General features: G+C 64.8%; 58 protein-coding genes (1 of these 58 running past the window's edge). 30 read left to right on the top strand and 28 right to left on the bottom strand.

All coding sequences use genetic code 11. The annotated features are described in order from the left end of the window. Window positions 1-161: 161 nt before the first annotated feature. Complete coding sequence (locus AC1DW9_RS14340; protein WP_476776104.1) at window positions 162-1,376, bottom strand: amidohydrolase; 1,215 nt, start codon at window positions 1,374-1,376, stop codon at window positions 162-164. Window positions 1,377-1,690: 314 nt separating this feature from the next. Here AC1DW9_RS14340 and hemN point away from each other — a divergent pair, with 314 nt between their 5' ends. After that, complete coding sequence (gene hemN / locus AC1DW9_RS14335; RefSeq protein ID WP_441506950.1) at window positions 1,691-3,040, top strand: oxygen-independent coproporphyrinogen III oxidase; 1,350 nt, start codon at window positions 1,691-1,693, stop codon at window positions 3,038-3,040. A 56-nt stretch (window positions 3,041-3,096) separates the two neighbouring features. Here the strand turns inward: hemN and AC1DW9_RS14330 are convergent, their stop codons facing one another. After that, complete coding sequence (locus AC1DW9_RS14330; protein WP_441488141.1) at window positions 3,097-4,020, bottom strand: LysR family transcriptional regulator; 924 nt, start codon at window positions 4,018-4,020, stop codon at window positions 3,097-3,099. Between the two features lie 127 nt (window positions 4,021-4,147). Between AC1DW9_RS14330 and AC1DW9_RS14325 the strand changes: the two genes are divergently transcribed. The 5 genes from AC1DW9_RS14325 (at window position 4,148) to AC1DW9_RS14305 (ending at window position 9,077) form a co-directional block, all read left to right on the top strand. After that, on the top strand, window positions 4,148-5,068 hold the full coding sequence (locus AC1DW9_RS14325) for an alpha/beta fold hydrolase (protein WP_441488142.1): 921 nt from the start codon (window positions 4,148-4,150) through the stop codon (window positions 5,066-5,068). A gap of 492 nt (window positions 5,069-5,560) precedes the next feature. Next, a complete protein-coding gene (locus AC1DW9_RS14320; RefSeq protein ID WP_441488143.1) occupies window positions 5,561-6,076 on the top strand; it encodes an acyltransferase in 516 nt (171 codons plus the stop codon). After that, window positions 6,073-7,197: a DegT/DnrJ/EryC1/StrS family aminotransferase gene (locus AC1DW9_RS14315; RefSeq protein ID WP_441506953.1), complete on the top strand. Its 1,125-nt coding sequence runs from the start codon at window positions 6,073-6,075 to the stop codon at window positions 7,195-7,197. The genes AC1DW9_RS14320 and AC1DW9_RS14315 overlap by 4 nt, the downstream gene beginning before the upstream one ends. A 167-nt stretch (window positions 7,198-7,364) precedes the next feature. Next, window positions 7,365-8,138: a Crp/Fnr family transcriptional regulator gene (locus AC1DW9_RS14310; RefSeq protein ID WP_441488145.1), complete on the top strand. Its 774-nt coding sequence runs from the start codon at window positions 7,365-7,367 to the stop codon at window positions 8,136-8,138. Between the two features lie 252 nt (window positions 8,139-8,390). Beyond that, window positions 8,391-9,077 carry a helix-turn-helix transcriptional regulator gene (locus tag AC1DW9_RS14305; protein WP_441506954.1) on the top strand — a complete coding sequence of 229 codons (687 nt, stop codon included), beginning with the start codon at window positions 8,391-8,393 and terminating at the stop codon, window positions 9,075-9,077. A gap of 81 nt (window positions 9,078-9,158) precedes the next feature. Here the strand turns inward: AC1DW9_RS14305 and AC1DW9_RS14300 are convergent, their stop codons facing one another. From AC1DW9_RS14300 to soxY, 10 genes are all read right to left on the bottom strand, one after another. Further along, window positions 9,159-9,452 (bottom strand): Rdx family protein, encoded by a 294-nt coding sequence (locus AC1DW9_RS14300; RefSeq protein ID WP_043238576.1) that lies wholly within the window; start codon window positions 9,450-9,452, stop codon window positions 9,159-9,161. Window positions 9,453-9,610: 158 nt separating this feature from the next. Continuing rightward, complete coding sequence (locus AC1DW9_RS14295; protein ID WP_441506955.1) at window positions 9,611-10,003, bottom strand: c-type cytochrome; 393 nt, start codon at window positions 10,001-10,003, stop codon at window positions 9,611-9,613. Between the two features lie 78 nt (window positions 10,004-10,081). Beyond that, window positions 10,082-11,359, bottom strand: a complete 1,278-nt coding sequence (locus AC1DW9_RS14290) for an FCSD flavin-binding domain-containing protein (protein ID WP_441488148.1) — start codon at window positions 11,357-11,359, stop codon at window positions 10,082-10,084. A gap of 64 nt (window positions 11,360-11,423) precedes the next feature. Beyond that, a complete protein-coding gene (locus tag AC1DW9_RS14285; RefSeq protein WP_441506956.1) occupies window positions 11,424-11,948 on the bottom strand; it encodes a DsrE family protein in 525 nt (174 codons plus the stop codon). 33 nt (window positions 11,949-11,981) lie between these two features. Further along, complete coding sequence (locus AC1DW9_RS14280) at window positions 11,982-12,293, bottom strand: c-type cytochrome (RefSeq protein ID WP_441488150.1); 312 nt, start codon at window positions 12,291-12,293, stop codon at window positions 11,982-11,984. 38 nt (window positions 12,294-12,331) lie between these two features. Beyond that, window positions 12,332-13,057: a c-type cytochrome gene (locus AC1DW9_RS14275; RefSeq protein WP_441506957.1), complete on the bottom strand. Its 726-nt coding sequence runs from the start codon at window positions 13,055-13,057 to the stop codon at window positions 12,332-12,334. Beyond that, window positions 13,041-14,312 carry a sulfite dehydrogenase gene (gene soxC, locus AC1DW9_RS14270; protein WP_476776103.1) on the bottom strand — a complete coding sequence of 424 codons (1,272 nt, stop codon included), beginning with the start codon at window positions 14,310-14,312 and terminating at the stop codon, window positions 13,041-13,043. The genes AC1DW9_RS14275 and soxC overlap by 17 nt, the downstream gene beginning before the upstream one ends. Before the next feature lie 48 nt (window positions 14,313-14,360). After that, on the bottom strand, window positions 14,361-16,058 hold the full coding sequence (gene soxB / locus AC1DW9_RS14265) for a thiosulfohydrolase SoxB (protein WP_441488153.1): 1,698 nt from the start codon (window positions 16,056-16,058) through the stop codon (window positions 14,361-14,363). 101 nt (window positions 16,059-16,159) lie between these two features. Then, entirely contained in the window at window positions 16,160-16,489 is a 330-nt protein-coding gene (soxZ, locus tag AC1DW9_RS14260) for a thiosulfate oxidation carrier complex protein SoxZ (protein WP_043238560.1), read from the bottom strand. A 51-nt stretch (window positions 16,490-16,540) separates the two neighbouring features. Next, entirely contained in the window at window positions 16,541-17,005 is a 465-nt protein-coding gene (gene soxY / locus AC1DW9_RS14255; protein WP_476776102.1) for a thiosulfate oxidation carrier protein SoxY, read from the bottom strand. Between the two features lie 216 nt (window positions 17,006-17,221). Here soxY and soxA point away from each other — a divergent pair, with 216 nt between their 5' ends. Then, entirely contained in the window at window positions 17,222-18,013 is a 792-nt protein-coding gene (gene soxA, locus AC1DW9_RS14250; protein WP_441507037.1) for a sulfur oxidation c-type cytochrome SoxA, read from the top strand. A 13-nt stretch (window positions 18,014-18,026) separates the two neighbouring features. Further along, complete coding sequence (gene soxX, locus AC1DW9_RS14245) at window positions 18,027-18,650, top strand: sulfur oxidation c-type cytochrome SoxX (RefSeq protein WP_476768047.1); 624 nt, start codon at window positions 18,027-18,029, stop codon at window positions 18,648-18,650. 82 nt (window positions 18,651-18,732) lie between these two features. Here the strand turns inward: soxX and AC1DW9_RS14240 are convergent, their stop codons facing one another. Next, on the bottom strand, window positions 18,733-19,296 hold the full coding sequence (locus AC1DW9_RS14240) for a thioredoxin family protein (protein WP_441488156.1): 564 nt from the start codon (window positions 19,294-19,296) through the stop codon (window positions 18,733-18,735). A 13-nt stretch (window positions 19,297-19,309) separates the two neighbouring features. Then, window positions 19,310-20,050, bottom strand: coding sequence for a cytochrome c biogenesis CcdA family protein (locus tag AC1DW9_RS14235; RefSeq protein ID WP_441488157.1), 741 nt, complete (start codon window positions 20,048-20,050; stop codon window positions 19,310-19,312). A 50-nt stretch (window positions 20,051-20,100) separates the two neighbouring features. Between AC1DW9_RS14235 and AC1DW9_RS14230 the strand changes: the two genes are divergently transcribed. From AC1DW9_RS14230 to AC1DW9_RS14220, 3 genes are read left to right on the top strand one after another with little or no spacing between them, the layout of a single operon-like run. Next, window positions 20,101-20,520, top strand: a complete 420-nt coding sequence (locus AC1DW9_RS14230) for a thioredoxin fold domain-containing protein (protein ID WP_441488158.1) — start codon at window positions 20,101-20,103, stop codon at window positions 20,518-20,520. Continuing rightward, entirely contained in the window at window positions 20,517-20,900 is a 384-nt protein-coding gene (locus AC1DW9_RS14225) for an ArsR/SmtB family transcription factor (protein WP_043238549.1), read from the top strand. The genes AC1DW9_RS14230 and AC1DW9_RS14225 overlap by 4 nt, the downstream gene beginning before the upstream one ends. Before the next feature lie 30 nt (window positions 20,901-20,930). Continuing rightward, complete coding sequence (locus tag AC1DW9_RS14220) at window positions 20,931-22,028, top strand: YeeE/YedE family protein (protein WP_476776101.1); 1,098 nt, start codon at window positions 20,931-20,933, stop codon at window positions 22,026-22,028. A 15-nt stretch (window positions 22,029-22,043) separates the two neighbouring features. Here AC1DW9_RS14220 and AC1DW9_RS14215 read toward each other — a convergent pair whose 3' ends face one another. The 6 genes from AC1DW9_RS14215 to AC1DW9_RS14190 all read right to left on the bottom strand — a co-directional run bounded on the left by AC1DW9_RS14215 (window position 22,044) and on the right by AC1DW9_RS14190 (window position 26,963). After that, window positions 22,044-22,955, bottom strand: coding sequence for an MBL fold metallo-hydrolase (locus tag AC1DW9_RS14215; RefSeq protein WP_441488160.1), 912 nt, complete (start codon window positions 22,953-22,955; stop codon window positions 22,044-22,046). An 83-nt stretch (window positions 22,956-23,038) separates the two neighbouring features. After that, the gene (locus tag AC1DW9_RS14210) at window positions 23,039-24,013 is read right to left on the bottom strand and encodes an ornithine cyclodeaminase family protein (protein WP_476776100.1); all 975 of its coding nucleotides are present in this window, start codon (window positions 24,011-24,013) and stop codon (window positions 23,039-23,041) included. A 127-nt stretch (window positions 24,014-24,140) separates the two neighbouring features. Further along, window positions 24,141-24,533, bottom strand: a complete 393-nt coding sequence (locus tag AC1DW9_RS14205) for an OsmC family protein (RefSeq protein WP_441488162.1) — start codon at window positions 24,531-24,533, stop codon at window positions 24,141-24,143. A 100-nt stretch (window positions 24,534-24,633) separates the two neighbouring features. Beyond that, window positions 24,634-25,089 (bottom strand): RbsD/FucU family protein, encoded by a 456-nt coding sequence (locus AC1DW9_RS14200; RefSeq protein WP_476776099.1) that lies wholly within the window; start codon window positions 25,087-25,089, stop codon window positions 24,634-24,636. 1 nt (window position 25,090) lies between these two features. After that, the gene (locus tag AC1DW9_RS14195) at window positions 25,091-25,930 is read right to left on the bottom strand and encodes an amidohydrolase family protein (RefSeq protein ID WP_476776098.1); all 840 of its coding nucleotides are present in this window, start codon (window positions 25,928-25,930) and stop codon (window positions 25,091-25,093) included. A gap of 4 nt (window positions 25,931-25,934) precedes the next feature. After that, window positions 25,935-26,963: an aldo/keto reductase gene (locus AC1DW9_RS14190; protein ID WP_476776097.1), complete on the bottom strand. Its 1,029-nt coding sequence runs from the start codon at window positions 26,961-26,963 to the stop codon at window positions 25,935-25,937. A 188-nt stretch (window positions 26,964-27,151) separates the two neighbouring features. Here AC1DW9_RS14190 and AC1DW9_RS14185 point away from each other — a divergent pair, with 188 nt between their 5' ends. From AC1DW9_RS14185 to AC1DW9_RS14160, 6 genes are all read left to right on the top strand, one after another. After that, the gene (locus AC1DW9_RS14185) at window positions 27,152-28,504 is read left to right on the top strand and encodes an ABC transporter substrate-binding protein (RefSeq protein ID WP_441488166.1); all 1,353 of its coding nucleotides are present in this window, start codon (window positions 27,152-27,154) and stop codon (window positions 28,502-28,504) included. A 148-nt stretch (window positions 28,505-28,652) separates the two neighbouring features. After that, window positions 28,653-29,567: a carbohydrate ABC transporter permease gene (locus AC1DW9_RS14180; RefSeq protein WP_476776117.1), complete on the top strand. Its 915-nt coding sequence runs from the start codon at window positions 28,653-28,655 to the stop codon at window positions 29,565-29,567. Continuing rightward, window positions 29,564-30,382, top strand: coding sequence for a carbohydrate ABC transporter permease (locus AC1DW9_RS14175; protein ID WP_441488167.1), 819 nt, complete (start codon window positions 29,564-29,566; stop codon window positions 30,380-30,382). Before AC1DW9_RS14180 ends, AC1DW9_RS14175 begins: the two co-directional genes overlap by 4 nt. Window positions 30,383-30,476: 94 nt before the next feature. Next, complete coding sequence (locus AC1DW9_RS14170; RefSeq protein WP_476776096.1) at window positions 30,477-31,373, top strand: dihydrodipicolinate synthase family protein; 897 nt, start codon at window positions 30,477-30,479, stop codon at window positions 31,371-31,373. A gap of 25 nt (window positions 31,374-31,398) precedes the next feature. Then, window positions 31,399-32,073 carry a GntR family transcriptional regulator gene (locus tag AC1DW9_RS14165; RefSeq protein ID WP_476776095.1) on the top strand — a complete coding sequence of 225 codons (675 nt, stop codon included), beginning with the start codon at window positions 31,399-31,401 and terminating at the stop codon, window positions 32,071-32,073. 353 nt (window positions 32,074-32,426) lie between these two features. Further along, window positions 32,427-32,816, top strand: a complete 390-nt coding sequence (locus AC1DW9_RS14160; protein ID WP_441488169.1) for a VOC family protein — start codon at window positions 32,427-32,429, stop codon at window positions 32,814-32,816. A gap of 104 nt (window positions 32,817-32,920) precedes the next feature. Here the strand turns inward: AC1DW9_RS14160 and AC1DW9_RS14155 are convergent, their stop codons facing one another. The 3 genes from AC1DW9_RS14155 to AC1DW9_RS14145 all read right to left on the bottom strand — a co-directional run bounded on the left by AC1DW9_RS14155 (window position 32,921) and on the right by AC1DW9_RS14145 (window position 36,846). Continuing rightward, a complete protein-coding gene (locus tag AC1DW9_RS14155; protein WP_476776094.1) occupies window positions 32,921-33,727 on the bottom strand; it encodes an SDR family NAD(P)-dependent oxidoreductase in 807 nt (268 codons plus the stop codon). Window positions 33,728-33,814: 87 nt separating this feature from the next. Next, window positions 33,815-34,834 carry a TRAP transporter substrate-binding protein gene (locus AC1DW9_RS14150; protein ID WP_441488171.1) on the bottom strand — a complete coding sequence of 340 codons (1,020 nt, stop codon included), beginning with the start codon at window positions 34,832-34,834 and terminating at the stop codon, window positions 33,815-33,817. Between the two features lie 143 nt (window positions 34,835-34,977). Then, a complete protein-coding gene (locus tag AC1DW9_RS14145; RefSeq protein WP_441488172.1) occupies window positions 34,978-36,846 on the bottom strand; it encodes a TRAP transporter large permease in 1,869 nt (622 codons plus the stop codon). Between the two features lie 317 nt (window positions 36,847-37,163). Between AC1DW9_RS14145 and AC1DW9_RS14140 the strand changes: the two genes are divergently transcribed. The 4 genes from AC1DW9_RS14140 (at window position 37,164) to AC1DW9_RS14125 (ending at window position 41,601) form a co-directional block, all read left to right on the top strand. Beyond that, window positions 37,164-38,027 carry an IclR family transcriptional regulator gene (locus AC1DW9_RS14140; protein WP_441506974.1) on the top strand — a complete coding sequence of 288 codons (864 nt, stop codon included), beginning with the start codon at window positions 37,164-37,166 and terminating at the stop codon, window positions 38,025-38,027. 1 nt (window position 38,028) lies between these two features. After that, window positions 38,029-39,669 carry an acyl-CoA synthetase gene (locus AC1DW9_RS14135; RefSeq protein WP_441506975.1) on the top strand — a complete coding sequence of 547 codons (1,641 nt, stop codon included), beginning with the start codon at window positions 38,029-38,031 and terminating at the stop codon, window positions 39,667-39,669. Continuing rightward, entirely contained in the window at window positions 39,669-40,523 is an 855-nt protein-coding gene (locus tag AC1DW9_RS14130) for a PCC domain-containing protein (protein WP_441488175.1), read from the top strand. Before AC1DW9_RS14135 ends, AC1DW9_RS14130 begins: the two co-directional genes overlap by 1 nt. 115 nt (window positions 40,524-40,638) lie before the next feature. Continuing rightward, complete coding sequence (locus AC1DW9_RS14125) at window positions 40,639-41,601, top strand: alpha/beta fold hydrolase (protein WP_441506976.1); 963 nt, start codon at window positions 40,639-40,641, stop codon at window positions 41,599-41,601. A gap of 29 nt (window positions 41,602-41,630) precedes the next feature. Here AC1DW9_RS14125 and AC1DW9_RS14120 read toward each other — a convergent pair whose 3' ends face one another. Beyond that, entirely contained in the window at window positions 41,631-43,262 is a 1,632-nt protein-coding gene (locus AC1DW9_RS14120; RefSeq protein ID WP_476776093.1) for an acyl-CoA synthetase, read from the bottom strand. Beyond that, complete coding sequence (locus AC1DW9_RS14115; protein ID WP_441506978.1) at window positions 43,262-43,714, bottom strand: MaoC/PaaZ C-terminal domain-containing protein; 453 nt, start codon at window positions 43,712-43,714, stop codon at window positions 43,262-43,264. Before AC1DW9_RS14115 ends, AC1DW9_RS14120 begins: the two co-directional genes overlap by 1 nt. A gap of 178 nt (window positions 43,715-43,892) precedes the next feature. Here AC1DW9_RS14115 and AC1DW9_RS14110 point away from each other — a divergent pair, with 178 nt between their 5' ends. From AC1DW9_RS14110 to AC1DW9_RS14070, 9 genes are all read left to right on the top strand, one after another. After that, on the top strand, window positions 43,893-44,777 hold the full coding sequence (locus tag AC1DW9_RS14110; protein WP_476776092.1) for a beta-keto acid cleavage family enzyme: 885 nt from the start codon (window positions 43,893-43,895) through the stop codon (window positions 44,775-44,777). A 172-nt stretch (window positions 44,778-44,949) separates the two neighbouring features. Continuing rightward, window positions 44,950-45,429 (top strand): SRPBCC family protein, encoded by a 480-nt coding sequence (locus tag AC1DW9_RS14105; protein ID WP_441506979.1) that lies wholly within the window; start codon window positions 44,950-44,952, stop codon window positions 45,427-45,429. 117 nt (window positions 45,430-45,546) lie between these two features. Continuing rightward, window positions 45,547-46,914, top strand: a complete 1,368-nt coding sequence (locus AC1DW9_RS14100) for an ABC1 kinase family protein (protein WP_441506980.1) — start codon at window positions 45,547-45,549, stop codon at window positions 46,912-46,914. A gap of 169 nt (window positions 46,915-47,083) precedes the next feature. Beyond that, a complete protein-coding gene (locus AC1DW9_RS14095) occupies window positions 47,084-47,371 on the top strand; it encodes an aa3-type cytochrome c oxidase subunit IV (protein WP_069879375.1) in 288 nt (95 codons plus the stop codon). 22 nt (window positions 47,372-47,393) lie between these two features. After that, window positions 47,394-48,533, top strand: a complete 1,140-nt coding sequence (locus AC1DW9_RS14090) for a Re/Si-specific NAD(P)(+) transhydrogenase subunit alpha (RefSeq protein WP_441506981.1) — start codon at window positions 47,394-47,396, stop codon at window positions 48,531-48,533. Window positions 48,534-48,559: 26 nt separating this feature from the next. Beyond that, window positions 48,560-48,991, top strand: a complete 432-nt coding sequence (locus tag AC1DW9_RS14085) for an NAD(P) transhydrogenase subunit alpha part 2 (protein ID WP_069879377.1) — start codon at window positions 48,560-48,562, stop codon at window positions 48,989-48,991. Between the two features lie 6 nt (window positions 48,992-48,997). After that, window positions 48,998-50,401, top strand: a complete 1,404-nt coding sequence (locus AC1DW9_RS14080; protein ID WP_441488183.1) for an NAD(P)(+) transhydrogenase (Re/Si-specific) subunit beta — start codon at window positions 48,998-49,000, stop codon at window positions 50,399-50,401. 70 nt (window positions 50,402-50,471) lie between these two features. After that, the gene (locus AC1DW9_RS14075; protein ID WP_441488184.1) at window positions 50,472-50,951 is read left to right on the top strand and encodes a GNAT family N-acetyltransferase; all 480 of its coding nucleotides are present in this window, start codon (window positions 50,472-50,474) and stop codon (window positions 50,949-50,951) included. A 41-nt stretch (window positions 50,952-50,992) separates the two neighbouring features. Continuing rightward, a complete protein-coding gene (locus AC1DW9_RS14070) occupies window positions 50,993-51,838 on the top strand; it encodes an alpha/beta hydrolase (protein ID WP_476776091.1) in 846 nt (281 codons plus the stop codon). A gap of 21 nt (window positions 51,839-51,859) precedes the next feature. Here the strand turns inward: AC1DW9_RS14070 and AC1DW9_RS14065 are convergent, their stop codons facing one another. From AC1DW9_RS14065 to AC1DW9_RS14055, 3 genes are all read right to left on the bottom strand, one after another. Further along, complete coding sequence (locus tag AC1DW9_RS14065) at window positions 51,860-52,705, bottom strand: tetratricopeptide repeat protein (RefSeq protein WP_244523454.1); 846 nt, start codon at window positions 52,703-52,705, stop codon at window positions 51,860-51,862. Window positions 52,706-52,940: 235 nt separating this feature from the next. Next, window positions 52,941-53,174: a 30S ribosomal protein S21 gene (gene rpsU / locus AC1DW9_RS14060; RefSeq protein ID WP_038359685.1), complete on the bottom strand. Its 234-nt coding sequence runs from the start codon at window positions 53,172-53,174 to the stop codon at window positions 52,941-52,943. Between the two features lie 209 nt (window positions 53,175-53,383). Beyond that, a protein-coding gene (locus AC1DW9_RS14055; protein ID WP_476776090.1) for a 5-(carboxyamino)imidazole ribonucleotide synthase crosses the window boundary here: on the bottom strand, window positions 53,384-53,868 show its final stretch. The gene runs 616 nt beyond the window's last position; 485 of the gene's 1,101 nt are visible here — the last part of the coding sequence; its start codon lies off the right edge, out of view — the gene reads right to left on this strand; it ends in the stop codon at window positions 53,384-53,386.

Raw genomic sequence — 53,868 nt, 5'->3', positions numbered from 1 at the left:
CCCGCATCTGCAGGGCATACTGCCAGCGTGGCGCAGTTTTGCGCGCCTGGAACTGTTGCCTGTAACCGTAACGGCAAGAGGGCGGACAGGCTGCGCCCCTTCGACAGCAGAGTATGGTCCCGCGCCGCTTCCGGCGGCGCGGGAAAGTGGCGCAGGTAGCCTCAGGCCGCGGCTGCCCGCAGATCCTCGCCAAGCTCTTCGCTGACGATGTTCACCCAGTAGCGAATGCCGTCGGGAATGATCTCGTCGTTGAAGTCGAAGAGCGGCGTGTGAAGTCCCTTGAAGGAGCCGTCCGCCTCGACGCCATTGCCGATGCGCATGAAGGCGCCCGGCTTGATCTGCATCATTTCGGCGAAATCCTCGGCCCCGGTTCCCGGCCGGATCGCGCCATTGACATTGGCGGCGCCGACCGAAGCGGACGCGGCGGCCACTGCGACTGCGACCTGATCCGGCTGGTTCCGCAAGGCGCTCGGTCCGCGCCGATAGGAGGCCTCCGCGGTGCAGCCCCAGGCTTGCGCGGTTGCCGCGGCAAGTTCGGCAATCCGTCGCTCGACCAGATCGCGGATTTCCGGCGCGTAGGTGCGCGCCGTACCGCCGATGACGAGCTCTGCCGGGATGACATTGCTGGCTTCCGCCGAGCCGGCATGGACATAGCCGACGCTGATCACGGCAGTGTCGAGCGGCGCGACATTGCGCCCGATGATGCCCTGCAATCCGAGCACGAAATGGGCCTGGGCATAGGTGATGTCGGTCGAGAGGTGAGGCTGCGAGCCGCCATGCCCACCGACTCCGCGGAAGATCACCTGCCAGCTATCGGCCGCAGCCAGCATCGGGCCGTTGCACGTGCCGAAGGACGAGGCCAGCATGCCTGGTGAGTTATGCAGCCCGTAGATCGCATCGCAGGGGAAGCGCGCGAATAGCCCGTCCTTCAGCATGGCGAGCGCTCCGCCGCGCCCTTCCTCCGCCGGCTGGAAGATCAGATTCACGCTGCCGGCGAAATCGGGGTTCTCGGCGAGGTAGCGCGCCGCGCCGAGCAGCATGGTCGTGTGCCCGTCATGGCCGCAGGCATGCATGCGGCCCGGATTCTGCGAGGCATAGGGCAGCCCTGTCTCCTCGATGAGCGCAAGCGCGTCCATGTCGGCGCGCAGTCCGATCGCGCCCTGGCCCGGCCGGCGGCCACGGATGACACCGACTACGCCGGTTCCGCCGACGCCTACGGTCACCTCGACGCCCCATTCCCGGAGTTTGCCCGCGACCAGCGCGGCCGTGCGGTGTTCTTCCAGGCCGAGCTCCGGATGGGCATGGATGTCGCGCCGGATCGCCGTGAACTCAGCGTGATGCTGGTCGAGCCAGATATCGAACCGCGTTTTCGTCATGTGTGGTCTGTTCCCCATTTTCGTGCACGCAACTGCCGCGGCACCCCGGAGGGCTTGCCTCGGCAGCAACCTGCGACGACAGCGCAGGCGGCGCGTGGCGTATTCCAGAAGAGGAGCCCGTGCTTGGCAAGAGCTCTGAGCGATGGGCGGAACTGCGTTGGGAGCCATGGCGGTCGCGCCAGAGGCCAATCCTCTCGTGTCGGTGGCACGCCCCATCGATCGGGGCGGCATTTGTCCTGGATCAAGGATCGTTCGCCGGGGCGCGCTAGACACATGCCATTGAAATCGACTCTGGCAAGACAGGGATACGTGTCATGACCAATGTCCGGGCGCGGTATTTCGACGAGCGCCTGCCGCGCTATACCAGCTACCCGACTGCGCCACATTTCACGGGCGAGATCGGTGCGGAAAGTTATGGCGATTGGCTGCGGGCGCTGAGGCCCGGAACGAAGGCCTCGCTCTATCTCCACATCCCGTTCTGCCGCTCGATGTGCTGGTATTGCGGCTGCCACACCAGTGTTGCCCTGCGCGACCAGCCGATCGTCGATTATCTCGCAGTCCTGCGCCGCGAGATCGCGCTCGTTGCCGATCGGCTCGCTGCGCCGCTCCAGGTCCAGCATGTCCATTTTGGCGGTGGTACGCCGACGATCATCGCGCCGGACGATTTCCTTCGTCTGGTTGCGCTGTTGCGGGAGCGCTTTGTCATCGCCCCCTCGGCCGAGATCGCCGTCGAGATCGACCCCCGCAGGCTGACAAGGGCGGTGACAGAGGCCTTGGCTGCATCCGGCGTCAATCGGGCGAGCCTCGGAGTCCAGAGCTTCGATCCGGTGGTGCAGGAGGCGATCAACCGCATCCAGAGCGTCGAGCAGACGGCAAGCGTCGTCGCCGGGCTCAGAGCTGCCGGCATCAGCGGCTTGAATTTCGACCTGATCTACGGCCTGCCGAAGCAGACGGTCCGATCTTGCATCGAGACCGTCGAGCGCTGCGTCGCGTTGCGGCCGGACCGCCTCTCGGTCTTCGGCTATGCTCATGTGCCCGGCTTCAAGAAACATCAGCGCAGGATCGACGAGGCGGATTTGCCTGACGGGTTGGAACGTCACGAACAGGCTGAGGCAATGGCCGAGGCGCTGGTCGCCGCCGGCTATGTCCGCATCGGCCTCGATCATTTTGCCCTGCCGGACGATAGCATGGGGCAGGCAGGGGCAGAGGGCGTGCTGCGTCGCAATTTCCAAGGCTACACCACTGACGGCGCCGAGGCGCTGATCGGCTTCGGCGCCTCGGCGATCGGCCGCCTTCCCGGCGGATATGTCCAGAACGAGGTCGTCATCGGCCGCTATGCCGAGCGTGTGCTGAGCGGGGCGTTGGCCACGGCGAAAGGCTTCCGGCTCAGTACTGACGACCGGCTGCGTGCCGAGCTGATCGAACGCCTGATGTGCGATCTCACGGTCGATATCGGCGCCGTCTGCGCCAAGCACAAGGCGAACCCGGAGGATCTGGCGCCATCCTTCCCGCGACTGAAGGCGCTGGCGCAGGACGGGGTCATTCACTTCGACGGCAGTCGCGTGCTGATGCCGGAGGATTCGCGCCTGCTTGTCCGCAAGGTGGCCTCGGTCTTCGATGCCTATCTCGCTCAGCCGGGGCGCAGCTACAGCCGCTCGGTCTGAGCGCAGATGCATCCAATGCCTCGGCGGCGCAGTGCGGTGCCGAGAATGTGTCGTGTTCACGACATCGGCGAGGCCTGGGCGACCGCTGTCTCCCAATAGGGCGGATTCCCGAAACTCTGGCGCAGATGTTCCGTCAAGGCGCGTACCTTGACGGAGGCTGCGCGGTCGCGGGGATGGGCGACGTGGACTTCAGCGCCTTCGGCCTCGATCCCGACATCGACGATCTGCAGGTCGCCGCGGGCGACCTGCTCATGGACGACAAAGGTCGGCAGCAAGGTGATGCCAAGCCCTGCCAGGGCGGCGTCGCGCATCATCAGCCCGTTATTGACGCGCACGGCCGGCTGCGCTCGCACCACGACTGCGCCGCTCTCGCTGTGAAACCGCCAGTCCGAGTCCCGGTTCATGTAGAGGATCGCGCGATGCTGCCTGAGTTCGATCAGCGTCCCCGGTCTGCCACAGGCATCCAGATAGGCAGGCGAGGCGACGAGGACGCGGCGGCTGCTCGCAATGTGCCGCGCGACAAGTCGCGTGTCATGGATTGGGCCATGGCGGATGACGGCATCGTAGCCATCCGCCGCCGCATCGACGAAGCGATCCTCCAGCTCCAGTGCCAGCTCGATCTTGGGGTTGGTCGCCAGGAAGGAAAAGATCGCCGGGCCGAGATGCAGGACCCCGAAGCTGACGGGTCCGGAGATCCGCAGTGGTCCGACCAGCTCGCTTCGCCGTTCGGCGAGTTCTGCCACGGCCTCCTCGGCCTCGCGCAACAAGCGCCTGCCGCGCTCCAGGAAGGCGGTGCCGCCTTCGGTCAGCGACAGCTTGCGGGTGGTTCGCTGCACAAGTCGCGTGCCCACCAGCCGTTCCAGCTCCGCCAGCCGTTCGCTGACCACGGATTTGGCCAGTCCCATGCGCTGGGCCGCAGCGGTGATCGATCCGGCTTCCGCGACCATCACGAATGCCGCGACTCCGTCGAGCTTCATCATTGTTCGCTATTTCCGGAAACCAGTTTCGCTTTCTGGCGGCTACTCCAGACAATGGCGCAGCGCCATCATCTCGTCGAGAGCAAGGCCGTGCCCTGGAGTGCCCGGCCGGACATGAGGAGAGATCGCGATGCTTCGCTTCCTGGCCGCCGCTACCGGCGCCCTTCTTTTCGCTGCCCCCGCGTTGGCTCAGATTGTTCCGTTTCCGGCGGGTTTCCGCACGCAGGAGATCCCGACCAACGGTACGACGTTGCACGTACGGGTCGGCGGACAGGGGCCGGCGGTCGTCCTGCTGCACGGCTATGGTGAAACCGGCGACATGTGGGGCGAGATGGCGGCCGATCTCGCGCGGGACCGGACCGTGATCGTTCCCGACCTGCGTGGCATGGGCCTTTCGGCCATCCCCGAAAAGGGCTTCGACAAGAAGAACCAGGCCGCCGACATTGCCGGCGTCCTCGATGCCCTGAAGGTGGACCGGGCGGAGCTGGTGACCCATGACATCGGCAACATGGTCGGATTTGCGCTTGCCGCCGGGTATCGCGATCGCGTGACGAAGTTCGTGCTGATCGATGCCCCCTTGCCGGGCGTCGGCCCCTGGGAGGAGATCCTGAAGAATCCGCTGCTCTGGCACTTTCGCTTCGGCGGCCCCGACATGGAGCGGCTCGTCGCCGGCCGCGAGCGCATCTATCTCGATCGCTTCTGGAATGAATTCTCGGCGACCCCCAGCCGGTTCAGCGAAGCTGCGCGAGAGCATTATGCGGCGCTCTACGCCAGGCCGGGGGCGATGCGCGCGGGCTTTGCCCAGTTCGCCGCCTTCGATCAGGATGCTGTCGACAACAAGGCCTTCCTGGCAAAGGGCAAGCTGACGATCCCTGTGCTGGCGATCGGGGGGGAGAAATCCTTCGGACTGGGCATGGCTGCGGTCATGAAGTTCGCAGGCGAGAACGTCCAGGGCGCGGTTGTGCCCGGTAGCGGACATTGGATCATGGAGGAGAATCCTGCGGCGACCGTCGCTCTGGTCCGCAGCTTCCTGGATGCCGGGCGACCATGAGAGCGGCGACCCGGTCGCGTCGGAGCGCCGCTGCCTTCGACCGGATCATGCGTCGCCGTCACCTATACGTTCACTGAACCGGAAGGGCCGATCTGCCGAAGCGGAGGCCCCTCTGTCCAACAGGGTCGAGCGCTGGCGATAACGGTCCACTGAGCGAGAGCGCGCATCTGCCCTGCGACGGCCAGCCGGGCCGCTCATTCACGAATAAAAATCGAGAGGATCCTGCCCGCGGCAGTGCGCAAGGCCGCGCCTCCGGTCTTCCCCGGCGATTGTCAGGCGCTGCGTCGGGCGGGGGTGCGGCAGACCTTGGTGGCGCGGCCTGCAAGGTCCTGCTGCCACGGGAGGAGAAGCAATTCGTCGGAAGGTGTAGGGAGCCTACTGCTCCGGGCGATCCGCCTATAGGCTTCATCCGAACGAGGCGCGCCCTATTCCCATCGTTCCGGTTCCGCTTTTGCACGCTAGCGTTCTGCCGGAGCAGGGAAGGGGAGCGCCATGCCCATCATCGATGTGGACTTCGGTGATGATGTCGTCGTCAGCCACCCCGATCTCGTCAATCTCTATGGCTGTGCGATCGGCTCGGGCACACGGATCGGCCCCTTCGTCGAGATCCAGCGCGGCAGCCGCATCGGCCGGCGCTGCAAGATATCCTCGCATTCCTTCATCTGTGAGGGGGTGGTGCTCGAGGATGAGGTCATGATCGCCCATGGCGTGATGTTCACCAATGACCGCATGCCGCGCGCGGTCAGGCCGGGGGGATCGCGAGAGGCGCAGGCATGGGCCCAGGAGGCCACGGTCGTGCGCCGAGGGGCGTCGATCGGCTCGAATGCCACCATTGGCTGTGGGGTCGAGATTGGAAGCTACGCCGTGGTCAGCTGCGGCGCAGTCGTGATGCGTGATGTGCCGGCCCGCGCGGTGGTCGCCGGGGTCCCGGCCAGCGTCATCGGCCATGCCGGAGCCAACGCCACTGCGCCCAGGTTGTTTGAAACCGTACTGGGGGAAACCTCATGATCCCATTTCTCGATCTCAAGGCTCAGTTCAAGACGGTGCAGGAGCCGCTTGAGGCGGCCGTCCTCTCCGTCCTGCGCAGCGGCAACTATGTCCTGGGCGAACCGGTCGCGGCCTTCGAGCGCGCGTTCGCTGAATATTGCGGTGTCGGGGAAGCCGTGGCCGTGAGCAGCGGCACAGCAGCCCTGCACCTGGCCCTGCTCGCGGCCGGTGTCGAGCCCGGGGACGAGGTGATCACGGTACCAATGACCTTCGTCGCAACGGTGGCCGCGATCCACTATGCGGGAGCGAAGGCGGTTCTGGTCGATGTCGATCCCACCAGCTTCACGATGTCGCCGGAAGCCTTCGAGGCTGCCATCACGCCGGCGACCCGTGCCGTCGTGCCCGTCCATCTCCATGGCAGGCTTGCCGATATGGCGGCGATCGGCGCCATCGCCAATCGCTACGGCATCACCGTGATCGAGGATGCTTCCCAGGCCCATGGCGCGGAGCGCGATGGCATGCGGGCAGGCGCCTTCGGCTCATATGGCTGCTTCAGCTTCTATCCCGGCAAGAATCTCGGGGCCTGCGGCGAGGGGGGCGCGGTGGTCACTCACGATTCCAAGGCCGCTCAGCTGCTGCGCAGCTTGCGCGACTGGGGGCAGGAGGGACGATCCAATCACGTCAGGCCCGGCTTCAATCTGCGCCTCGACGCGATCCAGGCCGTGGCGCTGCAGGTCAAGCTGCCCTATCTCGATGGCTGGACACAGAAGCGCAGACGGATCGCTTCGGCCTATGAGCGGCTGCTGGGCGACACTGAGCTGCAGCTTCCGGCTCCGGCCCGGCGTGCGGAACACGTCTTTCATGTCTACGCGATCCAGAGCGAAGAGCGGGACAGGCTGCGGACGGGACTCGCCAAGGCGGGGGTTTCGACCGGCATCCACTATCCCCGCCCGGTTCATCTGCAGCCGGCCTATGCCGGGTTGGGTTACGTGCCCGGCGACTTTCCAGTCTCGGAGCGGCTGGCGCGGCGTTTTCTCTCGCTGCCGATCTTCCCGGAACTTGTCGCACCCCAGCTGGCGCGGGTCGCTTCCGCTCTTATCCGGTGCTGCGAGGAGCGGCACGTCCACGCGGCCGATGCGTGAAGCCATTGATCGTCACCACGCGCAGTTTCCCGGTGGGGGAGTCCTTTGGGGCGCCAAAGTACAATGAAACGTTTGAAACTGGGTCCGACAAATGCAGCTTATCGGGGATTGGCGGTTAACATAAGTTAACCCTTCGGGCCATCGCGCGGCCTTGGCGGAGGGGGGTTATGCATCGCATCCAGTCGGCCGTGGCATCGAACCATGCGGGCGTCGCGCGGGAACGCGTGTGGTGCCTGACATGCCCGTTGCGGCAGATCCCCGCGCTCCATGGCGTGTCGGATGCGGATGCTACGACCCTGGAAGAGTTCAAGCAGGGGCAAAGGTTTGCGGAAGCCGGTAGCGTGATCCTGGAACGAGGCGCGCGGCCGGGCCTGTTCACGCTGTTCTCCGGTTGGGCTGCAGAGTACCGGGCTCTGGGGTCCGGCGAGCGTCAGCTCGTCGCCATCCTCCTCCCCGGGGATCTGATCGGTCTCGATACGGTGATGGCGGGCCCCTCAGAGAGCACCATCATTGCCCTGACCCCCGTCATGCTGTGCAGTTTCGCTGCTGCGAGAGTCGACGAGATGTTCCGGCACGAGAGCTTCATGCGGAGTATCACGCGTGCTGCGGTTGCCGGGCGCCGCCGCCTCGTGGATTCGCTGACCGCGCTCGGTGCGGGGCGGACGTCTCGTGCGCTCGCCCATTTCGTCGTGACGTTGCACGATCGCCTGCAGATCCGGGGGCTGATGCATGACGGGGGCTTCAAGACGCCGCTCGGGAAACGCCACCTGGCGGAGGCTTGCGGAGTCACCGGGGTTCACCTGCATCGCGTCATGCAATTCCTGCAGGCTGAGCGGGTGATGTCCTTCGCGACCGGCCAGTTCAGCATTTACGACATGGAGCGGCTACGCCGTATGGCTGGTCTCTCCGTCAATGGTGCAGAGGCAGAGACAGTCCTCTGATGAGGTCTTCACGATTTTTTGTCCTAGAGGGTGAGCTGAAAAGGTAACATTTGTTTGGTTCGCCGAATAATTTTCTTTGGCCGGCTTAGAATTGATGTAAAATTTAATACATGGAGAAAGCGGCGGCAGTTCTCCTTTTAGACTTATTTCTGGCAAAATTATGGGGCGATGCGCTTTTAATTCGAGGATATTGTTATGATATTCGAAAATATACATGAGAATCTGCCGCTCATGGCCGATCGGCGGCCATCCTTGACTCGCTCGGGAGCCGAAGAGATTTCGCGTCTCCGAGAGCAGCCTGCCGCCATCGTCATCATCGAAGCCAGGCAATTGATCCGTGATTGCCTGGCTTCATCCCTGCTCTCTCAAAGTCGTGATTACGAGGTCGAGACGTTTTCGTCGCTGGCGGAATGGCGTCGCGAGCGGTCGAGCCCGCCGAGACCGGGAACGGTGGTTTTGCGCTATGTGAGCGGTCCGCGCTGCCGCAAGGAGATCGAGCGGGAGATCGAGGAGCTTGCCGCGGATGGCGATGTCTCGCTGGTTCTGCTTTCGGATACCGAGGACGTCGACGAGATGCTGGAGGCCATCGCGACCGGCGCGAAAGGCTATATCCCGACAACGCTTAGCCTCGACGTGGCACGCGGCGCGATGAGCCTGGTGCGTTCGGGCGGAGTGTTCATTCCGTCGGGGAGTCTGTTGTCGCGTCGCGCCGGCAAGCCGGGAGACCCGGTCGGGCCCCGGCAGATGTTCACACCCAGGCAGGCGGCAGTGCTCGAGGCCGTGCAGCATGGAAAGGCGAACAAGGTGATCGCCTATGAGCTCGACCTGAAGGAAAGCACCGTCAAGGTTCATGTCCGCAATGTCATGCGCAAGCTCGGTGCGCATAACAGGACAGAGCTCGCGGTCCTGAGCTTCAACTTGCCAGGCTCCGGTCGGTAGGGCGGGGCAGAGGAAGAGCGCGCCCGACAGGTGATACCCGGCCGGGCGCCGGGATCGTGAGGCTCGCTCGAGCAGGATCGTTCAGCCGTGGCTCTGGTCGAGATGGCCGAGGTCGCGGCCGGGGTCGAGGCGATCCCGCACGCGCTGCTTCAGCGCCTTCACGTCGGGGAAGCCGCCGTCATTCTTGCGGTCCCAGATCAGCACGTCGTCATAATGGATCTGGAAGGTCCCGCCTGTACCCGGCAGGAGCGCGACTTCGCCAAGATCGGGGCCGAAGGTCGAGAGCAGTTCCTGGGCCATCCAGGCCGATCGCAGCAGCCAGTTGCACTGTGTGCAGTAGGTGATGGCAATGCGGGGGCGCTTCGTGTCCGACATGGCGGGAGCCTTGGCTTGCGAGCAGAGAATCCGTTCCGGGCTCGGAACGCTTGCGAGCGCTCATGCCAAAATACGCCTGACGGAACAAGCAACGCGACGACAGGGCTGATCCCGTCGTCGCGCAGGCGTGGGCCGGCCTGATCGAGGCTGGCCTCAGCTCACATCTTCTTGCCGTCCTTGTCGTACTGCTTGAGGAAGGCGGTGAGATCCTTGATCTCCTGTTCGTTCTTGATGCCGGCGAAGACCATCTTGGTGCCGGGGATCTTGGCCCGCGGATCCTTGATGTACTCGGCGAAGACGGTCTCGTCCCAGGTGATGCCGGAGTTCTTGTTGGCGTTGGAGTAGCTGTAGCCCTCGACGGAGCCGGAATGCCGACCGAAGAGACCGTTCAGGATGGGCCCCACCGTATTCTTGGCACTTTCGCCAAGCTGGTGGCAGGCGCGGCACTTGTTCCAGGAGCGCTCGCCGGCGGCGACGTCCTGGGCTTGGGCTGAATTCCCGAAGATCGCGGCAGCGATCAGGATCGTGGCGCAGGCAATCGCTTTCATCATGGTTCCTTCATCGGCAGCGGGCCGCACGGAATCGCGCGGCGGGAAATTCAGAATGCTTCTAATCGGCGCCTGGGCCAATCACGTGAACATGTCGGCGGTGATGCCGGCATACCAGCCGATGTTCTCGGCCTGGGTCTGCTTGCGCAGCTCGTCGCTCTCGTCGGGCTGCGAGACAAAGGTCTCGACAGCGGCGATTTTGCCGTCTTTCGGCTCATATCGACCGCCAACCTTGATGGCGTCGTCGGTGTCGACCAGGCTCCAGCAGGTGTTGACGTAGCGCGGCGGGAAGGTGCGCGACCCGGACAATTCGCCGCGGATGACCATGGCCGCGACCTTGGCCTGGCTGTTGGCCGAGAAGGCGGATTTCGGCATGTCGCCAGCGATGCAGGCATCGCCGAGGACGAAGATGGCGGGATCGGCTGCCGACTTCATCGTCGCGGGATCGATGGCGCAATAGCCGCCGGCGGGCGCAAGTCCAGCCTCGCGCGCGATCGCGCCCGCCATCTGGGCCGGGATGACATTGACGAAGGCACAGTTCTTGTAGGTTTCGAAGCCGGTCACCACGGTGTTGGTCTTGGGATCGACCGACTTGATGCCGTCATGCACCTTGGGGCCGAGCCACTCGATCATCGTGCCGTAGCGTTTCTCCCAGTCGGGTTGGAAGACGCCCTGCTTGGAGAAGCTCTCCTTCGGATCGAGGATGACGATCTTCGCCTGCTTGCGCCCGGTCTGCATCAGGACATGGGCGAACATCGAGGCACGCTCATAGGGACCTGGCGGGCAGCGATAGGGATTGGGCGGGGTGATCATCACGATCAGGCCGCCATCCGGCACCGCATCGAGCCGCTCCTTGATCAGCCGGGTCTGGCGGCCGGGCTTCCAGCCATGCGGCATCGCTTCCTCGGCCTCCTTCGACCAGCCCGGGACGGAATCATATTTGAGGTCGATGCCAGGGGAGAGCACGAGCCGATCATAGGGCAGGCGCTCGCCGGTGGAGAGCACGACCTCTTTCTTGTCGCGGTCGATCGCGGTGGCGCGGGCGCGCGCAAGCGTGATGCCGTTGTTCTTCGTCAGCGCGTCATAGCCATGGACGAGCTCGTCATAGCTCTTGAACCCGCCGATAAAGAGGTTGGAGTGAAAGCAGGTCTGGTAGCGCTCATTCTCCTCGACCAGCGTCACCGCAATGGCGCCATTGCTGTCCTTGGCGATGTAGCGGGCTGCAGTCGCACCGCCCGCGCCGCCACCGACCACGACGACGCGCGGCTTCGCCTGGCCAAGCACTGCGGGGGCGCCAAGGGTCGTCGCTCCGGAGAGCGCCAGCCCGGACAGAACCAGTGAACGGCGATCGATCAGCATCTCTCTCTCCCCATTATCGTCAGTGAACCCGGTGATCCCTGATCCGGGCAGGCCTTCTGCGGGCCTATCCAACCTTCATGTAGCCAAAGCCCTTGGCCTGCAGCGCAGCCACGGCTGCCACGCCCGATGGCACGAAGCTGATAAACGCGGCATCGCGCGCCTTGGCCTTGTCGAGCTTCAGCCGATCGAAGGTGATCTCGCAGAGATGAACCTTGAGACCGTTCTTTGCGACATCCTCGATCCGCTCGAAAATCTTGGGCACCATGGCCTCGTCGCGCCAGCTGGTGTCGGTAAGGTCGTTCAGGAAGAACTTCACGCCCTGTCCATGCGCGACGACGACCAACTGCAGGGCGAACGGATCGGCACCATAGGCAGAGTAATGGTTTGCGATGTTGGTCAGCATCTGAACGAAGCGCTGCGGATCGCCGAAATCACAATGATAGACACAGGCGACATCGGCTTCCTTCTGAAGGTCGGTCAGCTTGAGGTCACGCGGCGCTGCCCCTGCTGGTGTTGCTGCTGCGGCAAGGCCGGAGGCCGCTGCGAGAAGCATGCTGCGACGAGTGGCGTCCGCTAATGAATGTGACATTTGGCCCTCCCTCGGGTTTCGCCGGCTTCCGGTCTATGGAGCTGGTTTGAGGCTGCCGTAATAGCTTGCCAGCGCCTCGACCTCTTCCTGGCTCAGGCGCCCGGCGATGGTGCGCATCACCTGGTTCTCTCGCTGCCGGTCCCTGTAGCTGTTCATCAGTGCGATGAACTGGTCGACGGGGACGCCGACGATGGCAGGAATTCCTCCATCATGGCGCCCGCTGGTCTGGTGGCAGGCGGTGCATTCCGACGAAAGATACTCGCCGAGCGCGCGATCGCCGGCCGCCTGTGCGCAGGACATCACGGGGATCAGCGCCGCAAAACCGACCAGGGCGGCCAGGGCCACCCGGGATGCGCACTTTGCGGTGGCGCAGCCTGTCCCCATCAATCCACCTTGGGGGCGGTCTTGGAATCGGGCGTCACATCCAGCACGGCGGCCCGCCCGGTGATCTTTACCTCGGCCTTGCAGTCCTTCATGCAAGGCTCCTTGCCCCAGAACGCCTTCTCGGTGGTTTCGCGGTCATCGTCATAGAAGGTCGACGCGTTCGGAAGTTTGACGCTGGTGAAATTCTTATCGGACAGCTCGAACTCCTCGTCCTTCACGATGTCGTTGAGGTAGAGCAGATAGGCTGTCAGGGCGTAGATCTCGTCCGGTGAGAGCGACTGCGCATTGCCATAGGGCATGGCGCGGCGGATGTAGTCGTAGACGGTGGAGAGATCGGGCCAGAACGAGCCGATCGTCTTCTCCGGACGGTCCGAGGTCAGGCTGCCCTGGCCGCCTGCCAGCACGGGCCAGCGGCCATTGCCCTGCCCGAACTCGCCATGGCAGCTCGCGCATTGCGTCTGGAAGATCTCGTCGCCCTGCTTCACCGTGCCCTTGCCGGGCGGCAGGCCCATGCCGTCGGGCCGCACGTCGATGTCCCAGGCCTTGATCTCTTCCGGCAGCGCCAGGCGGCCGAGATTGAGTTTCGCGTGCGCGGGCTGGCCGGCGGCATGCGGCACGGGCTTGGGCTGGGCCTGCTTCTGAGGTTGCGCGATCAACGGGCCGGCTGCGACGACGGCGAGCGCCGCGAAACCCGCAAGCAGGGCGAGCTTAGGCGATCTCGACATTCTCGGTCTCCCCATTCGCCCGGACGAGCCAGGTCTGAATGCCGTTATTGTGGTAGATGGAATTGACGCCGCGCACCTTGCGCAGCTCGTCCTTGGTCGGCTGGACATAGCCGGTGGAATCCATGGCGCGGGACTGGATCAGCAGTTCCTGGCCGGCCCAGTCGAAATCGACATAGAAGCGGGTCAGCGACTTATCGAGAACGGGGCCGTCGATGCGGGCACTCTGCCAGTTCTTGCCGCCGTCGAGCGTGACGTCGACACGCTTGATCGTGCCGCGTCCCGACCAGGCCAGCCCGGACAGCACATTGCGCCCCTTGTGCTTCAGCGGCGCCTGCGGCGAGGGATTGGTCACCACGGATTTGGCGTCCATGATGAAGGTGAAGCGGCGCGAGCGGCCATCCGCAAGAAGGTCGGTATATTTCGAGGTTTCCTCGCGCGCCATCCAGGGTTTGTCGCCGACTTCGATGCGGCGCAGCCACTTGACCCAGAGATTGCCTTCCCAGCCGGGGATGACGGCGCGCAGCGGATAGCCCTGCTCGGGCCGCAGCGCCTCGCCGTTCATGGCGAAGGCGATGAGCACGTCACCCAGCGCCTTCTCGAGCGGGAGCGAACGGTTCATGCCGGAGGAATCCGCACCTTCCAGCATCAGCCATTTGGCGGTCGACTTCACACCCGCTTCTTCGAGCAGGGCCTTCAGCGGCACGCCCGTATACATGACGTTATGGACCATGCCGTGGGTGAACTGGCAGCCATTGAGCTGCGCGCCGCGCCATTCCATGCCGGAATTGGCGGCGCATTCGAGGAAGTAAACGCGGTTCTGCCGCGGCATACGCCGGATGTCCTCCATGGTGAAGACCAGCGGCTTTTCGACCAGGCCGTGGATCATCAGGCGGTGATTGGCCGGCTCGATATCGGCGATGCCGCCGTGATGGCGCTCGAAGCACAGGCCGGACGGCGTGATGATGCCGTCGAGTTCATGGAGTGGCGTGAAGTTGACCGAGGATTCCGGGGATGCCGTCAGCCAGGAGACGTCCCGGCGCATGACATGTTTCTCATGGCGCGAGGGCATTCCGTAGGGCCGCTTGTCGACGCCTTCGCCGAGATAGTGGTTCCAGTCCTGGACGTCGGTGATCAGCGGGTCGGGAGCCCCGGCGCGGGCACCGGTAGCCGAGGCGGCCAGCCCCGCGCCAGCCATTCCGGCCGCGCCGAGGAAGCGGCGCCTGCTCAGGCTTTCGCGGTTGCGGGGGGAGGTCATGGCGGCAGATTCCTCTGGATTGGGAGGGTTCAGGGAGGATGGCGCGGGTCAGGCGCCGGTCACCTTGACGGCGTCGTTTGGCGTGATCGAAACGGTCTTGGTGCGGGCGACATGGTCGCGGACCACGTCCCAGATCGGCGGCCCTTGCGTGCCCTCGTTGACGCTGGCCCAGCCGGCGACGACGTATTTCCGGGACGCATCGATCGGCTTGCCGGATTTCAGATGCGTCAGCCCGGAGATGCGGCTGCCCATCGGCTTGCCGATATCGATGGCGTAGCCCATGCCGCCGATGCGGACCATGTCGCCGCCGCCCTGGAAATAGGGATCGGGGTGGAAGATATTGTCGGCGACGTCCTCGAGGATCTCCTTGAGCTGGGCGCCGGTCATCTCCATGCGGTAGCAGTTGGGATAGGTGATCGCGGTCGCGTTGGTGATCGCCTCCCAGGTGATCGGCTCGCCGGGAAGCAGCGTCCCGCCCCAGCGGAAGCCGGGGGAGAGTGCGATCTCGGCGTCGCGCTGGCTCATCATGGCGTCGCAGATCAGGTCGTCGAAGGTGCCGTTGAAGTTGCCGCGCCGGTAGAGCAGCGACTCGGTCCGTCCGATCTCGCGGGCGAGGTCGGCGGCGAAGGGCTCGCGGAGCTTCCTGACCAGCGCCGCCATTTCGGTATCGGGGGTGATCGCTTCGGAGAAGACCGGCATCAGCTTGAAGCGGATATCGGCGACCTTGCCGTCCTTCACCGCGATGTCGAGCCGCGACAGGAACTTGCCATGCGAGCCGCTGGCGACGAGGGCGGTATTGCCGACGCGCACCACACCGGGCATCGCGTCATGGGTGTGGGCGGTCAGGATGATGTCGAGGCCCTTGACCCGCGCGGCCAGTTTCCTATCGACGTCGAAACCGTCATGCGAGAGCAGCACGACGATGGCTGCGCCCTCGGCACGGGCCTCCTCGACCTGTTTCTGGATCTCCTCCTCGCGGATGCCGAACTCCCAGTCAGGGAACATCCAGCGCGGATTGGCGATGGCGGTACGCGGCAGCGCCTGGCCAATCACCGCAACCTTGACGCCGCCCTTTTCGAAGACCTTGCGCGGCTTGAAGACGGGTTCGTTCCACTCCTTGTCGCGAATGTTCTGGGCGAGGAATGCAAAGGATGCGCTCTCCGCGATCTCCTTGACGCGCTCGGCGCCGAGCGTGAACTCCCAATGGCCGACCATGGCATCGGTCTTCAGGGCCGACATGACGTCGACCATGTCCTGGCCCCTGGTCTGGAGCGAACTCCAGCTGCCCTGCCAGGTGTCGCCGCCATCGAGCAGCAGAACCTTATCGTCTCCGCGTTCGGCGCGGATCGCCTTGACCAGCGTCGCGATGCGGTCGAGCCCGCCCATCCGGCCGTACTGACGGGCAAGCGAGGTGAAGTCGTCGGAGGTCAGGGCAAAGGCGTCGGCCGAGCCCGTGGCGATCTTGAAATGCTCCCGGAACTCCGCGTCGGTCAGGTGCGGCGGCTGACCCTTGGCCTCGCCGACGCCGAGATTGATCGAGGGTTCGCGGAAATGCAGCGGCACGAGCTGGGCGTGGATATCGGTGACGTAGAGAAGCGTCACGGTGCCGAGCGGGTCGAAGCGCAGGATGTCGGCCTGGGACAGGCGCTGCTGCGCGGCTGCGCGGCCGAGCGGGCCCAATCCGGAAGCCAGCGTGATGGCCGCAGCAGCCGATGTTGCCTGAAGAAAATCGCGCCGTGAGATCATGATCCACCCTTGGGCGGCGCGCAGCCGCCCTCATGCGGGGACGTTTCGCCCCGCTTGTCCGTTCGATGCGAGCAACCGGCCGGGTCGCGGCCGGCGAGACATCAGCCGACCGTCAGCTTGTTCTTGGCGGTGTATTCGGAACCGTCATCATCCTTCCAGGTGAAGGTGAATTCACCCGATTCCGTCGCCTTGAAGAAGAAGGACTGGTACGGGTTGGCCGAAATCGCGGGATGCCAATCGGCGGAGAAAACCGGCTTGCCGTTGAAGCTCGCGCTGAACTTGTTGATGATCTTACGCGGAATCGTCTCGCCCTTGGCGTCCTTGCGCTGGCCGGATTCCATCTCGTGCGAGATCAGCGTCTTGATCTCGATCATCTCGCCTGCGGCGGCCTTGGCGGGAACGCGGACCCGCGGGGTGGGCTTGGTGCTCATGGGGTATCCTCACCGTGATCTTGTCGTTGTCGGGGCTGGAACGCGCAGGTCTCAGCCGCCGCAACCGCCGATCGTGACCTTCACATTGGCCCTGGCCATATGCAGCGCGCCGTTCGACATCTCGGCGACGCAGACGATGTTCTGGGTCTGGGCGAGGCGCATGCGGGTCGCGGCCGAGGCCTTGCCGCAGGCTGGCGTGAAGCTGTAGCTGACGATGCCGGGAAGCGGGTTGCCGTCGGCATAGACATGCACGGCCTTGACGTAGTCGGCGTCCGTCATCGGGCTTTCGATCTCGATATTGATCGGGACGACCAGGCCGTTCTCGGCGATTTCGGGAACATCGAGCTTGATCTTGCCCGTGGCGAAGGGCTTGTCGCCATAGAGCTTCTTCAGTTCGTCCGCGACCGTCTTTTCATCCGCGAAGGCGAGCTTGGCGCCGAGAAGGCTGGCCACGGCGGCGAAGGCACCCGCCTTGAGAGCGTGACGGCGCGACAGCCCCGCTTGCTGAAAATCCATTCGGACATCCTCCCTGGAATTATTCTGGTTAGCTCTTGACGACGCGACCGTCCGTCGCACATCATTTCGACATATCGTGATATTGTTTTTTGTGAATGTAAAGGCTTTCAAATCAAGAAAGCCGGGAATGAAGGTCGCATGAAGCGGCCGGCTGGGGAAACGAAAGGGCAGGGCATGAAGCTCACTGTGATCGGCGCGGCAGTTCTTGCCGCGGCCATGACGCTCGCGGCCGGGCATCTGACCGCACAATCGCCGCCGCAGGACGATAGCGAGAAGGAGATCGAGCGCTATCGCCAGATGCTCTCGGACCCATTCTCCAACCCGGGTTATCTCGCAGTCGATCGCGGCGAAGAGATCTGGACGACGAAGCGCGGCACCAAGAATGTCTCGCTGGAAGGTTGCGATCTCGGCGAGGGCGCCGGCAAGCTGGAGGGAGCCTATGCGCGGCTGCCGCGCCATTTCGCGGATGCCGACAAGGTCATGGATCTGGAGCAGCGCCTGCTCTGGTGCATGGACAAGGTCCAGGGGCTCGACACCAAGGACGTGCTGTCGCGACGCTTCTCCTCTCCGGGAAAGGCATCCGATCTCGAGGACCTGACGGCTTTCATCGCCAACAAGTCGAACGGCATGAAGCTCGAGCCGCAGCTCAAGCACGCCAAGGAACTTGAAATGGCGGCTGTCGGCGAGGAGCTGTTCTATCGCCGCGGCGGCGTGATGGACTTCTCCTGCGCCACCTGCCACGCCGAGGAAGGCAAGCGCATCCGCCTTCAGGGCCTGCCCAACCTGTCCGTGCCGGGGGCCGCTGCCCAGGCGACGATGGCGACCTGGCCGACCTATCGGGTCTCCCAGAGCGCGCTTCGCACGATGCAGCACCGCCTTTGGGACTGTTATCGGCAGCAGCGCTGGCCGGTGCCGGATTTTGGCTCGGATAGTCTGACCGCGCTCACCGTCTTCCTGAACAAGCAGGCGGCCGGCGGTGAACTCAATGTGCCTTCGATCAAGCGCTGAGGGGACTGAACCGATGATCAGATCAGCTTTCGCCTCCCTCGCCCTGGGCAGCTTCGTGCTCTGTGCGCCAGCCCTTGCGCAGGACAAGCCGGCCAAGCCCAGCCAGGCGACGATCGAGGCCTATGTGAAGTCCACTTTCGGCAAGGCGCCGGCGGAATGGCAGGCGCGCATCACGCCGGATGAATCGCTGGCGGCGTGCAACGTCCATCGCAATCAGGTTTCGTCCGCGGATGCGGAGGCCATCACCAAGCGCGAACTCGCCAGGGTCAGCTATCCCGCCGACGGCAAATTCCTCGGCAACTGGAAGGAAGGCTACAAGGTCGCCAATAACGGCCGCGGCGGTCAGTTCTCCGATCCACCGGACACTATTGCCGGCGGCAACTGCTTCGCCTGCCACCAGCTCGATCCCAAGGAGCTGAGCTACGGCACGCTCGGCCCGAGCCTCGCCGCCTATGGCAAGGACCGGAAATACGACGCCGAGGCGATCAAGGACGCCTACACGAAGATCTATAATTCACAGGCCGTGGTGCCCTGTTCGAACATGCCCCGCTTCGGCACCAACAAGGTGCTGAGCGAACAGCAGATCAAGGACGTGATGGCCTATCTGTTCGACCCGGAATCGCCGGTGAACAAGTAGCGGCAAGGCCCAGCGGCAGTAAACGTCATCCCGGCCTCGGTTCTTCCGTGGCCGGGATGATTGCGTTTGGAGGTGACCAACGTCAGGCGCCTTGCCGCTTCAGCCACTCCGGGAAGGGCGCTGTCTCATAGCCCTTCTCCCGCACAAAGCGGAACATGGCGAGGAAATCGCGTGGTTCGAGCAGTCCCGGCATGCGGGCGACCTCGCGGGCTTGCGGCTTGCGTTGGCCAAGTCCTTCCGCGCTCTCGGGCATGAACTGGATCGTCGGAGTGAAGCGCACGCCATAGGCCTCGCCCAGCGCCTTCTCGCCCAGTTTGCGTCCGTCGAAATCGGTGACCTCGCGGGCGCCGATATGGTTGAGGTGCAGCACCTCGAAATTGGCCTTGATGTAACCTTCGATCTTGGGATCGGCGAGATGTACCTCATGCATTCGCCGGCAGGCCGGGCAGCCCTTGAGACCCCACATGATCGCGAGGCGCTTGCCGTTGCGGGTCGCGGTCTCGATGTCTTCGGAAAGGTCGAGGAAGCTCTCGAGATACCAGTCCTGCTGGTAGAGCCCGTCCTCGCCGAGTCTGGCGGCGGCGAGGGTCTGAGGCGCGAAGGAGACGGCGAGGGCAGAGCCGAGAAGCCTGCGTCGGGTCAGCATGGAAACTCTCCCTTCAGCCGATCGTGCCGAGGATCGGGATGGTCTGTAGCAGCCAGCCGGCGAGCGCCGGCATCATTCCGGTGATGAACAGCAAGCCTGTCACGACGAGTGCGGCGCCCATCGTCTTCTCGATGACGGCCATGTGCCGGCGGAAGCGGGAGAGCCAGGTCAGGAAGGGACCGGCAAAGACCGCCGCCAGCAGAAAGGGCAGGCCGATGCCGAGCGCATAGGATGCGAGCAGAAGCGCGCCGCGCGAGGCGCTGCCCTCGGCGCCCGCGACCATCAGCACCGTCGCCAGCACAGGCCCGACGCAGGGCGTCCAGCCGAACGCGAAGGCAAGCCCGACGAGATAGGCGCCGAGCAGGCCGGCGGGACGTGCGGATGTCTGGAAACGGGCCTCCCGGTAGAGCAGAGGAATCCGCAGCCATCCGAGAAAATGCAGGCCCATGACCAGGATGATTGCACCGGCGGCGATGGACAGCGTGTCGAAATGCGCGGTGATCCAGGTCCCGATGGTCGAGGCGGTGGCGCCGAGTGCGACGAAGACGGTGGCGAAACCGAGCACGAAAACGGCGGCCATGGCGATGATGCGGCGACGCTGCGCGGCCGTCAGCGCGCCGTCCGAGCCGGACAATTCGCCGATGCCGACACCCGCGAGGAAGCAGAGATACGGCGGCACCAGGGGCAGCACGCAGGGGCTCAGGAAGGAGAGCAGACCTGCTGCGAAAGCCCCTGCGATCGAGATGTCGAACAAGGTTCAACCCGCCAATTGTTTAAACATATGAATACGACTATGTTTGTCTGATGAAAGCAATCGCGAAATGGCTGAGCTGGCATGCCGGCCTCGCAGCACTGGTGGGGATGGCGCTTGTCAGCCTGCCGTTGCGGGCGGCAGAGCTGGTGATGTTTGAACGCGACGGCTGCATCTGGTGCGCCCGCTGGGACCGGGAGGTCGCACGTGTCTATGCCAACACGCCGGAGGGCAAGGCAGCACCGCTGAGGCGGGTCGATCTCGGTTCCACCCGCGCTGATGAGCCTGGACTTGCTGCACCGGTCCGCTTCACGCCGACCTTCGTCCTGATGGATGAAGGGCGCGAGGTCGGCCGGATCACCGGCTATATCGGCGACGACGCATTCTGGGGTTTGCTTGGCAAGATGCTTGCTGGCATGGACAGTCCCAGCCATCGAACCCGCGGCCAGTCCGCGACAATGGAACGAAAATGAGCGCGATTGTCTCCAAGGCCCTTGAAGCCGAGCTGCGCGACGGTGCCGAATTCTCGGCCGAGCTCGATCAATTGATGCGCAAGGCCCGCAAGGCCAGCGATTTCCTGAAGGCCCTGTCCCACGAAAACCGGCTCCTGCTGCTCTGCCTGCTGGCCGAGCGCGAGCGCACCGTAACGGAACTTGAGAACATCCTCTCGCTGCGCCAGCCGATGGTTTCGCAGCAGTTGGCGCGGCTGCGGCTCGACCAGTTGGTCACCACCCGCCGCGACGGCAAGGCGATCTATTACAGCCTCGCCAATGACGATGTGCGTCAGGTCATCTCGGTGATCTACGACATCTTCTGCAACCGTCCCGAGAGCACGGACCGCTTGCGTGATTGAAATGCGGGCCGGCAGGGGCGTCTGACGATCATGGAACCTCTGCCGACCTGGGCCGTGACGCTGATCGGCGTCGTCATCGGCGCGGCCTGCGGCTTCACTGCCCGGCGTGCCCGGCTCTGCTCCTTCGGGGCGATCGAGGACGCCTGGATGGGTGGCGATACGCGCCGCCTGCGCATCTTCGGGCTTGCGCTCGCCGTTGCGCTCGTGGGCACGCAGCTTCTGGTCGGCTTCGGCTGGCTTTCGCCCCGGCTCTCGACCTATGTGCCTTCGGCCCTGCCCTGGCTCTCGATCCTGCTCGGCAGCACGGTCTTCGGGATCGGCATGGCGCTGGTCGGCACCTGCGGCTTTGGCTCTCTCGTTCGTCTCGGCAGCGGCGACCTGCGCAGCCTGATCGTGATGATGGTCTTCGGTGCCGTCGCCTATGCCACGCTCCGCGGCATGCTGGCTTCCTTTCGAATCGATGTGCTCGAGACGGTCGCCCTGCCGATACCTGGTGGAGTGCAGGGTGATCTGCCTTCGCTGCTCGCCTGGTTCGGTCTCGGCGACTGGCGGCTTGCCATCGTTCTCGTCGCCGCCCTGGTGCTGATACTGGCTGTGCTCGCTGACCCTCGGTTGCGGCGTTCGCCGCGGCTGCTGCTGGCCGGGCTGACGCTGGGGTTCGGCGTCGTTGCAGGCTGGTGGGCGACAGGTGTGGCGATCGACGAATTCGCCGCGTTTCCGCGCCCGCAGAGCCTGACCTTCGTCTCGCCAATCGGCCGGGCGCTCTACGCGGTCCTGACCCACCCCATCGGGTTCCTCGATTTCGGGGTCGGCACCATTCTGGGGGTGATGCTCGGAGCCTTTGCCTCGGCGCTCTACGATCGCGAGTTCCGCTGGGAGGCCTTCGACGATCACCACGAGATGCGCCGCCATCTGGCGGGCGGTGCGCTGATGGGATTCGGCGGCATTCTCGCCGGCGGCTGCACCATCGGGCAGGGCGTCACGGCTGGCTCGCTGATGGCGCTGTCCTGGCCGCTGGCGGTCGCCGGCATGATGCTCGGCGCCCGCATCGGTATCGCAATTCTCGTCGAGGGCTCGGTGAGCGAGATGCTGGCCGAACGCTTCGGGCGCCGCCGTCGCTGCGATTGAGCGTTCTTCCGCCGATCAGGCCGCGGACGGGATGAAGCGGAAGGCCTGCCCGGTGCGCTCGACCGTACCGATCCCGCCCTTTGGCAGATGATAGCCAATCACCCGCAGCTTCTCGTCGGCGGCCCGGCCAAGCACGGTCTTGCGGGTCTGGACCGCCTGATCCGGGTCATGATCGGACGCTGGGCGCCATTCCGGATGTGCGAAGGATGCGACCGGATGCGTCGCCGCGTCGCCCAGCACGAGCAGCCTGTCGCTGCCGTCCTTGATCTCGAAGGAGACATGTCCCGGCGTATGGCCGGGCGTCGCGACAGCCGCGATTCCCGGCAGCACTTCCTCGCCTGCGGCGAAGGTCTTCAGCCCGTCCTGGAGACCCTTAAGTACGCGCTGTGCGCCGGCTGCAAAGGCGTGCCGGTCTTCGGAGAGACGCTCATAGACCTTGGCATCAGTCCAGAACGCCACCTCGTCGCGGGCCGCCAGCCAGGTCGCACTCGGGAATGCCGGGCTGTCGAACTCGTCGAGCGCCCCCCAGAGATGGTCCGGGTGCAAATGGGTGAAGACGACATGGCTCACACTGTCGGGCGCGATACCGGCGGCCTCCAGGCTTGCCGCGAGCTTGCCGCTGCCGGCGAGAAAGTGCGCGCCGGCGCCGCAATCGAACAGGATCGTCTCGCTGCCGCGCTTCAGGCAGGTGACGTTCAGCACGGTCTCGGCTGGCCCCTTGCTGCCGGTCATCGCCTCGAGCTGGGGCAGCGGCGTATCGCGCGCGATCATCGAGAGCGGCAGCTGGAAGCCCCCATCGCTCAGCACCAGGATCTCGGCCTTGCCGAGTCCGGCCCGCGCCACGACCTGGGCTCGTGCCGCACCGCCGCAGAACGAGGCCGCCGCCGTCAGACTGGCTCCGAGAGTAAAGGCGCGCCGGTCAAGCATTGAAGATCTCACATATTCCTATGGATGAATATGTGACGCTAGCAGAGCTCCGTTGCCTTGTCTTCCTGTTTGCAGACGCAGTCTCAGCGCGGGAGGCGCAGGCCGGCTCCTCTGGCCAGGGCCGCGCGATAGACGGTAGCCGCCACGGCGAGATCGGCGAGCGCGAAGCCGCGGAAAATGAACATGGCGCGCTGCTCCGCGTCGAGGCGTCCGGGCCGGACCCCGCCGGCAAGTTCCGTCAGGTCGGCATCGAAGCTGCCGAGCGGGCCGACATCCCGAGCGATCGGTGGGCTCTCCGCCTGTTGCTGGTGATCGTCGGTGGCCAAGAGGTCGAGCTTGCGCAAGCCATCCGGCAGCCAGCTGCGGGCGACGTCGACGGCAGCAACGAAGGCGCCCGGCTTCAACCAGGCAGGATCGAGGAAGGGCGCGAAACCGGGCTGCATGGGCACGGAGGTGATGATCACGTCGCTGCTGTGAACGACGTCGCCGGCGTCATCATGGGCCTTCGCCGCAAGGCCCTGCTCGCGGGCGTGCTCTATGAAGACGTCGGTGGTCCGACGGCTTCGGCCGAAAGCGCGAAGCTCGGTCAGGCCGGGCAGCAGGGACTTGAACGCGGCAAGATGCGAGCGAGCCTGCAGGCCGCAGCCGATGAAGCCGATGGTGCGGCTTTCCGGCCGTGCCAGGAACGCGCCCGCTGCCGCGGACATGGCCGCCGTGCGGATCGCCGTGACGAGGTTGCCATCGAGGATGGCCAACAACGTGCCGGATGCATAGTCGTTGAGTGCAATCATGGCGTGGATGCCGGGCGTGCCCGCTCCATTCGCGGCGGGCGCCATGCCGAGCCATTTCGTCGCTGCCATGCCGATCTCGGGCGAGGCCGCGCAAAGCGACTGGAAGGCGTGGCCGGGGCCGATCTCGAGCGCAAGCTTGGGCTTGCTCAGCGTCTGGCCGTCGTGATGAGCCTTGAAGATCGTCCTCACCGCCGCGCGGGCGAGCGCCGGATCGAGTTCGAGCCCGGCGATGTCGGCTTCGGCGAGATAGAGGAGAGTGACAGGCATGGGCAGGCTCGCAGCAGGGGGGCTCGGTTGAACTGGATCGTGCCAAGGGCGCACGGGCGTGACCGATCGCTCAGCGTGGTTCTTCTAGCGGCGTGGGTGCCGGAACGGAAACGGACTCACGAGGGTGTCAACCGTCCGACAGTCTTGTCGCAATATCGGCGCCGGCCTTCAGCGTCAGGGTCACGGGTGTACGCTCGGCGACATCGGCGAGGCGCATCCGCTGATCCTCAGACAGATCGCCCGTCAGCGTGATGACACGTTCGATCTTTGAACGGTTCTCGACCTTGACGTGGTGCAGATCGATATCGACAGCCTGAAGGCTCCACTGCTTGCGCTCGGCATACATCCGCAAGGTGATGGCCGTGCAGGCGCCGAGGCTGGCGAGCAGCAGGTCATAGGGCGCTGGCCCGGCATCGGCTCCGCCCAAGGCGGCCGGTTCGTCGGCAACCAGCGTACGGCCGCCCATTCTGATCGTCGTCGCAAAATTCGTCGTGCCGATATGGGCGTTCGCGCGGGCCATGAAGCCATCCTCCAGGCACGCCAGCGCAGTCTGTCGAAGCCGCGCCGACGGCGTCACGATCCTGAGCGGTGCAGGCGCGCTTGCCAACCCTCGTGCGGGCTCAGCCTGGAAGCCCCGCGATGACGCCCTTGCGCAGCAGGAAGCAGCCATAGGGCCGCGGGTCGCCGACCTGGACGACAGCGAAGCTCGTCTTCGCCACGGCATAGAAGGCGAAACGCTCGATGCCGAGGCATGGCACGGGCTCTCCCATGGCGCGGTCGATTTCGGCCTGAACCTCGGCCTGGACCGGCGGGATCTCGTCAGGCTTGCCGACAACCTCCATGCGACGCAGCGAGCCGGGCTCGAAATCGTCGATTGGCAGGACGGAGAGGATGGCGCGGGTCGCGCGGGCCATCGAAAGGCCGGGCAGTCGGATCAGCCTTCCGCTGGCGGTCGCGCTGGCAACGGTATCGGCCGGATGATTGGCATCGACAATGGCCAGATCGTCGCCATGGCCCATCGCGGCCAGAACCCAGAGCAGATCGGCGCTCAAGACGGGGTCGATGCCCTTCAGCATATCAGTTGCGTCCTCGGTGGGAGAGATAGAGCCTCTGGGCATTGCCGCCCATGATCGCGGCGCGATCGGCTTCGGGCAGGGGCGCCAGCAATTCCGCGACGGTTTCGAACCAGCGGGAATAGTCGGCTCGCAAGGTGACGACGGGCCAGTCGCTGCCCCAGATCAGGCGATCGGGACCGAAGACGGCGAGCAGATGCGAAACGGCCGGGCGCAGGGTCTCGGTCGTCCAGCCGGCCGAGGCTTCGGTGACGAGGCCGGAGATCTTGCAGAAGGTCTGGGGCCGCGCGGCGACTGCGGCGATATCCTCGCGCCAATTCGCGATCTCCCCACTGATGAGATCCGGCTTGGCGGCATGGTCGACAACGACGGCGAGCGTCGGATGTCGATCGAGAACGGCCAATAGTGGCGCAATGTGCTGCGGTCGCAGCAGCGCGTCGAAGACGAGGTCATGGGCTGCCACCGCTGCGAAGGCGGGCGCAAGGGAAGGGCGGGCCAGCCAGTTCTCGTCGGGAATGTCGTGGACCATGGGCCTGAGCCCGACCAGCAGCGGATTGCCGCTCAGGCGGGCAATCCGCTCGGACGCATCGAGCGCATCGAAATCACACCAGCCGACGACGCCGGCGACGCTTTGGTCGTGCTCTGCGATGCCGAGCAGGAATGCCGTCTCTGCCTCGGTCGGCGCGGCCTGGACCAGGATGGTGCGCGCGATGCCGTGCCGTGCCAGCAGCGGCGCCAGGTCCGGTGGACCGAAGTCGCGATAAATCGGGCCCAGTGCCGGGGTCAGCCAGCCATAGTCGCCGCGTGAGAGCCGCCAGTAATGCTGATGGGCGTCGATCCGCATCGGGCTATTCCGGCACAGGAACGTCAGCACCGAGCAGGCCTTCGGCCTTGAGCGCGCTCCAGAGCTCGGACGGAACCGGCGCGGCGATTTCGGCAAGCTGGTCGGCGACCTCCGTGGGTGAGACCGCCCCCATGACGACGCTGGAAACGGCGGGGTGGCCCAGCGGGAACTGCAGCGCCGCACGGCGCAGTGGCACCTCATGGCGCCGGCAGATCGTCTCGATGGCGGCAACCCGCGCGAGGATCTCGGGCGGAGCCGGCTTGTAATTGTACTTGGCGCCAGCGACGGGGCCGGTGGCCAGGATGCCGGAATTGAAGACGCCGCCGAGCATCAGGCCGATGCCCTTCTTCTGCGCGAGCGACATGAAGGATACGAGCGCCGGCTGTTCCAACAGCGAATAGCGGCCGGCCAGCAGCATCGTGTCGAAGTCGCCGGCATGGGCAAAGCGCTCGCACATCTCCGCTTCATTGACCCCGACTCCGATCGCCTTGACCGTACCGGCCGCCCGCAATTTGTCGAGCGCGCGGTAGGCGCCGGCCATTGCCTCGAAGAACCGGTTCTCGATGCCGTCCGCGCCATGGGTCCAGATGTCGACGTCATGGATCAGGACGATATCGATATGGTCCGTGCCCAGCCGGAGGGCGGATTGTTCGAGCGAGCGCATGGTCCCGTCATAGGAATAGTCGAAACGCATGCCATGCGGCAGGCCGCCCAGATAGCCCGAGCCGTTGCCGCGCCCCATGAAGGGCTGTGCGACGCGGCCAACCTTGCTGGAGAGCAGCACATTCTCGCGGTCGACCCGGCGCAATGCCGCACCGATGCGATGCTCGGACAATCCGTGACCATAGAGTGGCGAGGTATCGATCAGGGTGACACCACTGGCGACGGCAGCCTCTACCGTTGCGACGGCCTGAGCCTCGTCGAGCCGTGCATAGAGATCACCGAGGGGCGCCCCGCCGAAGCCGAGTATCGAGACCTTCAGTCCGGTGCGGCCAAGGTTTCGCGAGGGGAGGGGCGGCGCAATTGCGGGCATGGATGCGGGTCCAGGAATGTGCTGCAGTGACTATGTGCACGCCAACATGTCAGCTTGCAACCGACCTCGAACGCGATTAGCGTCAGCGCCGGATCCGAAGGGCAAAGTCTCGACGGGACCGGCGCACAGCCGGATAAACAGGCAGGCTCGTCAACGGGCCGCAATCCGCGTCCACAGGGAGGACAATCATGACAGACAGCATTCTGAGGCCGAGCCGGCGCGCGCTTCTGCGCGGGGCCGCAGCGTTGGGCGCAGCGGGCGCCGTCGGTTCGCCGATGGTTCTGCGCGAAGCCCATGCGCAGGCCGCCTTCAACTGGAAGCGCTTTGCCGGCACGACGATCGATGTGCTGTTGGTGAAGAACCCGCGTTCCGACCTGATGCAGGCGGCCGAGAAGGAGTTCACCGAGCTCACCGGAATCAAGGTCTCGGCCGAACAGGTGCCGGAGCAGCAGCAGCGCCAGAAGGCGGTAATCGAGTTTGCCTCGGGCAAGCCGAGCTTCGACGTCAGCGGCATCTCGCTGCATGTGCAGAAGCGCATGGCCGCCAAGGGCAAGTGGTTCGAGGATCTGACGCCCTTCATCAAGGACGCCTCGCTGACCTCGCCGGACTTCAACTTCGATGATTTTGGCGCGGGACCGGTCGCCTATGCGCGCCAGGCCGACGGATCGCTCGATACGATCCCGTTCTTCGTCGATTACTGGATGATCTACTACAACAAGGAGCTCTTCGACGCGAAGGGCGTGGCCTATCCCAAGACGATGGACGAGATCGCCACGGTCGCGGCCAAGCTGCATGATCCGGCCAAGGGCATCGCAGGCTTCGTCTCGCGCGGCCTGAAGAACGCCAACGTCCCGGTCTGGGCCAGCCTGCTGCTGGGCCAGGGCATCGAGACCACCTCGCCCCAGGGCAAGCTGCTCACCGATACGCCCGAGGCGGCCTGGGCCGGCGAACTCTACAAGAAGCTGAACAAGGAGACTGGCCCGGCCGGTCAGGTCGGCTTCAACTGGAATGAATGCCAGACCACCTTCATGCAGGGTCGCGCCGCGATGTGGCTCGACGGCATCGGCTTTGCCACGCCGCTCGAGGACCCGACGAAGTCGCGTATCGTCGGCAAGGTCGGCTATGGCATCACGCCGCCCGGGCCGAAGGCGCATCATGCCGGGATGTTCGCCGATGGCATGGGCATTTCGCGCGGCTCGCAGAAGAAGCAGGCCGCGTGGCTCTATCTCCAGTTCATGACAAGCAAGGCGCAGCAGATCGCGATGCTCAAGGCCGGCGCCGGAGCGCCCGGGCGTGCCTCGGCCTATCTCGACACCGAGACCATCTCGCAGTCGAAATTCGGCAAGCAATATTTCGAGTGTCTGCTGGGTTCAGCCAAGGTCGCCCGCGCTGCGCTGCCGCAGATCGTTCCGGTGACCGAATTCCGCGATGTCTTCGGCGTGGCGCTGACCAATGCGCTCGGCGGTGCCGATGTCGCTGCGGAGTTGAAGAAGGCGACCGAAACCTTCGCGCCGGTCCTGGTCAAGAGCGAACAGGGCTGACGACCATCACCATCATGGCCGGGCATGCCCTGGCCATGATGGCCTTCCCCGTTCGGGGAGGGCGATGTTCACGACGCACATGCCCGCCACAGGGCGGGCATGACAAACCGTTTTCAGCAAAGCGCAGAGCATGACCAACTCAACCGCCATGCCAGCGGATCTCGCGACGCCCAAGGTGCTGCCTGCGAGACATTCAGCGGATTTTACGCCGCGCTACTGGCTGTTCTCGTTGCCCGCCGTGCTGGTCATCCTCGGGGTGATCGTCTTCCCGTGGCTGTTCACGCTCTATATGTCGGGCCATGACTGGAAGATCGGCGGAGGCCCCGAATTCGTCGGCCTGCAGAACTTCTCGGAGCTGTTGCGCGATACGCGCTTCCTCGAATCGATGGGGCATACCGCCTATTTCACGGTCCTCGCCGTGGTGCTGCCGATCGTCTTCGGCACGGCGGCGGCCCTGGTCTTCCACCGCGAGTTCCCGTTCCGGGGGCTGCTGCGCACCATCTTCGTGATGCCGATGATGGCGACGCCCGTCGCTGTCGCACTGGTCTGGACGATGATGTTCCACCCGCAGCTTGGCGTGCTGAACTACCTGCTATCGCTCGTCGGGGTTGGACCCCAGCCCTGGGTCTACGACCCCCATACCGTGATCCCGACGCTGATCCTGGTCGAAGTCTGGCACTGGACGCCGCTCGTCATGCTGATCGTGCTCGGCGGTCTGGCCGGCTTGCCGAAGGAACCCTATGAATCCGCGCTGATCGACGGCGCCAATTCCTGGCACATGTTCCGCCACATCACGCTGCCGCTGGTCTGGCCCTTCATCATGGTGGCGATCGTGATCCGCACCATCGACGCGCTGAAGGCCTTCGACACGATCTTCGTGATCACCCAGGGCGGGCCGGGTACGGCGTCCGAAACGCTCAACATCTTCCTCTATCTGCAGGCCTTCCAGTTCTACAAGATCGGCTACGCCTCGGCCGTGGTGGTGATCTTCTTCGTCATCATCATCATTCTCTCGCTGCTGCTTCTCTACGCGCGCCAGAAGTCGAAGTGGAACGCGGAATGAAGCGGCTCGCCTCCAAGATCGGCTTTGCGCTTTCGGTCTTCGTACTGGTTTCGCCGGCCGTCCTCGTCTTCCTCTGGATGCTGTCGCTCTCGTTCAAGAACGAACTCGACAACACCGCTTTCCCGCCGGTCTTCATCCCGAACCCGCCGACGCTGGCGAACTATCTCGACGTCTTCGAGAAGAACAACTTCGCGCTCTATCTCTGGAATTCGATCCTGGTCACGGGCGGGGCTGTGCTGATCGGGCTTGGGGTCGGCGTGCCAGCGGGCTACGGCATCGCCCGCGGCAAGGCGACGAAGTTCGCGATCCTGATCCTGGTCGCCCGCATGACACCGGCCTTGTCCTACCTGATCCCGCTCTTCCTGCTGTTCCAGATGACCGGGCTCGTCGGCAGCATCACGGCGCTGGTGATCACGCATCTCGTCATCACCATTCCGATCATCGTCTGGATCATGATCGGCTATTTCGAGAATGTGCCGATGGAACTGGAGGATGCGGCGCGCATCGACGGTGCGACGACCTGGCAGGCCTTTCGTCATGTCGCGCTGCCGCTGGCGCGGCCCGGCATCGTGGTCGGCGGCATCCTCGCCTTCATCTTCTCCTGGAACAACTTCATCTTCTCGGTCGTGCTCGGCGGCAAGAACAGCCGTACCTTGCCGTCTGCCGTCTACAACTCCCTGACCTTCGAGCAGATTTCCTGGGGGCCGCTCGCCGCTGCCGCGCTGCTGGTGACGCTGCCAGTGTTGCTGCTGACGGTGCTGGCCCAGCGTCAGATCGTCGCTGGATTGTCGGCCGGGGGGCTGAAGGATGGCTGAGCCGCACCCCGATTTCCGTGTCTTCCCGACCTTGCGTCAGTTTTGACTGCAAACTAACATGTCAGACATTCATATCTCAGGAAAGCTCCCTCCGATGGCTATCGACCCGAACCGCTTTGGCCTTTCCTGCGCCATCACGACGCCGATGCGGGAGGGCGGAGCCGTCGATCTGCCGCGCCTCGTCAAGCATGCGCGCCACGTGCTGGCCGAGGGCTGTGACTCCGTCACGCTGTTTGGCACGACGGGCGAGGGGGCGGCGCTTGGCCTGCCGGCGCGTACCGCGATGCTGGGCGCGCTGGTCGGTGCCGGCATCGATCCTGGCACGCAAATCTATGCCGGCGTCGCCGCCGCCTCGCTGCATGAATCGATCGAGCAGGCCAAGGTCGCGCTCGATATCGGCGCCAAGGGCCTGCTGGTCGCGCCGCCCTTCTATTTCAAGGGCGTCAGCGACGAGGGCCTCTTTGTCTGGTTCTCGCAGTTCTTCGAGAAGCTGGGGCCGTCCGCCCGCAACACCATCCTCTACCACATCCCCTCGGTCACGGCGGTCGATATCAGCGTCGGGCTGGTCGAGCGGCTGAAGAAGGCGTTTCCGGGCATCGTCACCGGGGTGAAGGATTCCTCGGGCAGCTATGCGAATACCGAAGCCCTGCTCAAAGCTCACGGTGAGCTTGCCATCCTGGTCGGTGACGAACGGCTGCTCGCCCGCGCGGTGAGGGCCGGGGCTCAGGGTTCGATCTGCGGCGTCGCCAATCTGGTTCCGGGGCTGCTTCGGCCGATGGTCTATGAAGGGACGGAGAGCCCGGTGGTGAATGCGCTGGTCGACGAGGTCTGCAGCTATCCGGTCCTGCCGGCAGTCAAGGCCTTGGTCGGCCATCTGCATGGCGACAAGGGCTATAGCGCGATGCGCCCGCCGCTCGAGGCTTTGAGCGAGGCGCAGCGACAGCGCTTGTTCGCAGCCTTCGACACGATTACGCGGGCCAAGGCCGCCTGAGGAGCCACGAGAGGAACAGGAGCGCATGGGCGAGAACGATCAGGAGCGCGACGGCGAACCGCTGAAGCTGCGGGACAAGGCCTATGTCAGCTTCACCGAGCGGCTGCTGGCGCGAGAGATCAAGCCAGGCCAGTTCGTCACCCAGCGCGAGCTCGTGGCGATGACTGGCCTGCCGCTCGGTGCCATTCGCGAACTGATCCCGCGCCTCGAGGCGGAAGGTCTGATCAAGACCGTGCCGCAGCGCGGCATGCAGGTTGCCCATGTCGATCTCAACCTGATCCGCAATGCGTTCCAGTTCCGGCTCTTCCTCGAAAAGGAAGCGACTGCGCTCTACGCGAAAACGGCGACGGACGAAGAGATCGCCGAACAGCGTGAACGCCACGAAGCGATCATCCGGAGGGCCGAGGCGGGTGGCGACGAGATGCTGATCGAGGACGCCGAGGATGTAGACCGGCTGATGCATGAGGCGATCATCGATCACCTCGACAACGACATCGTCTCCAAGGCCTTCCGCGTCACCTGGCTGAAGATCAGGCTAATCCGCCAGTACGAGACGCGCATCCAGAACCACATCCTGGTTCCGGTGATGCAGGACCACCTGAAGATCATCGCGGCCATCGAGGCGCGCGACCCCGAACGGGCGGCAGCCGAGATGAGCGCGCATATCGGGAACGCCCGCAACCGGGCCATGAGCTACTGAAACATGAGCTACTGAAGCATTGGCTACTGAAGATCGCGATCGGAGAACGTGGTATTGGCCGGCGCCGCCAAAACGGACCGCGTCACGCTCTTCGCCGAGCGGCTGTCACTCGTTCTGCGATGTGCTGGAGATCATGACGCGCTATTCCTACGGGCCGATCAAGCGGGCGCGGATGTCGAGCTGATTGCGCTGCCGGTGAGCTCCGCTTCGCTTTCGTGGCCATCTCGCGCGATCATACCCTGTTTCCTACCGCGTCCGGCGCTGCTGGTCGCGATCACGCTCTGGCCGCCGCTTGACGACCCCGCTGCCAAACCTGGAGATGGGCAAATGGCAGCGCGGTTCGGAGGCAAACCTTGACGATTGCAAGACCGTCGCATGACGCGACCCAGAAGCTCATCACCTTCCTCTATTATCGCGATCTGCCGCAGGCGATGCGCTTCTACGAGGACGTGCTCGGGCTCGAACTTACGATCGATCAGGGCTGGTCGAAGATCTACCGCATCACCGAGGGGGGCTATGTCGGCCTCGTCGACGAGAGCCGGGGCAGTCATCGCGCCCACCCGGTCAAGCCGGTGCAGATCTGCATCCGCGTCGCTGATGTCGACGGCTGGCATGCCTATGTCGAGAGCGTCGGCGTCTCCGCGCTGAAGCCGCCGCGCAGCCATGAAGCACTCCGGATCCGGGCATTCGTGTTCGATGATCCGGAGGGCTATCAGATCGAGATGCAGTCGGCGCTCGTCTAAAGCATCGGCCCGAAACGTGGRCTGCGGTCCTCGGGAAAGCGGATGCAAGCACAGAAGGTCAGATCATCGGAGCCGGTACGGTATCCGGTCCGATGATCCAGGTGTCAGCTCGGGAAGGCTGCGACTGCGCAGCTCTGACCGCCATCGACGGGCAGGCAAACTCCGGTGATGAAGGCTGCTTCGTCCGAGGCCAGGAACACGGCGGCCGCAGCAATATCCCAGGCCGTGCCCATCTTGCCCATCGGTACGGCGGCGTTGCGGGCAGCGACCATCTCGTCGACCGAGGCATACTGACCCGAGATCTGCTTGTAGATCAGCGGCGTGTCGATCAGGCCCGGCATGATGCAGTTCGCCCGGATGTTCTGCCGGGCATATTGCATGGCGAGCGCGATCGTCGCCTGGTTCACCGCTGCCTTGGTGGCGTAATAGGCAAAGTAGGGGTAGCCGGTCCAGCGGATCGCGGCGAGCGAGGAGATGTTGACGATCGCGCCGCCGCCGCTCGCAAGCATCGCCGGGATGACCGCCTTGGCCGTGCGATAGACCGAGCCGAGATTCAGATCGAGCGCAGCCCGAAACTTCTCCTCGCTGAGTTCGACCGGTCCACCCATATGGGTCACGCCGACATTGTTGTGCAGAATCTGGATGCCGCCGAAGCGCGCCATGGTGGTCGCGACGGCGTCATCGACCGAGCCCTGCTCAGTCACATCGGCTGCGATCGCGAGCGCTTCGCCGCCCTCCTCGCTGATGATGGCCGCTGTCTCGTCGGCAGCAGCCTGGACGAGGTCGATGCAGATGACCCTGGTGCCCTCTCGCGCATAGGCGACCGCTGCGGCCTTGCCATTGCCCCAGCCCGGGCCTGAGGAGCCGGCACCGAAAACGATCGCGGTCTTGCCCTTCAGCCGGTCGGCCATGACGTGCTTCCTTCAGGTGGCGAGTGGTTCAAATGAAAGCCCGGCAGCGCTGTTGCACCGCCGGGCTTGAAAGATGAGCGGGCCGGCTCAGCTCAGGCTGCTGCCAACGGCCTTCTCGAGAATGGCCCAGGCCTCGTCGCCATACTTCTTCTTCCAGTCGGCATAGAAGCCGGCCTTGCGAAGCGCCTCGCGGAAGGGAGCTGCCTGGGTGTCGTTGATGACCATGCCCTTCGAGACGAGTTCGTCCTTGAGGCCGGCATTGAGCTTGGCGACGTCGGCGCGCTCGAGCAGGGCTGCGTCGTCGAGGTTCTTGGCGACGATCTTGCGCAGATCCTCCGGCAGCTTCTCCCAGGCGCGACGGTTCGCCAGGAACCAGAAGCCGTCCCACATGTGGTTGGTCATGGAGAGGTACTTCTGCACCTCGAACAGCTTGGCAGTGGCGATGATCGCCAGCGGATTCTCCTGGCCATCGACCACCTTGGTCTGCAGGGCGGTGTAGACCTCGGCGAAGTTGATGCTGGCCGGGGCCGACTGGAAGGCGGTGAACATCGAGGTCCAGAGCGGGCTGACCGGCACGCGGATCTTGAAGCCCTTGAGATCGTCGGGTGTGTTGATCGGGCCCTTCGAGCTCGTCATCTGGCGGAAGCCGTTGTCCCAGATCTTGTCCATGACGACGAGATTGGCCTTGCCGATCTGGCCGCGGACATAGGCGCCGAGCTCACCGTCCAGGGCCTTCCAGACCGCATCATAGTTCGGGAAGGCGAAGCCGATGCCGCTGAGCGAGGCGTTCGGAACCAGTGTCGAGAGGATCAGCGGCGAGAGCGTGAAGAACTCGACGCCGCCCGAACGGACCTGGCTCAGCATGTCGGTGTCGGAACCGAGCTGATTGTTCGGGAAGATCTGGATGACGACCCGGCCCTTGGTGTCCTGCTTGATCTTCTCTGCCGCTTCGTTGGCGCGGATATTCATCGGGTGCGCGACGGGCAGGTTGTTGGCGTATTTGTAGGTGAATTCGGCGGTCTGCGCCTCGGCCCTGCCGATATGGAAGGAGCCGATGGTGGCGGCAGCGGCGGTGCCCTGCAGCAGAGTGCGGCGTGAGATGGTCATGAGCGTTTCTCTCCCTGTCGATGTTGCTTTCACGCCGCCGCTGGTTTGCTTCGCGACGACGGGATCTCGGTTATCCTAAATTCTCGCGTTCCGGACCGCAGCCCTGCAACCCTCACTGCGATGGTGGCGACCATGCCGGAGCATCAGAGCACCCAGGTCGACAGGCCGGGCACGACTGCAATGACGACAAGGCCGATCAGCAGCGCGACGAGATAGGGCCAGATCGCGCCCATCGCCTCATCCGGCGAGACATTGCCGATCTTGCAGGCGATGTAGAAGCCGATTCCGATCGGGGGGGTCATCAGGCCGATATTCATCGCCGTGACCACCACCATCGAATAGTGCACATCGTTGATGCCGAGATTCTTGGCGATCGGGAACATCAGCGGCGCCATCAACACGATCGCGGGCAGGCCTTCGAGCACGCAGCCCAGAACCAGGAAGACGACGATCGTCACTGCCATGAAGGTCAGCCAGCCGCCCGGCAGGCCGGCCATGAAAGTGGCGAGGTCGCGCGCGAAGCCGGTCTGGGTCAGGGCCCAGGCCATGGCGAGCGCGGTGCCGAGGATCATCAGGATCGCGCCCGAGAGCGCCGCCGTCTCGACCAGCATCGCGTAGCATTTGCGCAGGCCGATGCCGCCATAGAGGATGATGCCGATGACGAAGGCGTAGAGCACCGCAATGGTCGAGACCTCGGTCGCGGTGGCAATGCCGCCGCCGACCACGCCGCGGATCAGGAAGGGCAGGACGAGAGCCGGACCCGCGACCAGAGCGGTCCGCCCGATCACGGCCATGGGCGCGCGCCGCACGCCCTTCATGTCTTCGCCGATGGCTTTCCAGCGTGCCAGCAGCGCCAGTGCGACGAGGAGCACCATGGCAATGCCGAAGCCGGCATTGAACAATCCGGCGATCGAGACGCCCGCGACCGAGCCGAGCACGATCAGGACGATGCTCGGGGGCACCGTGTCGGCCATGGCCGCGCCGGTCGAGAGCAGGGCGATGAGCTCCTTGGGCTGGTAGCCGCGGCGCTTCATCTCGGGAAAGAGCGCGGGCGCCACCGTTGCCATGTCGGAGACTTTCGAGCCCGAAATGCCCGAGACCAGGAAGAGCGAGCCGAGCAGCACATAGGACATGCCGGCGCGGACATGGCCGAGCATCGAGGCGAGGAAGTCGACAATCGCCTTGCCCATGCCGGTCGCATCGAGAATGCAGCCGAGCAGCACGAAGATCGGCACGGAGAGCAGGATGATGCTCGACATGCCCTCGTCCATGCGTCCGATCATCACGATCATCGGGACATTGGTGCTGAAGGCGAGGAAGGCGAGCGTACCCATACCGAAGCAGAAGGCGATCGGCACGCCGGCAGCGAGGCAGAGTGCCACCGTGACGACGAGGAAGATCAGGATGTTGGTGTAGCCGAGACCCTTGAAGACCGGCATCAACCCCCAGCAGGCGGCGGCGAGCCCGGCCACGAGCGCGACGGCGACGATCAGGTCCGGCAGCCTCGCGGTGCGGATGGCATGGCGAACCGTCAGCACGAACATCATGGTGATGCCGCATGCGATGGCCGACACGCGCCAGCTGTTTGGAATGTTGAGCGCGGCCGAGGTGACGTAGGATTCCTCGATTGTGTAGTCGATCGCCGGGTGGATCATGGCCGCGAGGAAGGCGGCAACCACGACCAGGGCCAGCGTCTGCACGAACTGGCTCATGCGCTCAGGCATCATGCCGATGAAGAGCGTCAGCTTGAGATGCTCGTTGCGATCGATCGCGATCGCAGAGCCGAGCATGGCGAGCCAGAGGAAAGAGATCGAGGCGGCTTCGTCGATCCAGACAATCGGCAGGGAGAAGACATAGCGCGTGGTGACGCCGAGCAGCAGCAGCCCGACGATCAGGAGCAGCAGTGCGGCGCTGATCATCTCGATCGGCCGCATGATCGCCGAGCCAGTGCGGATTGCATCCGTATCCAGCGGGTTCTCGGAAGGAACAATGCTCTCGCTGAGCTGTGCCATGCCCGGGCTCAAGCCTGCGTCCGCACGGCAACGCCGGAGCGTGCGCATGTCGGAACGGAACCGCAGCGGATATCCGCTTCAGTCATGGCGTTGGCCTCCGGCCAGCCGGAATCCCGTGACAACATCTGCCCTTCCTCCCGCGCGCCGATCTTGTGAACGTTCTTGAGGCCCGGCGCGGTCCATACTGTGGATGAATGATCCAGCGGACTTGGCCAAGAATACACGAGCAGGCCTGCGTTGCAATCTATCTGAGCCCGAACTAGGCTACTGAAAACAACCAAAGGGTCCATATTATGGACTGTCTCTGAGGCCGCAGGATGGAACATTTCGTTGCATCAGCCGGTGATCTCTCGGGTTCGCAGAGTGTCGATCGGGCCTTGCGGCTCCTGGCTTTGATCGGTCGTGAGCCCGCGGGCGGGTTGCCGCTGAGCGATATCGTCATCGAAAGCGGGCTCAACAAGCCGACGGCGCGGCGGCTGCTGCTCGCCCTGATGCGCGCGGGACTCGTCGAGCAGGAGGCTGTGTCGCGGCATTACTGCCTCGGCGAGGAGGCTTTCGTGCTGGGCGTGCTGGCCGCGCGCCGGCACGGGCTGCTCGAACTGGCCATGGAGAGCCTGAGGCGCCTGTCGGAGATCACCATGGATACGAGCTTTCTTTCGATCCGGCGCGAGAATTACTCGGTCTGCCTGCATCGGGAGGAAGGAACCTATCCGGTCCGGACCCACGCGCTGCAGACTGGCCAGCAGCACCCGCTCGGGGTCGGCGCCGGCTCGCTAGCCATGTTGGCAGCGCTGCCGGACGGCGAGGTCGAGCGGGTCATGGCGGCGAACGAGAAAGCGCTGCTGACGCAGTATCCCGGTTTTCCGCCTGACGAGATCCGCGCCGATCTGGCGCTGGCCCGCGAGCGTGGTTTTTCGCTCAATCCCGGCCGGCTGGTGGCCAGTTCCTGGGGCGTCGGCATCGCCTTCCGCTATCCGGACGGCCGCGTCGCCGGCGCACTCAGCCTGGCGGCGATCGACAGCCGCATGGTTCCCGCGCGCCAGGTCGAGTTGGCGCGCCACCTTTCGACCGAGGCCGAGAGGATGGAGCGCCTGCTCGCGCAGATGTTCGTCCGAAAGACATCCCAAGGCGGCAGCCCGCAGCAGGGGGCACGCCCAATTACAAAATCGAGGAGCGTCTGACGTGACCGAAGCCCTTGCCAGCCAGGCCGCCCCGCGCGGCGGCGTCGCACCCGTGACGCGCCGCGTGATGAACCTTGCCCATATCGTCACCCAGAATGCGCGCCGCTTCGGCCAGCGCCCTGGCTTCATCTGGGGGGACAGGCAGTGGAAATGGGCCGAGATCGATGCGCAGGTTTCGGCGCTGGCCGCGGCGCTGGCGACGCGAGGCATCGGCAAGGGGGACCGCATCCTGGTTCATTCGAAGAACTGCGAGGCGATGTTCTTCTCGATGTTCGCGGCCTTTCGGCTTGGTGCCGTCTGGGTGCCGACCAATTTCAGGCTGCTGCCGGACGAGGTCGCCTATCTCGCGACGGCGTCCGGTGCGAAGGCCTTCCTGTGCCATGGCGATTTTCCGGAGCATGCTGCGGCGGTCGCCACTGCTGAACCCGCGCTCGGCTTTACCTGGCGTATCGGGGCAGGAGCTTTTGGCGAGGCCGAGGTCGGCGAGATGATCGCGCGCCATGCTGGTGCAAGCGTTGCGAATGCCGCGGTCGAGCGTGACGATCCCTGCTGGTTCTTCTTTACCTCGGGTACCACGGGGCGCTCGAAGGCCGCGGTGCTCACCCATGGCCAGATGGGTTTCGTCGTCACCAACCATCTCTGCGACCTGCTGCCGGGAACGACGGAGGCGGATGCATCGCTCGTGGTCGCGCCTCTCTCGCATGGCGCGGGCGTGCACCAGCTCGTCATCTCGGCGCGCGGCGCGCCGACGATCCTGCTGCCGTCGGAGCGTTTCGACGTCGACGAGGCCTATCGCCTGATCGCGCGCCACCGCATCACCAATATCTTCACCGTGCCGACGATCCTGAAGATGCTGGTCGAGCATCCGGCCGTCGACACGCATGACCACTCCTCGCTGCGCTATGTCATCTATGCCGGCGCGCCTATGTATCGCGAGGATCAGAAGGCGGCGCTTGCCAAGCTGGGCAAGGTGATCGTGCAGTATTTCGGGCTCGGTGAGGTCACCGGCAATATCACGGTGCTGCCGCCAGCCCTGCATGATCCCGAGGATGGCCCGAATGCGCGTATCGGGACCTGCGGCTTCGAGCGCACGGGAATGCAGGTCCAGATCCAGGATGATGAGGGGCGTGAGGTCGCGGCAGGGGAGCAGGGCGAAATCTGCGTCGTCGGCCCGGCCGTGTTCGCGGGCTACTACGACAACCCCGAGGCCAATGCGAAATCGTTCCGTGACGGCTGGTTCCGTACGGGTGACCTCGGTCACATGGACGAACAGGGCTTTATCTACATTACCGGGCGCGCGTCCGATATGTACATTTCCGGCGGCTCGAACATCTACCCGCGCGAGATCGAGGAGAAGATCCTGACCCATCCGGCAATCGCGGAGGTGGCCGTGGTCGGCGTGCCCGATCCGGTCTGGGGCGAGATCGGTATCGCCGTCTGCGTCGCATGTTCGGGGGCGCAGGCCAGCGAGGCCGAACTCGCCGAGTTCCTCTCAACCAAGATCGCCCGCTACAAGATGCCGAAGCGCTTCCTGTTCTGGGAGGCGCTGCCGAAGTCGGGTTACGGCAAGGTGCCGAAGCGGCTGGTCAAGGACGAGCTTGAAGCGCGCGGCGAACTCGCCCGGATGCGGGGCGAAAGGTGATGCGGCAGATCATCCAGCCCGGTCCCGCTGCGCCTGAGCGCATTCAATGGATCGAAGCGCATGGCCGACGCTTCAGGATGTCTCTCGCGGCCGGGCTTCCGCTTCTGGAAGCGGTGCGCCGCGGCTTTGCGGCAATGGGCTTCACCAGTGGCGTGGTCACGGTCGATGGGCTCGTCCTAGGACCCTTCGCCTATGTGATGCCGGCGCTGTCGAAGACACCGGAGCATGCCGCCTTCTATAGCGACACGTTTCGGCCTGCCGGCGTGACGCGCGTCGAGACGGGGGCGATGACCTTCGGTATGCGTGATGGAGCGCCCTTCTTCCACTGCCACGCGCTCTGGACGGAAGCGGACGGCAAGGTCAGCGGCGGTCATATCCTGCCGGACGACACCGTACTCGCGGAAACGGTCACCGTACCGGCGCTGGGCCTCGATGGCGCCGGTTTTGCCGCCGCGCCCGATCCGGAGACGAATTTCAAGCTGTTCGGCCCGGTCGCAGTGCCATTCTCCGGCGCTTCGCGCGAAGGGCGTTATTTCGCCCTGCGTGTGGGCCCGAATGTCGATTTCACCACGGCGCTGGAAGAGTTCTGTGCCGAACGCGGCATCCGGCGTGCCGTCATCCATGGCGGCGTCGGCAGCACCATCGGCGCGCATTTCGAGGATGGCCGGATCGTCGAGAATTTCGCGACCGAAGTCGCGATTCAGGCCGGGGTCATCGAACCCGCGCAGGGGCGACTTGCCGCAGAGATCGATGTGGCGCTGGTCGATTTCACCGGTGCGATGGCGCAGGGCCGTCTGAGACGCGGCGACAATCCGGTGTTGATGACCTTCGAGCTGGTACTCGAGGCCTTGTAGGCGCCCAGAGAGGCAGTCCCACCGAAGCCTTCGGTCGGCACCGAAGTGTTTCCAGGTGTCAGCGCGTATTCGAAGGCGCAGTCTCCCGCCCACCCAGCAAGGGCGGGAGCCAGCCATGAACATAGCTTCGATCAACACAGCGCGCGCCGTCGCCGCGGGCGAGGTCATGCGGTTGACGGAAACGGCCGAGACGCCCGGCTTGCTGGTCCGGCGTGCGGCTGGGGCCGGGCCGAGCGTCGTCTACGTTCATGGCGCGACCTTTCCGTCGGCCCTTTCTGTTGCATACCGCTTCGACGGGCGTTCCTGGATGGACGACCTGCAGGAGCGCGGTTTCGATGTCTGGAGCTTTGATCTCGCGGGCTATGGCGGCTCGGACAGGCCCGCGAGCTTCCTTGCCCAGGCGCCTGACAATGCGCCATCCGGGCGCGCGCCAGAGGCCGCAAAACAGCTGGCGCGGGTGATCGAGCACGTGCTGGACGTAACCGGACGGGCCCGAGTGTCGCTCATCGCGCATTCCTGGGGCAGCATCGTCGCCGGGCTCCTTGCCTCGCTGCATCCGGAGCGTGTCGAGCGACTGGTCCTGTTCGGGCCTATCGCGCAACGCAAGACCCCAGGCTTCCTTGCGCCGGAGAGCATCGGGGCGTGGCGTCTCGTCTCGGTTGCCGACCAGCTCGCGCGCTTCGTCGAGGACGTCCCGCATGGCCACTCCCCGGTCCTGATCGAACCCACGCTCGCAGACTGGGGTCCAGCCTATCTCGCCAGCGATGCGCAAGCCGCAAGCAGAAGGCCTGAACCGGCGGTCAAGATTCCCTCCGGGCCTCGCGCCGATATCGCCTCGGCCTGGTCGGGGCGGCTCGGCTACGACCCGTCTCACATCACGGCGCCGACCCTGATCGTGCGCGGCGCCTGGGACAGCCTGTGCAGGGACAGCGATGCGCAATGGCTGCGCGGGCGGCTTGGCACGAGTGAAACCCGAGATGTCGTCATTCCCGAGGGCACGCATCTGATGCATCTCGAACATGCGCGCTCCGGGCTCTTCGAGGCGACAGGGGCCTTCCTCATGAAGAGAGGCTCATGAAGATTTGGCTTTGAACCGCCTCCGCCTGGTTATTCGCCGCCCCGCTTCCTTGCGATCTCCTGGTCCCGCAGATCCTTGCGCCTGATCTTGCCGGTCGGGGTCATCGGCAATTCCGTCACGAACTCGATCTCGCGCGGATACTGGTAGGCGGCGAGGCGCGATTTGACGAAGTCCTGGATCTCGGCGGCGAGCGCCGCCGAGGCGGTGGTCTCCGGTTTCGGCAGGACAAAAGCCTTGACCACCTCCGTCCGCAGCGGGTCCGGACTGCCGACCACGGCAACCATCAGCACGGCGGGGTGGCGGATGATGCAATCCTCGATATCGCCGGGGCCAATGCGATAGGAGCCGCTGGAAATGATGTCGTCATCACGGCCCTGGAACCAGAAATAGCCGTCTTCGTCGCAGGCGCCGGTATCGCCGGTGACGAGCCAGTCGCCGAGGAACTTCGCCGTTGTCGCCTCGGGTTGGCGCCAGTATTCCAGCATCATCACGGGGTCAGGTCGCGCGACCGCAATCAGCCCCTGCTCTCCAGCAGGCAGGACCGCGCCCTCTGGCGAGATCACCGCGACGCGATGGCCGGGAACGGCGCGCCCCATCGAGCCAGGCTTGACCGGGAACAGACTGGCGCAGTTGGAGACGATCAGATTGGCTTCGGTCTGGCCGTAGAATTCGTTGACCTCGAAGCCGAAGGTTTCCTTGCTCCAGGCTAGCATATCGGCGCCGAGTGTTTCGCCGCCGGTGCCGATCGAGCGCATCGCATAGGCGAAGCGCTCTCTTGGATTGTGAACCTGCCGCATTAGCTTCAGCGCTGTCGGTGGCAGGAAGGCGTTGCGGATGCTGTGGCGCGCCATCAGGTCGAAGGCTGCCTCGGGATCGAATTTGCGGGCACGCGAGGCCAGCACCGGAACGCCGAAATAGAGGCTCGGCAGCAGAACATCGAGTAATCCGCCGGCCCAGGCCCAGTCCGCCGGCGTCCAGAACAGGTCGCCGGCCTGCGGGAAGAATTCCTGCGGCAATTGCACGCCGGGCAGATGGCCGAGCAGCACACGGTGGGCATGCAGCGCGCCCTTGGGCTTTCCCGTGGTGCCGGAGGTGTAGATGATCAGCGCCGGATCGTCGGGCGTGGTGTCGAGAGGCGTGAAACTGTCGGACGCCTTGTTCAACTCGCTCCAGAAGTCGAGGTGGCCTGCGCCGTCGATCAGGAAGATCCGCCTGAGTTCCGGCAGGCTCCCGCGGCTCGCCTCGACCTTGACGATGTTCTCGCCATCGGTGATCAGCGTGCAGGCGCCGCTATGCTGCAGCCGGTGTTCAAGCGCATCCGGTCCGAACTGGGTGAAGAGCGGCAGGGCGATCGCACCCATCTTGTAGATGGCGAGATGGGCCATCGCGGTTTCCGGGCGTTGCGGCAGCAGGATGCCGACGCGCTCACCCGGTTTGACGCCATGGGCACGCAGCATATTGGCGAGCCGGTTCGTGTCGAGCTTGAGCGCGTCGAAACTCATCGTCGCGACGCCGTGCCCCTGGTCTTCATAGATCAGCGCCGGCTTGCCACTGCCGTCCGCGTGGCGGTCGCAGGCTGCGACGCCGATATTGAACCGCTCGGGGATCTGCCAGGCGAACCGCTCACAGGTCTCGCGATAGCTGGGGCGCCGTTCCAACATCAGCCTTGATCCCCAGTGCGGCGCTTCATCAGCAGCTTGAGATGGCCGGTCTGGATGTGCTCGCCGCGCTGGTTGTGCACCTCGAGGCGCAGGGTGACGATGCCGCGGTCCGGCTTGCGGCTGGGTGTCCTTTCGACGGCTGTGACGACGGCATGGACCGTGTCGCCGACCTTCACCGGCCCGGTAAATGTCCAGTGCAGATCGAGCAGGCCCATGGTGGTGGCATCGATCAGGTTCTGCTGCGACATCAGGCCGATCGCCATGGCGAGCGTCAGGGGGCCGTGGGCGATGCGCTCGCCGAAGGGCGTGCCTGCGCAATACTCGCTGTCGACATGCAGCGGATTGAAATCGCCGGAAAGGCCGGCGAACAGCGTGATGTCACCCTCGCCGACGGTGCGCCCGCGGGTCGTGATGCTGCTGTCGAGGTCAAAGTCCTCGAAATGGAGCCCCATCCGTTCCTCCCGGCTTTTGCGCATTCTAGCGTGCTGGCGCGGGCTGCTGGCAAGGCCGAAGCAGAGCTCATTTGCTCACCGTGGTGTTGCACTGATGGCGACGTTCGGTTCTCTCTTGCATCGATATCGAGGGGGACGCTCGCTCGGTTCCCGACACCTGGCCTGAGGACGAAACGCCGTGAGCACACCGATCTGGATCGAAGCCGCGATCAACGGCCCCTGGGGCAGGGAGCGTCAGCCCAGCATTCCGATCAGCATCCCCGAGATTGTTGCCGACGGCATTGCGGCGGTCGAGGCCGGGGCGGCCATTGTCCATCTTCATGTCTACGACCTCGTGACCGGCCGCCAGCGCGACGACTGGGAACTCTATGCGCAGGCGATCGAGGGCATCCGCACCAAGGTCGATGCCATCGTCTATCCGACCATCCCGATCGTCGGCTCCGGCTATGCCGGCGATATCGTCGGTTCCGGCCGTTACTGGCATCTGGAGGAGCTGGCGAAGCGCGGCCTGGTCGAGTGGGGCGTGCTCGATCCCGGGTCCTGCAACTGGACGACCTTTGCCGGCATCCCACAAGGCGAGGCAGGCTTCATCTACCAGAACCCCGGCGAGCATATTCGCGAGGGCATGGAGGTGGCGCAGCGCCATAAGGTCCATCCGAGCTATGCCATTTACGAGCCAGGCTTCACACGCCTGGGAGCTGCGCTGGCCAAGGCCTATCCCGGCATGCCGATGCCGATCTACCGGCTGATGTTCTCGGACGCCTTTGCCTGGGGCTTCCCGCCGAAGTCCTATGCGCTCGAGGCCCATCTTGCGCTGCTTGCCGAGGTTGCGCCGCAGGCGCCTGTGATGATCGCGGGGCTGGGCGTGGAACTTGGCAACCTGATCCCGCACGCGGTTGCCCGCGGTGTGCATGTTCGTGCCGGACTGGAAGATGCGCCCTTCGGCGAGACACGGAACAATGCCGCGCTGATCGCGGAAGCTGTCAAACGGGTCGAAGCCGCCGGTGGACGGGTTGTCGGTGCGGCGGATGTCAGGGCCGACCTGGCGGCGCGGGTTGGATAGAACCCAGCGAACCTGGACGGGAGGTGACTGATGGTCAATCCAGGTTCAAGTGGTGCTGGCCACCTGCACGGAACGGAGTTTGCAAACGTCGCATTGAGGAAGCTGGGCTCCTCTGGACGGCATCGATGCCGCAGTTGAAGAGCAACGTGTATTGCCCGAAAGGAGGGACGCCATGACCAATCCTGGCGCCAGGACGAGAACGGACTCCGCTTCGAGGATCGTCCAAGCGTCTCCACAAGCCATCTACCGCGCCTTCGTTGACCCCAAGTCGTTGGCGTCCTGGCTCCCGCCACGCGGCATGACGGGCGAGATCCTCGCATTCGAACCGCGGGTCAGCGGACGCTATCGCATGGTCCTGACCTATGAGGCATCGCAGCATTCAGGGGCCGGCAAGACCTCGGAGAACACCGACATCGTTCAGGGTCGTTTTCTGGAGCTGATTCCGGACGAGCGGATCGTACAGTCGGTTGAGTTCGTGTCGGAGGATCCGTCTTTCGCGGGTACGATGACGATGTCATGGAGCCTCGCTCCGGTCGGGAGCGGCACAGAGGTCACCATCCTCTGCGAGAACGTGCCCGCGGGCATCCGGCAGGAGGACCACGATGTGGGTTTGAGGTCGACGCTGGCGAACCTTGCGGCCTTCCTCGAGTGAAGGGCGCCGGGCGCGCACGGTACCGTGCTGCGCCGACGGGGCATGATGTAGCATTGGTTCTGCCGTGATCGTGCCCTACATCCTGGGCGCGACCCTGCAGCCAATCCTGTGAGCGACATGTCCGAACGCGACAGCGAAGCCAATCGTTTCTCCGCCCGCGCAGCCCGTTACGCCCGCGTCGGGGCGAATGTCGGTGGGGTCGCGGCACGCATTGCCGGGACGCGGCTGCTCGGACTGGAAGGCCGCAATCTCAGCAATGCCGAGGCGCTGGCCAAGGCGCTGGGTGGGCTGAAGGGGCCGATCATGAAGGTGGCGCAGCTCGTCGCCACCATTCCCGACGTCGTGCCGCCGGAATACGCCGCCGAGCTGCAGAAGCTGCAATCGCAGGCGCCGCCGATGGGGCCGGCCTTCGTCAAGCGCCGCATGATGGCGGAGCTCGGGCCGCAATGGCGCATGCGCTTCGCCGAGTTCGACCTGAAGCCTGCGGCGGCAGCGTCGCTCGGCCAGGTGCACCGGGCGACGACGCATGATGGCGTGCCGGTCGCCTGCAAACTGCAATATCCGGATATGGAATCAGCGGTCGAGGCCGATATCGCCCAGCTCGACATCCTGTTTGCGCTGCATCGACGCATGGATCCGGTGATCGACACCACAGAGATCGCCAAGGAGATCGGCGCGCGGGTGCGAGAGGAACTCGACTACGTCCGCGAGGCGAAACATATCGCGCTTTACCGCGCGATGCTGGCCGAGACGTCGGACGTGCGCGTGCCGACGCTGGAAGCCGGGCTGTCGACCCGCCGGCTCTTGACCATGCACTGGCTCGAGGGTGACCGAATCCTCGACCATAAGCAGGACGGGCAGGAGTCCCGCGATCGGATCTCGACCGCGATGTTCCGTGCCTGGTGGCGCCCCTTCAGCCATCACGGCGTCATTCACGGCGACCCGCATCTCGGAAACTACACGGTGTTCTCGGAGGATGGTGCGCCACAAGGCATCAACCTGCTCGATTATGGCTGCATCCGGATCTTCCCCCCCTCCTTCGTCGGCGGGGTGGTCGATCTCTATCGCGGCCTCCTGGAGAATGACCAGGCGCGCGTGATCCACGCCTATGAGACCTGGGGCTTCAAGGGGCTGACCAAGGAGTTGGTCGACACCCTCAACATCTGGGCGCGTTTCATCTACGGGCCGTTGCTGGAGGACAGGGCCCGGCGCATCGCCGAAGATGTCAGCCCGGCGGAGTATGGCCGCAAGCAGGCCTTCCAGGTGCATCAGGCGCTGAAGAAGCGCGGGCCGGTGACCGTGCCGCGTGAATTCGTCTTCATGGACCGCGCCGCGATCGGCCTCGGCGGCGTCTTCCTGCATCTCGATGCCGAGCTGAATTTCCATCGCCTGTTCGAGCAGGAAATCGAGAATTTCTCGACCGAGCATGTGGCTGACGTTCAGGCGAAGGCACTCGATCGCGCCGGATTGGCCGCTGCGCATTGACGGGGATGTTCGTTCCGGCATCCCCGCTGTTACCAGGGCTTTGCAGAGCAAGCGGTTTCACTGCCTGAAATGCCCCTGAAACAGGCGGCGATGGCGTGTTGACGCGTTGCCAGACCCTTCGCTGGTGCGCTACACGGCAATGAGACCTTTTTATGCGGGAACAGTTTTTATGGCCCACCACGGACACAGCGCAGCCGATGCTCCGCAGATGGATTATCCGGAACACGAGCGGACCTATCGCGGCTTCGTCCACATGGCCGAAGTTACCACTGCAGCCTGCCTTGCCATCGTCGCGGCGCTCGCCGTGGGCGGAACCAAGCATGCCTGGGGTACTGCGGTCGTCGGAACGCTCCTGACCCTCGTCGCCACAGGCGTCGGCATTGCCGCTCCCTCGCTGTCCTGGCGTGCACCGGCGGTTCCGCTGGTTCTGATGCTGCTCGCGCTCCTCCTGATGTAACGCCGGAAAGGCCCCGCCTGCCATGCGCATTGCTGTCCCAGCCGAAACGCAAGGGACGGAAACCCGCGTCGCCGTGACGCCGGAAACCGTCCGCAAGTTCATTGGCCTCGGGGCCGATGTCGCAGTGGAGAAGGGAGCGGGGCTCGCTTCCGGTATTACCGACGCGGACTACCAGGCTGCCGGCGCGACCACCGCCAAGAACGCCAAGGAGGCGCTGAAGGGCGCCGATATCGTTCTCAAGGTGCGCCGCCCGGCCGAGAGCGAACTCGCCGGCCTGCCGGCGGGCGCGCTCGTCGTCGGCATCATGGATCCTTACGGTAACGAGGCCGCAGTCGAAGGCCTTGCGAAGGCCAATGTCGCTGCTTTCGCCATGGAATTCATGCCGCGCATCACCCGTGCGCAGGTGATGGACGTCCTGTCCTCTCAGGCCAATCTCGCCGGCTATCGGGCCGTGATCGACGGCGCCGCCGAGTATGGCCGGGCTCTCCCGATGATGATGACGGCGGCAGGCACGGTTCCCGCGGCGAAGATCTTCATCATGGGCGTCGGCGTCGCCGGCCTGCAGGCAATCGCGACTGCGCGGCGTCTGGGCGCCATCGTCACCGCGACCGACGTGCGCCCCGCCACGAAGGAACAGGTCGAGTCGCTCGGTGCGAAATTCCTCGCCGTCGAGGACGAGGAGTTCAAGCAGGCGCAGACCGCCGGCGGCTACGCCAAGGAAATGTCCGCGGAATACCAGGCAAAGCAGGCCGAGCTCACCGCCGGCCACATCGCCAAGCAGGACATCGTCATCACGACCGCGCTGATCCCGGGCCGCCCGGCGCCGAAGCTGATCACCGCCGCGATGGTCGAAAGCATGAAGGCGGGTTCGGTGATCATCGATCTCGCCGTCGAGCGCGGCGGCAATTGCGAGCTCGCCAAGCCGGGCGAGATCGTGACCACGCCGAATGGCGTCAAGATCGTGGGCCATCTGAATGTGCCCGGGCGTCTGCCTGCGACATCCTCCAGCCTCTACGCCAAGAATCTCTTCGCCTTCGTCGAAACGCTGATCGACAAGGGCGAGAAGAAGCTCGCGGTGAACTGGGACGACGAGCTGGTGAAGGCGACTGCGCTGACCCGGGACGGCGCGGTGGTTCATCCGAATTTCGCGCCGAAGGCCTGAAGCATCGCTAGGGGGAGTGTCCGACCATGGCTAATCCGACACCTGAACAAGCGCTCGAGCAGGCCCGCTCGGCGGCTGCCCTCGCGAAACAGGCTGCAGAACTGGCGGAGCGCTATGCCGAGCAGGCTGCGGCCGCCGCCGGTGCCGCTACCGGCGTGGACCCGACGGTCTATCGGCTTGCGATCTTCGTGCTCGCGGTCTTCGTCGGCTACTATGTCGTCTGGTCGGTGACGCCGGCACTGCACACGCCGCTGATGTCGGTGACCAACGCGATCTCCTCCGTCATCGTCGTCGGCGCGCTGCTCGCCGTTGGCGTGAATGCGGCGCCTGCTCTGGGCGATGGTCCGATCTGGGCCAAGATTTTTGGCTTCGTCGCGCTGGTCCTGGCGTCCGTGAACATCTTTGGCGGCTTCCTCGTCACCGAGCGCATGCTCTCGATGTACAAGAAGAAGGGCTGAGCGCACATGGCCGCTAATCTCTCCGCCCTTCTCTACGTCGTCTCCGGCGTCCTGTTCATCATGGCCCTGCGAGGCCTGTCGCATCCGACAACCTCGCGTCAGGGCAATCTCTACGGCATGGTGGGCATGGGCATCGCCATTGCCACCACCGTGATCTTCTATCCGCCTTCCGGCTTCTCCGGCTGGTTCCTGGTCGTTCTCGGCATCGCTATCGGCGGCGGCATCGGCGCCTACATGGCCCGGCGCGTGCAGATGACCCAGATGCCGCAGCTCGTCGCCTTCTTCCACTCGCTGGTTGGTCTGGCGGCAGTGCTGGTCGCGGCAGCGGCGCTCTACGCGCCGGAGGCCTTCGGCATCGGTCAGGTCGGCAAGATCAAGGGCGCAAGCCTGTTCGAGATGGCGCTGGGCTGCGCCATCGGCGCGATCACCTTCACGGGCTCGATCATCGCCTTCCTGAAACTCGACGGGCGGATGAGCGGCAAACCGATCATGCTGCCGCAGCGCCATGGCATCAATATCGGCCTTGGCATCGCGGTCATCGTGCTGCTGCTGTTCTTCCTGAAGACCGAGAGCCACGTCGCCTTCTGGCTGATCGTGCTCCTCGCCTTCGCGCTCGGCGTGCTGCTGATCGTACCGATCGGTGGCGCGGACATGCCGGTCGTGGTCTCCATGCTCAACTCCTATTCGGGCTGGGCGGCTGCGGGCATCGGTTTCACGCTCGGCAACATGGCGCTGATCATCACCGGTGCGCTGGTCGGCTCTTCCGGTGCGATCCTGTCCTACATCATGTGCAAGGGCATGAACCGGAGCTTCATCTCGGTCATCCTCGGTGGCTTCGGCGGCGAGACCGCTGGCCCTGCCGGTGGCGCCACAGAGGCTCGCCCGGTGAAGCAGGGCTCGGCCGACGATGCGGCCTTCATCATGAAGAATGCCGGCAAGGTCATCATCGTGCCGGGCTACGGCATGGCGGTGGCGCAAGCCCAGCATGCGCTGCGCGAGATGGCCGACGCGCTGAAGAAGGAAGGCGTCGAGGTCAAGTACGCCATCCACCCGGTCGCTGGCCGTATGCCCGGCCACATGAACGTGCTGCTCGCCGAAGCGAACGTGCCCTATGACGAGGTTTTCGAACTCGAGGATATCAACTCCGAGTTCGGCCAGGCGGATGTGGCCTTCGTCATCGGAGCCAATGACGTCACCAACCCTTCGGCCAAGACCGATCCGCAGTCGCCGATCTACGGCATGCCGATCCTTGATGTCGAAAAGGCCAAGACCGTGCTCTTCATCAAGCGCGGCATGGGCTCGGGATATGCCGGCGTCGAGAACGAGTTGTTCTTCATGCCCAACACGATGATGCTGTTCGGGGACGCCAAGAAGGTCACCGACGAGATCGTCAAGGCAATGGCGCACTGAGCCGCCGGACCCACGGCAAGTTGCGAGGGGCCGGCGTCTCGCTGGCCCTTTTCTTTTGGAGTTTCAAACGGTGGGCATCACGATCAGACCGATGGCGGAGGCGGACCGTCCCGCCGTGCTGGCGCTGCTGCTGGAGCTGACCGCCCATGAGGCGGGCCTGAGTCCGGCGCGCGGGACCGGGCCGGAGGTGGCCGCCGCCTGCCTGGCAGATGATCGTGAGAAGGCGGACGAGACCGGGGGTGTGCTGATGGTCGCCGAGAGCGATGGCCGCGTCGTCGGCTATCTCGCGCTGCAGCTTGCCCGGACCGGCCCGTTCGTACACGAGCACCTGCGCGATCACGTCTATATCGAGAATATCGTCGTTGGCGCCGCGGAGCGTGGGACCGGCATCGGTCAGATCCTGCTGGCGGAAGCCGAGCGCTTTGCGCGGGCGACGGGGCGCAAGGTCCTCCATCTCGGTGTGCTGGAGGGCAATGACCTCGCGCTCAGGGCTTATCGCCGCGCAGGCTTCGAGACGGCCTCCGTGGACATGATGAAGGTGCTGGACTGAGCGTGGCCGTGCCGCCGCGGTGATCGGGGACCATGATCGGCATGAAGCTCATTCGCCTTCTCGCGCTCGCTGGGCTTGTCCTCTATCTGACCTTTCTGGCGCTGCTCTATGTCGAGCAGCGCGAGCTTTTGTATCCGCGCGACCCGACACGTGCAGACATCGCTGCGGCCAATCTGCCAGGTGTCGAGGAGACGACGCTAACTGCTGCCGATGGCGAGCGGCTGATCGCCTGGGTGGTGTCGCCGCGCGAGGGCAAGCCGGTGCTGCTGTTCTTCCACGGCAATGCCGGCAATTTCGCGAGATCCGCCCGCCAGGCGCGCTTCCGTGGCCTGACCGAGGACGGGACCGGGCTCTTCGCCGTGAATTATCGCGGCTATGGCGGGTCGAGCGGCGCGCCGTCGGAAGAGGGCCTGCTGCTCGATGCGCGTGCGGCCTATGACGCTGCCGTCTCACGCTTTGGCGCCGATCGGCTGGTTGGCTATGGCGAATCCCTGGGCACCGGTGTTGTGCTCAAGCTTGCAGCGGAGCGCCCGCTCAAGGCCGTGATACTCGAGGCGCCCTATCTGTCGGCAGCTGCAGTGGCGCAACTCGCCTATCCCTTCGCACCAATCGGCTGGCTGATGAAGGATCAGTTCCGGTCGGACGCCGTCATCGGCCGCGTCACCGCGCCACTGCTGGTGTTGCACGGTGGCCGCGATGCCGTCATTCCCTTCGCGCAGGGGCAGGCACTCTACGACATGGCGAACATGCCCAAGCGCTTCGTCCGCTTTTCCAGCGGTGGCCACCAGGACCTGCCGGCGCATGGTTCGCTGCCCGAGATCCGGGGCTTCCTGGCCAATCTGACGAACGGTGCCGTTGCCGGCCAAGAAAGCCGCGCCGTCGAGTAGCGCGGCGGCCTGGCGTTATGGTCAGCGGAAGAGGCTGCCTCCGCCGAGGCGCGCCTGGCCGGCGCGGGCGGTTGCATTGTTGCTGTCCAGGCTCAGGGCGCGCTGATAGTTCTCGGCCGCTTCAGTCTTCTTGCCGAGCTTTTCGCTGGCGAGTCCGCGACCGGCCCAGGCTTCGGCGTTGCGGTTGTCGACATTGAGCGAAGCCGTGAAGTCCTCGATCGCCTGCTCGAACTTTCCGACCGCGATCAGGCTCTGGCCGCGGGCCGTATAGGGCGGGGCGTTATAGGGATTGCGATCGATGACCGAGTCGAAATCGGTGATCGCATGCTGGTGCTGGCCTTCCTTCTGATAGACCAGACCACGGGCATGGAAGGCTTCGGCCGATTCTGGATTCAGGCGGATCGCGGTGTTGAGGTCGGACAGCGCCTGCTGACTGTTGCCCTGCTGGCGCAGCAGGTTGGCACGCCCGATATAGGCCGGGGCATAGTTCGGGTTGGCTGTGGTGGCGCGGTTGAAGTCTGCCATCGCCGCGTCATTGCGGCCGCTCTGGCGCAGCGCCAATGCGCGATTGGTATAGGCCGAGGCGAGGTTCGGGTCGATCTGCACCGCCTTGGTGAAATCGGAGATCGCGTCGGAGTAGCGGCCGGCACGGGCATAGGCCGCGCCGCGGGTGTTATAGGCCTGCGGATCGTTGGGGTTGCGGTTGATGACCTCGCTGAGCGAGCCGATATTCACGCTCGCATTGGCGGATGATTCCGCATCGACTTCAGCAATTGCGCTCTGTGAGCCCAGATTGGAAACGGTGTCGCATCCTGCCAGCGCGACGGCGATGCCGGCTGCAGCCAGCCAGCTCTTGCCTCGAAACATGCTCTGCCTCATCGGTCCCGGTTCTGTGCCTCGACTGCCATGCTCGACCCCGTTGGTCGTCATGACCTGATTGCGCTCCCCAGCCGACAGCGCCCCTTCACGCGAGAACGCCTGCATCCTGCCAAGCTTTGGTTAACGCCGCCGAAAAAGCAACAACGCCCGGAGAGGCTCCAGGCGCTGTTTCGACATGATGCATCCGTGCGAAGCGGCCAAAGCGGCCGCCCTCAGCCGGAGATCAGGGGCGCTTGGGTTTCACCGGCGCGGGCAGAAGGCCCTCGCGCTGCAGCTTCTTGCGGACCAGCTTGCGGGCGCGGCGGACGGCTTCCGCCTTCTCGCGCGCCTTCTTCTCGGAAGGCTTCTCGTAATGACCGCGGAGCTTCATCTCCCGGAAAATGCCTTCGCGCTGCATCTTTTTCTTGAGGGCGCGAAGAGCCTGATCGACATTGTTGTCGCGAACGAGAACCTGCACGTGATTGTCCGTCTTTAGCGGGTTGGTCAAGATTTCGGGTCCGGCGAAGTTTCTCAACTCGCAGGAAGGGTTGTGCGGATAACAGAATTCAATTCGGCTGTCCACGCCGGAAGAGCCGGAGAACGTGGAGAAATCGCGGGCGGAGACGAGCCGCGGGATTCGTCCGGACAAGCCGGCAGGAATGAGTGCCGACTCCGTAAGGAAGCACGTTATGTGCGGGCCGGCTTCAGCCGCGTGACATGGCCCATCTTGCGGCCGGGGCGGGCATCCCGCTTGCCGTAGAGATGCAGATGCGCGCCCGGCTCTGCCAGGATTTCCCGCCAACGAAGTGCGGCGTCGCCGACAAGGTTTTCCATCTCGACAGTGCCGCGACGGGTGGCCGATCCAAGCGGCAGGCCGCAGACGGCGCGGACATGCTGGTGGAATTGCGAGGTCTCGGCGCCTTCGCTGGTCCAGTGTCCGGAATTGTGCACCCGCGGCGCGATCTCGTTGATGACGACGGTCTCGCTCGCGCCCTCGCCAACCACGAACATCTCGACGGCGAAGACACCGATATAGCCGAGCGCTTCTCCGATCTTGCGCGCCGCCTCGATGGCGCTGGCGGAGGTCCCGGCCGCAACCTGCGCCGGCACATGCGTGAAGGCGAGGATGTGGTCGCGATGCTCGTTCTCGCAAAGATCGAATGCAGCGAAGT

The organism is Allobosea sp. P4_E12 (genome assembly GCF_056401655.1).
Note: the sequence above shows the minus strand (reverse complement) of the source record. Positions and strands in the feature narration are given on the sequence as shown.

Excerpts from the sequence above, each read along its gene's own strand:
- AC1DW9_RS14210 (WP_476776100.1), bottom strand. The coding sequence starts at position 24,013 with ATGCCTGTCACTCTCCTCTATCTCGCCGAAGCCGACATCGCCGGGCTC.
- AC1DW9_RS14340 (WP_476776104.1), bottom strand. The coding sequence starts at position 1,376 with ATGACGAAAACGCGGTTCGATATCTGGCTCGACCAGCATCACGCTGAG.
- AC1DW9_RS14320 (WP_441488143.1), top strand. The coding sequence starts at position 5,561 with ATGCCCATCATCGATGTGGACTTCGGTGATGATGTCGTCGTCAGCCAC.
- AC1DW9_RS14100 (WP_441506980.1), top strand. The coding sequence starts at position 45,547 with ATGTCCGAACGCGACAGCGAAGCCAATCGTTTCTCCGCCCGCGCAGCC.
- AC1DW9_RS14165 (WP_476776095.1), top strand. The coding sequence starts at position 31,399 with ATGGGCGAGAACGATCAGGAGCGCGACGGCGAACCGCTGAAGCTGCGG.
- AC1DW9_RS14195 (WP_476776098.1), bottom strand. The coding sequence starts at position 25,930 with ATGCGGATCGACGCCCATCAGCATTACTGGCGGCTCTCACGCGGCGAC.
- soxC (WP_476776103.1), bottom strand. The coding sequence starts at position 14,312 with ATGACCTCCCCCCGCAACCGCGAAAGCCTGAGCAGGCGCCGCTTCCTC.
- hemN (WP_441506950.1), top strand. The coding sequence starts at position 1,691 with ATGACCAATGTCCGGGCGCGGTATTTCGACGAGCGCCTGCCGCGCTAT.
- AC1DW9_RS14085 (WP_069879377.1), top strand. The coding sequence starts at position 48,560 with ATGGCTAATCCGACACCTGAACAAGCGCTCGAGCAGGCCCGCTCGGCG.
- AC1DW9_RS14150 (WP_441488171.1), bottom strand. The coding sequence starts at position 34,834 with ATGACCATCTCACGCCGCACTCTGCTGCAGGGCACCGCCGCTGCCGCC.
- AC1DW9_RS14125 (WP_441506976.1), top strand. The coding sequence starts at position 40,639 with ATGAACATAGCTTCGATCAACACAGCGCGCGCCGTCGCCGCGGGCGAG.
- AC1DW9_RS14115 (WP_441506978.1), bottom strand. The coding sequence starts at position 43,714 with ATGGGGCTCCATTTCGAGGACTTTGACCTCGACAGCAGCATCACGACC.
- AC1DW9_RS14215 (WP_441488160.1), bottom strand. The coding sequence starts at position 22,955 with ATGCTTGACCGGCGCGCCTTTACTCTCGGAGCCAGTCTGACGGCGGCG.
- AC1DW9_RS14130 (WP_441488175.1), top strand. The coding sequence starts at position 39,669 with ATGCGGCAGATCATCCAGCCCGGTCCCGCTGCGCCTGAGCGCATTCAA.
- AC1DW9_RS14120 (WP_476776093.1), bottom strand. The coding sequence starts at position 43,262 with ATGTTGGAACGGCGCCCCAGCTATCGCGAGACCTGTGAGCGGTTCGCC.
- AC1DW9_RS14220 (WP_476776101.1), top strand. The coding sequence starts at position 20,931 with ATGGAACCTCTGCCGACCTGGGCCGTGACGCTGATCGGCGTCGTCATC.
- AC1DW9_RS14105 (WP_441506979.1), top strand. The coding sequence starts at position 44,950 with ATGACCAATCCTGGCGCCAGGACGAGAACGGACTCCGCTTCGAGGATC.
- soxZ (WP_043238560.1), bottom strand. The coding sequence starts at position 16,489 with ATGAGCACCAAGCCCACCCCGCGGGTCCGCGTTCCCGCCAAGGCCGCC.
- AC1DW9_RS14080 (WP_441488183.1), top strand. The coding sequence starts at position 48,998 with ATGGCCGCTAATCTCTCCGCCCTTCTCTACGTCGTCTCCGGCGTCCTG.
- AC1DW9_RS14285 (WP_441506956.1), bottom strand. The coding sequence starts at position 11,948 with ATGTCACATTCATTAGCGGACGCCACTCGTCGCAGCATGCTTCTCGCA.
- AC1DW9_RS14145 (WP_441488172.1), bottom strand. The coding sequence starts at position 36,846 with ATGGCACAGCTCAGCGAGAGCATTGTTCCTTCCGAGAACCCGCTGGAT.
- AC1DW9_RS14275 (WP_441506957.1), bottom strand. The coding sequence starts at position 13,057 with ATGTCGAGATCGCCTAAGCTCGCCCTGCTTGCGGGTTTCGCGGCGCTC.
- AC1DW9_RS14170 (WP_476776096.1), top strand. The coding sequence starts at position 30,477 with ATGGCTATCGACCCGAACCGCTTTGGCCTTTCCTGCGCCATCACGACG.
- AC1DW9_RS14095 (WP_069879375.1), top strand. The coding sequence starts at position 47,084 with ATGGCCCACCACGGACACAGCGCAGCCGATGCTCCGCAGATGGATTAT.
- AC1DW9_RS14180 (WP_476776117.1), top strand. The coding sequence starts at position 28,653 with ATGCCAGCGGATCTCGCGACGCCCAAGGTGCTGCCTGCGAGACATTCA.
- AC1DW9_RS14205 (WP_441488162.1), bottom strand. The coding sequence starts at position 24,533 with ATGGCCCGCGCGAACGCCCATATCGGCACGACGAATTTTGCGACGACG.
- soxY (WP_476776102.1), bottom strand. The coding sequence starts at position 17,005 with ATGGATTTTCAGCAAGCGGGGCTGTCGCGCCGTCACGCTCTCAAGGCG.
- AC1DW9_RS14240 (WP_441488156.1), bottom strand. The coding sequence starts at position 19,296 with ATGCTGACCCGACGCAGGCTTCTCGGCTCTGCCCTCGCCGTCTCCTTC.
- AC1DW9_RS14155 (WP_476776094.1), bottom strand. The coding sequence starts at position 33,727 with ATGGCCGACCGGCTGAAGGGCAAGACCGCGATCGTTTTCGGTGCCGGC.
- AC1DW9_RS14185 (WP_441488166.1), top strand. The coding sequence starts at position 27,152 with ATGACAGACAGCATTCTGAGGCCGAGCCGGCGCGCGCTTCTGCGCGGG.
- AC1DW9_RS14230 (WP_441488158.1), top strand. The coding sequence starts at position 20,101 with ATGAAAGCAATCGCGAAATGGCTGAGCTGGCATGCCGGCCTCGCAGCA.
- soxX (WP_476768047.1), top strand. The coding sequence starts at position 18,027 with ATGATCAGATCAGCTTTCGCCTCCCTCGCCCTGGGCAGCTTCGTGCTC.
- soxB (WP_441488153.1), bottom strand. The coding sequence starts at position 16,058 with ATGATCTCACGGCGCGATTTTCTTCAGGCAACATCGGCTGCTGCGGCC.
- AC1DW9_RS14190 (WP_476776097.1), bottom strand. The coding sequence starts at position 26,963 with ATGCCCGCAATTGCGCCGCCCCTCCCCTCGCGAAACCTTGGCCGCACC.
- AC1DW9_RS14070 (WP_476776091.1), top strand. The coding sequence starts at position 50,993 with ATGAAGCTCATTCGCCTTCTCGCGCTCGCTGGGCTTGTCCTCTATCTG.
- AC1DW9_RS14225 (WP_043238549.1), top strand. The coding sequence starts at position 20,517 with ATGAGCGCGATTGTCTCCAAGGCCCTTGAAGCCGAGCTGCGCGACGGT.
- AC1DW9_RS14140 (WP_441506974.1), top strand. The coding sequence starts at position 37,164 with ATGGAACATTTCGTTGCATCAGCCGGTGATCTCTCGGGTTCGCAGAGT.
- AC1DW9_RS14065 (WP_244523454.1), bottom strand. The coding sequence starts at position 52,705 with ATGTTTCGAGGCAAGAGCTGGCTGGCTGCAGCCGGCATCGCCGTCGCG.
- AC1DW9_RS14300 (WP_043238576.1), bottom strand. The coding sequence starts at position 9,452 with ATGTCGGACACGAAGCGCCCCCGCATTGCCATCACCTACTGCACACAG.
- AC1DW9_RS14295 (WP_441506955.1), bottom strand. The coding sequence starts at position 10,003 with ATGATGAAAGCGATTGCCTGCGCCACGATCCTGATCGCTGCCGCGATC.
- soxA (WP_441507037.1), top strand. The coding sequence starts at position 17,222 with ATGACGCTCGCGGCCGGGCATCTGACCGCACAATCGCCGCCGCAGGAC.
- AC1DW9_RS14325 (WP_441488142.1), top strand. The coding sequence starts at position 4,148 with ATGCTTCGCTTCCTGGCCGCCGCTACCGGCGCCCTTCTTTTCGCTGCC.
- AC1DW9_RS14290 (WP_441488148.1), bottom strand. The coding sequence starts at position 11,359 with ATGCTGATCGATCGCCGTTCACTGGTTCTGTCCGGGCTGGCGCTCTCC.
- AC1DW9_RS14330 (WP_441488141.1), bottom strand. The coding sequence starts at position 4,020 with ATGATGAAGCTCGACGGAGTCGCGGCATTCGTGATGGTCGCGGAAGCC.
- AC1DW9_RS14200 (WP_476776099.1), bottom strand. The coding sequence starts at position 25,089 with ATGCTGAAGGGCATCGACCCCGTCTTGAGCGCCGATCTGCTCTGGGTT.
- AC1DW9_RS14175 (WP_441488167.1), top strand. The coding sequence starts at position 29,564 with ATGAAGCGGCTCGCCTCCAAGATCGGCTTTGCGCTTTCGGTCTTCGTA.
- AC1DW9_RS14090 (WP_441506981.1), top strand. The coding sequence starts at position 47,394 with ATGCGCATTGCTGTCCCAGCCGAAACGCAAGGGACGGAAACCCGCGTC.
- AC1DW9_RS14310 (WP_441488145.1), top strand. The coding sequence starts at position 7,365 with ATGCATCGCATCCAGTCGGCCGTGGCATCGAACCATGCGGGCGTCGCG.
- AC1DW9_RS14315 (WP_441506953.1), top strand. The coding sequence starts at position 6,073 with ATGATCCCATTTCTCGATCTCAAGGCTCAGTTCAAGACGGTGCAGGAG.